We start from the raw sequence: 57,671 nt of genomic DNA, 5'->3' as shown, positions 1-57,671 counted from the left end.
CTCGATACCCGCTTTCTTGAACAGACTCTTAGATACGCGAACCCGCACGCGCTCGACGTTCCGCGTCGCGGTATTCAGGCACACGAAGATCATGTTGACCAGGAAGCTAGCTTCTTTCGCTTGCTCGATGACCTTGATCAAATGCTCGCTGTTGAGAGTGGTTCGAAAACGAAATCTGCCTTCGCGGCAATCAACTGGTTGATGCGCGTGATCGCTATCCGGCCAGCCTTTACCCGGTTTGCGCTTTCTGCCAACCCTTGAGGCAAGCTCTTCTGGATTTCGTCCGTGTTCACGAAATCGCCAGCGGGGCGATACTTTTCATAGATGGAGGATTTACCGGAGCCGTTGAGACCCGCCAAAATCGTGCATATCGGATTTGGCATGGAGAGCTAACCAGCCGCTCTCTTCTTCCTGCCCCTACCGAGGTTTGTCCGCGTATGCGCGCGCTACATGTCACGAAGCTTGTGAATTTCGGTTCTGGGAGGGAAAGGGGTACGCGTGGGAGCGTTATCAACCGTCTCTACTTCGATGGCTGGCTGCCAGGGCGGAACGACGCCGAGGACTTCGCCGCGCTTTTCAGCATCGGAGCCGATTTCCTCGATAGCTTTCCACCGTTCTTTGAGCGATTCCAGCAGCATTCGACACCCTTGGTTCAATCGAGACGACCTTAGCGGCTTTCGGCCTTAAACTCCATCGTCTTCGACGACGCGATAAACGTCCGCATTGTCCTGCTTTTCCGAAGGCCCTTGAAAGCCGCATACCGAAGTTTCTGGTCAGTGGCCTACGCACGATACTCGATTTCGGCAATAAGGGTAGGCGCGATCCACACTACTTGGCGCTTGCCACAGTATGGAATTGGCGGCTGCTTCTTTTTCCATGGCAGCCGATCGATGGAGGTCCGCAGATCGACAGCCTGTCGCTCATTAAATCCGGTTTCCACGCTGCCCACGTAGGCCAAGTCGTCGCCCCGATACGCCGCCAGTAGCAAGGAGCCAAATCCGCCGTGCGGACATTGACGGTTCACAGCCCACAATTGAGCTCGACCCAATCGCCGCTCCGGCCGCTGAGGTCAGCTTGCGCGAGGCGATCGTCCTTGCGGTTTTCAACATCTGAATACACCGGGCGTGGTCCAGTCGCCACGACGCGGCGAGACCACCCTGCACAGCAAAGGACCCCACCGGGATTCGATGCCCAGGCGCCTGCTCAAGATGGCGGCTGGATCAGGCAGCCGCCTGCACGTCGAACTCGAAATGAATCCGGTCATACGGAAATTCCACGCCGGCCGCCGCGCGATCGATGACGCCGGCGCTCACGAGTGTCGTCACATCCTTGTGGACGGCTTGCACATCGCGGCCGACACGGCGGGCGACCTCCCGGATCGCCAGCGGTCCTTGTCCTGCCAGCGCTTTTACGATCGCCAGCCGCGACGGGGCAAGAACCCGGTGCATGTCATCGTAACTGACAAAATTGATCGAGGGCGTGACAGGTTGGGCCGAGCCCTCCAGCGCCTTGCGTCCAGCGTTGACAAACCGGGCCTTGGCATCGGACATCGTGCCGAGCCTGACAATCAAAGTCCTCATGCCAGTATCCTTTCCATGTCCGCCTGAAAGGCATCGAACAGCGTTTCCAGATCTGTGAACTCTATCTTTTCTTCAAGTCCGCCGATGTGGCGATGATCGCCTTTCCCATGTTCATTGTCGTATCGAAGGACACACTCTCCCTCCACGACAAGCGCCAGCCGGTATTAGAACGGATGGATGCTTCAAAGGAACGGCGCTGGCAATCGCCAGAGAACCACCTCGAAAAAGGCCTTGTCATTGACGACGGTTGCGGCTTTCTCACGCAGCACGGCATTCATGTTGTTGTTATTGATAAAAATGCTTTCCGTTGTTGTCAAGAACAACAGTTGCGGTGGGATTCGATGCCACGGCGCATAGTCCGGGTCGCGGAAACATGAAGGGAATGGTCGTGACGGCTGCGATTTCCGCTTCTTTTGCGCCATCATCGCTTTTCTGCGATCCAAAATCGGCATCTGGGCCGCTTCGGTCTCGTCCATCCGGGCCATCGGATAGGTATGCTGGCAGATCCGTTGCATCTCGCCGGCCAAGGGGCTGCATCAACCAAGCGACTGACCTTGCTGGCTCACGCTGCCTTCGAGGCAGGCATTGTTCCCGCCAATGTGGTTTTCGATGCGACCGGTGGCAGTCTGCATGTCGGTCATCGTCCTCCGATCATGACGCTACGGCTGCTTCAGCAGGCCGGCACAAGTCGATCGTCCTCATCGGTGGCGGAACCACGAGTATCGGCGCCGATTTCGGAACCAAGTCGGCCACCTGAAGCGGAAAAACGATTTTGACGTCGAATTTGAAGGCCTGATGGAAGGCGCGCCCCGTGAGGGCGAAGCCTGGTAACCCGGTCGGAAACCCCTGATAGTTGAGATCCGTGCCGAGGCATCCGCAACACGTTTTCGCTCACCGACACCATGCCCCTGTCGCCAGGGGACAGGCCTTTGACGGTGGCTCAAGCAGCGGCCTCGCCTCTGACACCGGCGCTCGTAGTGGCCCGAGCGGTCAATATCCTGGCTTGATTAGGAACTGGCCACTGTGGGGATCCGTTTCGGCCGGACGGCGATGACAGCGACTTGTCATGGGCGTATCGTCGTCTTTGGTATGAGAGCGTCATAGATTGGCTCTATCCAGTGCCGATTGGCGATATTGTAGGCGCTGAAACTGCTCTCGAACTGCCAATATGACCATGCGAAGTGCTCGCTTTCCGCTGTCCGAGCAACAGCCGAGGTCCAGGCAACCCTGGCCGCCATGTTGGCCTTGTCGTAGCTGCCGAATTCGCCAAGGAGAATGGGACGATCATGGGCTTTCGACCAGGCAGCGATGGTCGAAAAATTCCGCACTATCGTCTGGTGATCGGCGTCGGTTCCCCATGGCACACCGATCAGCCGCTCACGGCTCGGAACGGTCCATGTCGCGCCCTGGTGCGTGAAGGGGAAAGGGTCATAGTAGTGGACGGTCACGATGATGTTTCGATCGGTGGTCGGCAGGACCAGCGCGTCCAGCGAGTGGAAATTGTTTGAATTGGCCGGTCCAATCACCACGCCGCGCGTCGGGTTCGTCTGCCGGATGAGTGCGAGTGTCTCCGAAAGCAGTCCGTTCCAGAGGTCCGGTGTCATCGCCCTGTTGGGCTCGTTCAGAATCTCGAAGAGCACGGACGCCGAAGCATTCCGGTAGCGGGGCGCTATCTGCCGCCAAAAGGCAAGCAGCTTGGTGCGACATTCGTCGGCATCTCTGCCGCAGAATTGGAAATCATGCTCATCCAGAATGACCAGCAGGCCAACCTCGGTCGCCTGGTCGATAACGGAATCGAGCGTTTCGAGCCATTTCGGGTCGAGTTTGTCCGCAGCATCCATGTGTGAGAAGGCTTGGAGGTTGACCCGGATGTGCTGGAAGCCGCTATCGTGGAGCATCTTGTCATCGCCTGGCTGGAAATGCGCCTTGCTCGGGTCTTTCCAGATGGGGTCGTAGCCAAGGACATTGATGCCTCGGCCCAGCTGCTGGACCAGTTGTTCGGCATATCCGGCCTGACCAGCGGCGATGTTGCCCGCAGATGTGGCAAGAAGAACCAAAGCGAGAAAAATCCGCATGTGCTTTTCCTTACGATCGGCACCCCATTTCGATGGCAGATGCCGGATTCTGACGCCGGCCGCGATTGACTGGCCACGCGGTCTCACGTCGGCGTTCTCACTCACGCACGATATCGGGACATCTCTACTAGATCAGGGCGGGACGCCTCAGTGTCTCGCTCGAAATCTGGCGGGCGGTGTGTCTCAGTTGGGTTTCGTTGCCGGATCCCAATGCTCATCGGCCTTGCCGTCCACGAACCGCCAGCTGTCGAACCAGGTCGTGGTGTAGGACTTCGAAGGGTCCTTTGCATCCTTCACCTCTCTTGGATAGCTGACGGTGACGATATCGCCTTCGGCGACAACCGAGACGATCTTCGTTTGCATCTTGTCGGGAATGGTAGACGGCTGCTTGTTGAGGACTTTGGTGAAGTAGTCGATGACGCCCTGGCGGCCGGAGACGGCGTTCGGATTGTGCTGGAGGTAGCGCGCGGTCAGGTATTTGTCCGCCATCTCCCAATGATTGGCCTCGAGCAGCACCTTCACAATGTTGTAGGCAGCCTGCTTGTTGGTGTTCAATTTCGGGTCGCTGCTCGTAAACAGCGCGTCCGGGTTGTCGGCGCTAACAACGGCCTCCTGTGCTGAAACGGTGTGTGCCAGGCCCATGATGGCAGCAGCAACGAGAAAGCGCTTCATTCTAAACTCCAGTCAGTTATCAACATGACGGCACATTTTAGGCGGCCGGATCGCTCGCAAAGTAGGCATGTTGCCCATCCATAGGAAGCAAACAGTAACCGCGCCTGGAATCTCACCATTCGAAGCGGTCCGGTGCAACGCTGTTGGGAGATGTCACTCGATTATGACCCAACTGTTCTGTCCAAGCGCTCGACATTAGGCTCCAACGATCTTCTGGGCTACGGCGACCCGGTCCGTGCGCCATTCCACCTCCTCGGTCGTCAACTGGTAGCGGGAGGAGGAGTGCGCCTCGACGCGGGCGCAAGACAGCTCGAAACGGCGACGCCCCACGCAAGGCTCCTGTGCCAGTCGTCGATCATCCCTCCCACGCGTCCTGACGATGGCCGTATCGCTTACGGAACACTGCCGCTCAGCGCGCGCTGCGCGGTGTCGCATTGAGACGAAAGGCATGGCTCGCAGGTTCTGATCGCCCATGTCAGCGGGCAGGTCTCATGTCCAGATTGATCACTACGGCGACGATGGACCGTCGATCCGCAATCCTCGCTTGCGTAAGAGCTTGCACGCCTCGCCGACCATACCACCAGCCGGACCGACGAGCTCATACCCTGGAACTGGAAGGCGGAAGATCCGCTATCGCGGGGGCGGCGTAAACAGCGTTTGAAACAGCTGCTTTGAGCGCTCCACGCCCTCATCCGTCAAGATCACTGACTTCGCCTTGTTGACCGGGTCCCCGATCATCCCCTTCTTGAACAGCCGATCCATCGTGCCCCAGTCAAACCCCTTCCAAGCACGACCCTCATGAAGCGTCAGCCACAGCAGCGCCAAGACTGCGTCGTCAATTTTATCTTCGTCTATATCCATCGGGGAATATAGCCAAAGCCAGCTTGCCTGAAAACCCGTCTGGCTATAGCCGATGCCGCCTGTTGCCATAAGCTCGCGGGAACCGTGTCGGAAACCGAAAGGACAACAGGATGCCGACCCACCAATCGGAGCCATCCATGACGCCTTCTGTCCTCGCACCGGCGCCGACGATGACGGCCATCAGAGGAACGATCGGGGCTATCTTACATCATCGCGGCCAGGGCGGCGTGTATCTGGGCAACGACAGCCGCGCCTTCCCCCACGGCGGCGGCAACCCGTTTGGTGGATCCGGCTCTGACGTCTCCTATTGCGAAGACGTTGGTCAGGCTCGTCTCAAGCGGGAATGCAGCCCGCCCGCCGGCGGCATCGGAAAACCTGCCGGTGCAGATAAAGCCGTGTTCATCTGTCTCGACGTGGGCGCGGACCCACGCCGCGTTCGGATCCGCGCCGATGAAGAGGAACATGTGCCGCATGGGTATTCGACGTTCACGGGCGGTCTGCCTGTCTTTCAGAATTGCCCCGCATAGGAGACGCTCGCTATCGGCTTCGAGCCCAACCACCTCGCACGTCGTATGGATCTCGACGTTCGGCAGGGCGGCGATCCGGTCGATGAGATAGCTTGACATCGTCTCTTCTAGCTTCCGCCTGACGATCAGGCACAGCTTCTTGACCTGTGGCGCGAGGAAGACAACCGCCTGGCCGGCGGAGTTCCCTCCGCCAATGAGGGCGATTTCCTCGCCGGCACATAGCCGCGCTTCGATGGCGGACGCCCAGTACGAGATGCCGGCGCCCTCAAAGCTGTCGATGCCGGCGATGTCCGGACGACGATAGCGCGCACCGGATGCAATGACGATGGTTCGGGCAGCAACGGTACGGCCGTCCGTCAATGTCAGGGCATGGAGCGCGCCCGGACCCGATTTCGGAACCAAGTCGGCCACCTGCAGCGGAAAGGCAATCTCGACGCCGAATTTGAGGGCCTGATTGAAGGCCCGCCCGGCGAGGGCGAAGCCTGAAATGCCGGTCGGGAACCCCAGATAGTTCTCGATCCTTGCCGACGCACCCGCCTGGCCACCCGCGGATCGCTCGTCGAGAACGATGACGCTCAGGCCTTCCGATGCGGCGTAGACGGACGCGGCAAGACCCGCGGGGCCGGCGCCGACAATCGCCACGTCGTAGACCTTACCTTCCTTGAGATCGGGCGTGATGCCGAGACACCGGGCAGCGTCGCCATCCGTCGGGTTTCTGAGGACGGTTCCATTGGGGCAGACCATGAGCGGCAGCTCCGAGGCAAGGATGCCCAAGCGTTCGACCAATGCGCGCCCTTCCGTGTCTAAGGTGGCGTCGAGCGTGACATAGGGGAAGGCCACACGCGACAGAAATCCCTCGAGCCTTGTCAGTGACGGTTGGCCGGGCGTGCCGACGAGCACGGACCCCGAGCCTCCGGCACTTATCAGCGCCACGCGGCGAAGGATGAAGGCGCGCATGATCAATTCGCCGATGTCGGCCGACCCGATGACCAGCGCACGCAGATGCGCTCCATCGAAGGCAACCGCACTGCACCCATCGGGACCAGCTTTGCCATCTACCAATATAGGACGGCCCGAAAGCTGGCTGACTTCGCCCGATATCTGCCCGGTGCGATGCGTTGTGAACTGCGCGCGCCGCGTCAGGCCATCATGGCGAAACGTCTCGATCGCTCCGTCAAGGACGAGCCAGGCGGGCACGTTGTGGTCACCGACCGAGAAGACTTGTTCGCCGGGCGCGAACCGTGTTGGCTCGCCGAGGCAGAAACGCTTTGCCGTCTACATCTGAAAAGGCGTGAGGACGGGAAGCATCTGATATTCACGGGAGCTGAAATCGGTCGTCACACGCCTCTCCTCAAGGTTTCGAGCGGGTCACGATCGACCCTAGGTAGACATGGAGAGCCTGCCGAATTCCAAGAGGTTCAGCAGCTTACCCCCCGTCTGGGGCGAAGACCCCATTTTATAAAATCAATGGCGTAGTCAAAGTCGGCGTTCCGCCTTTTCCGGGCCTTTTCCGCCAATACTTTCCCGGTCGTCTTGCGTCCAGGGAGGCGCGCGGGGAGCTGGAAAAACGAAGCGAGCGAGGAGACAGAGCGTCTTGATTGGTTTTAGGGTGAAATGAAGCGTAGGGCCATTCCAAATTCCATTCCAACTGAAGAACGGGAATTGCGAAAGTTTCATCCGGGCGTCGCGCGCCAATGATGTGAAACTCGATGATTCAGCCATTTAGTGTCTCCCCTTGCTTCGACTAGGCTTGCGGCTACTATGTTTATAAATCGAAATATTCCCGATCGGGAATTTCTGGCGGACGGTTATGCTAAATTTGAGCGGAATTTCCCGATCGGGAATATGCTGTAGACAAAAGGCCGATTTTCTTGCTATTTTCCCGATCGGGAAATAAAATGGCAAAACAAGTTAGCAGTCCAGCCGACATCGGCGCCCTGATCCGCAGCACACGCAAGGCGCAAAACTTGCGGCAGGACGAGCTGGCTGGCGTTTCTGGCGTCGGCCTGCGGTTTATCGTCGATCTCGAAGCCGGCAAACCGACAGCACAGATCGGAAAGGTCTTGCAGGTTTTACAAACGCTCGGTTGTTCGATTGATATTCTAGACCCAGGTGAACGTAGAAAATGACGGTAAGGGTCCTTAACGTCTGGTGGAATGGTCGCATTGTCGGACAGTTCACCCAAGATCAGCACGGCGACATTGGCTTCGCCTACGCTGAAGCTTGGCTTGAGGACGAAAAGGCACTTCCGCTTTCTGTCTCCCTACCGAAGCGTCCAGAGCGTTTCTCTCGCCGTGAATGCCGCCCATTTTTTGGCGGCCTACTGCCAGAGGAAAGCCAGCGTCTGGTTGCGGCGCAAGCGTTGGGTGTTTCACCTGCCAACGACTTCGCCCTTCTTGATCGCTTGGGCGGCGACGTCGCCGGCGCGCTTCAACTTTTGCCCGAAGACCACGAACCGATTGGAGGAGGTCTGATTGCCGATCGGCAAACAGCAGCTCTCGACGAGGCCGGAATCGTCCGGATACTGGACGCACTTCCGACGAGGCCGCTCTTGGCCGGCCAGGAAGGCTTGAGGCTATCGCTCGCGGGCGCCCAATCAAAAGCTCCAGTTGTTCTAATCGATGGCCAAGTCGCACTTCCCTTACCAGGCCAGGCGACGACGCACATCTTGAAGCCTCCGATTGCGCGCTTTCCAGGGACGACCGAGAATGAAGCCTTTGCGATGAGGCTTGCTGCCGCAATCGGGCTCGACGTTGCTCCCGTCGACCCGAGGTCCGCGAATAGTCGCCCTTTCCTTTTGGTCAACAGATACGATCGCCACCACGATGGCGACGGTGTGGTTCTCCGCATCCATCAGGAAGACTTCTGCCAAGCGCTGGGTGTGCCACCTGAAACAAAGTATGCAAGCGAGGGGGGCCGACCTTCAAGGATTGCTTCGAGCTGTTGCGTCGGGTCTCTGCGCGGCCGGGCACGGACATCGCTAAGCTTTTGGACGCTGCGATTTTCAATCTCGTCATCGGAAATGCGGATGCTCACGGTAAGAATTTCTCGATCCTCTATGACCATTCTGGACCTAGGATGGCTCCGCTGTACGACCTGCTTTCCACCGTGGCCTATCCAGATCTTTCCCCGAAATTGGCTATGCGGATCGGCAAACGCGCGACGCTTGCTGACATGGGCGCTGATGGCTGGCAGGCTTTCTCGAAGGAGACAGGTGTCAGCTTACCTTTAGTGCGCCGTCGGGTGAAAGAACTGACTGATGCCACAGGGGACGCGATCCCCCGGTTATTGGAAGATATGTCCCCACTTGCCGCAGACCCTGTGTCGTTAAATCGCGTAGCGGCTTTGATCGCAGACCGTGCCAAACTCGTGGCCCTGAGCATGTAACTCAACAGCGCCAAGCATCTCCGCCGACATAATTTAAATATTGAGGTGTAGCCCGGCTTAAAGGACTGCAGCGTTTATGGCGTCGGCCTGGGAGTGCGAGTGCCGTCGGTCCCTGAAGCTGCTCGTTGGCGGGTCATGCGTTACGCGTCCGGTCGATGGTCAATCGGAGAAGAGAACGCAAGCATGTCCAAAGCTCGCGGTACCAATGGCAGTTATTCAACCCACTTTAAGGGGTTAAATAACGTGATAAGTTGCATCATCTGCACCATTGAAAGGGTCAATAGACGTGCTTAACGCTGGAAACCCACTTTGATGGCCGGTGGTATTACGCCGTGACTATGGCACTCTTGGACGGCAAACTGATGCCTGATTTGTCGAGCAGAAAGCACTGGCAGCCAGGCTTGGCGCGTTTGCCAGACACCTGCACCTGGCTCCGACCATGGCGAAGGATATGGAAACGCCGCCGGACATTCTGGACCATGCGATGGGGCGCTGCATCGCGATCGCAGCCAGCGTCCTTGAGGCGTGCGACTGACGACAAAGGACAACTGATGGCCCGATGGAAAAAGCCGACCAAAGAGGAGGTTCTGCAAAACCGGCGAACCTTGGCGGAACGTGCTCGAGCAGGGGATCTGCGGCTGCCCGGCGCCGTGGCGGAGATCCGGAAAGGGATCGGGATGACGCAGGAGGAGTTTGCCAAGGCACTTGGGCTATCTAGACGCCAAATTGCATAACTGGAAGCAGGAACTGCTAATCCCACACTGGAGACATTGAAGAAAATCGGTCGGGCCTTCGGTTTCGGGGTTGGTTTTACGCCCAGAGGTGGATGACCGACAGAAGGCAATGACGTCAGGAGGCGAGGGCGTTGAGGACTACACCCATCTCGTCGGTTGATAGGCGGCCGTGTCATTTCAGGGTCGTTCGGATGCGTGCGAATGATCCAGAGCGCCATCGAGCACGCGCTGTCTCTTAGATCCCTGTCCTACCTCAGGTGCTGAAGTGTATAGCTTCACCGTCGATCGCGATCCTGGTGGTGGGGCGGAGATCTCAATGCAGAATGGAGCGTCAAGCGCCATACTACGCGACGTCTCCGCTTCCTTGACCGTTGAGACGGTGAGGTGCCAATGCCGTCGATATAGGCGCGTCTGTCCCTCGCCAAACAGGCCACTTACCCGCGCAAGTCCAACATTTCGCATGTCCGGGAGGGGCCGATACGGCGTCGTCCTTATCGAATGGCAATCCCTTCCGCCTTCAGTCCGTCCTTCAATGCATCGATCATATCGTGACGGGTTTCCGACCACTGTGATGTCGTTGCCCAGTACTGGAGCGTCAAGACGGTCTTGTCGGCGGTAAGGTCATCCGAGAAGATACGGGGAGGCGGGTTCGTTTTGACGCGTTTGTCAGAGGTCACAATGCCGATGATGGTCCGTTTGACCGCCGCAGCATCCACATCGTTGCCTATCGCGACGGAAAGCTCCTGACGGCGCTCTCGTTCTCTGCTGTGGTTGGTGATCGGCGTATTCCACAGCGTCGAGTTCGGGGCCATCAGGTACAGACCGTCGACCGTTTTCATCTCCGTTGCAAACAGCCCGATCTCGACGATGAAGCCTTTGACGCTGCCCGTTTCGATGTATTCGCCGACCCGGAGAGGGCGGAGAACGAGGAGCATAATTCCGGCCGCGATATTCTGAAGGGTGCCCTGCAGGGCAAGGCCAATCGCCAGGCCCGCAGCGCCCAAGGCGGCAAGGAGCGAAGTCGTCTGGACGCCGAACTGACCGAGGACGGCCACGAAGACAAGCACCAGCAGTCCGTAATGGACGACGCTCTGGAAGAAGCGGGCCAGGGTCTCGTCAATGCCATGGATGCGCGACATTCCCTTGTAGACCCATCGGCTGATCACTCCCGAAAGGATCCAGCCGATCACCAGCAGGACGATGGCACCGACGATTGAGAAGGAGTATTGCACCGCGAGCGCAGCGAGTTGGCTGAAGGCTGTTCGTGTCGCGACGAGTATGTTGTCAGGCTGGGGATTCATGTCTGGTTCTCGGTTTCCGGTCTGCACAAAACCGGCATGGCAAAGCTTGGTTCCAATTACAGAGGTCCGATAGCTCTTGCCCCGAGACGTTCGACAGCGAGAGCCAATCTGGCGTGAACGATGTCGAAGACCAATGCCGCGGCAGAATTACACAGTCTCGGCAATGTCGGCTGGCCCACCCGCTGCCCGATCAACCCGATCGGTGTCGTCATCGAGCGCTTCTCAATGTGCTACCCGAAGAGGCCCACACCGGTCAGTTCTTCCAACTTGGCAACCAGCTGGTCTTGAAAGCCTATGTTGGTTACCTCGGCACTCGGCTGTCGTTGCTGGCGATGATGCCAGTAGAAGCCGCTGACCTTGGCGGATGAATCATCGCTCGCCGCAAGCCAGCTTTGGGTTTCCTGCCCGGTCTTGAGGTTGCCTGGTGCTCCGGCTCCACCCATTTTGGTTGCCACCCAGCCCGGATCGACGGAATTGCTGAACACCTGCGGCCAGTGGCGGCCGATCGCTGCGGCCAATGCGGCGATGTGCAGTTTGGTTTCCGCGTAGGCTTGAGATGGACTCCACTGTCTTGCCGTCCAATCGATGTCCTCAAGAGAGCCCCCACCACCTTGGTGCAGCCCGCTGCTGAGATAGACCAGACGGTCCGGGCGATCGATGAGGGCTGTCAGAATATAGGGTGCCAGCGTGTTGATGGCCAGCGTCCGCGCATGACCTTCGGGGGTATTGCCACGCTGGGGTTCGGCATAGACCCCAGCATTGTGAATGACCGCATCCATTCGGCCGATCGCGTTCACCTGATCGGCAAGTTTGCGGGTCTCGACTGCGCTCGTGAGATCGCCGATGACGACAGCCAATGCACGGGATGCGATGCTTCCCAATGTGGAGGCCCTTTCCCTGGTCCGGGCGTGAAGGACGACCTCGTGGCCTTGTTCCAGGAGCGAACTGGCAGCAGCGAGGCCGAGGCCATCAGAAGAACCGGTGATGAAGATGCGGCGCAAGGGAAACTCCGATTAAGGATCTTCAGATCAGATGTGGGTCGTACCCTATCACGATCGGTCGCCAGAACAGCGTCGCGCGACCGGACGGCCGCCGAAGGCATCTCCAGGTGACATGCAGGTACCGCCAGACCCGTCGATCCTTTGCTTGCTTGCCCGCTGCCTTTGCCTTCATCGGCGTCTCTGCCCTTCAACGTCGAGCTGGACGATGAAGGTCGCGCAGGCAGTGACCGTCGAAGGACATCGTCGGACGGTCAGGCTCAATAGGCAGCGTACATCGAATAATTCGCGCGCGATGGTGGGTAATGACGCAAGCGTGCTGATCTTGTAGATCGCAAGCCTTATCGTCCCGGCGCTATCGGCATGCTCGGCGAATGGCAGGGCACGCAAAGGTATGTAACGGCGGCCTGGTGCAATATCAGCGCGGATTTGCAGCCAAGTATACTTTCTCCGAAACCCGTTACCATCTCGAACAGGGCTATTAAACCTAATTTCCTCCACTATCAAAGTTGCGTTTCTGTTGTTTATATGAAAGAGACTACACATACTTTTATTTCGCTGGCTGATCAAAGCGGCGATATTGAAAATAGAGATCGGACGGATGGAAAATCTATCAAACGCTGCCAGCGAGGACTTACTCGTTGAATTGACCTCAGACATCGTATCGGCCTACGTGAGTAATCATGTCGTTCCTATGAGCGATTTGGGCTCCCTCATCGCCGACGTCCACGCGGCTTTGTTTTCAAGCTCGATACCTCCCGCTGAAGTGGCTGCCGAAAAGCAGAAGCCGGCCATTTCGGTCCGCAAATCTCTCCAGGACGATCAATTGACGTGCCTGGAATGTGGGCTTAGCTTCAAGTCGCTGAAGCGCCATCTGATGACCAGTCACTCCCTTCAACCCGATGAATATCGCGAGAAATGGGAGCTTTCGAGCGAATATCCCATGGTCGCACCGGCTTATGCAGACGCACGTTCGCGTTTGGCCAAGGAAAGTGGTCTTGGGCAGAGGCGTCGACAGAAGGTGGCCTGATTCGAAGGGGTAGGGCGTCTTTGAAAATCGATGCCCATCTCCAGTGCCAGAATTCAAGTGTTTCCCTTCCCTGGGCAAGGCAGCCCTCGCCCACAGTCCTTGAACGGTCGAAGTGTGACCGCCACGCCCGGTCGCAAGCCCTCCAACAGGATCGGTGATTTGACGCTTGTGTCGGGCCATGGCCCGGCCGGAGTTGCCTGCATCAGTCCCTTGGAACGGGAGGGCCAATCGAGGACAGGCGATTGCTCGGCCCGTTTCCAAGCCTGGCTGGTGCTTTCAGCTATCGATTTCCATTAAATTGCAATTCTAAATCGCGCTTCCGAAACCTCACCTTACGGTTTCACCCTCAATCAAGGGAGTGGACCTATCCTCTTTGACCCCCGATGAAATGTCGGCGTTCTACCAGCGCGGATCAGGCCACTCCGCATTTCCCCAGAGGGCGAATTCGGCCGGAGAGATCAGGTTTTTATCGCCGTTCTTCACGCGCATAGATCGTGTCCCGCCGGGTGGTGTAGGTTGTGGAGGGTAGCAAAGGCGAGTGCCCGCGCGCTTCCATAGCGCTGTAGCGGGTGATCGGCTTTGCGGGCGGCCACCAGTGTTTTCCGTTAGGGTCGGGTTGTTGAAGACCAACCTGACGGAAAGATCACCGATGACCAAAGACATGATGGACGTGCGCTCGCTTGTTGAGAAGAGCGCGGATGCAGATTTATTGCGTGAGATGATCGGTTTTGCCGCCGAGCGGCTCATGGAGCTGGAGGTCGGCTCAGCCACAGGTGCCGATTTCGGCGACAAGAACCCGTTGCGGCTTGCTCAGCGCAACGGCTACCGTGACCGTGATTGGGAAACCCGAGCTGGGACCGTGGAGCTTCGCATTCCGAAGCTGCGCAAGGGCAGCTACTTTCCGAGCTTCCTCGAACCCCGCCGCATGGCAGAGAAGGCTCTGACGGCGGTCATCCAGGAAGCTTATATCCAGGGCATCTCGACCCGTTCAGTTGACGACCTGGTCAAGGCCATGGGGATGAGTGGCATATCCAAAAGCCAGGTGAGCCGTCTCTGCGAAGAAATCGACGTTAAGGTGAAAGCGTTCCTCGACAGACCGATCGAAGGCGACTGGCCATATCTATGGGTCGATGCGACCTACCTCAAAGTCCGACGCGGCGGACGGGTTGTCTCTGTCGCTGTCATCATCGCCGTCGGCGTCAACAGTGATGGCCGGCGCGAGGTCCTGGGTATGGAGGTTGGCACGTCAGAAGCCGAACCGATCTGGACGGAATTTCTGCGCAAGTTGAAACGCCGAGGATTGCGCGGCGTCAAGCTTGTCATCTCCGATGCCCATGAAGGTCTCAAAGCGGCCGTGACCAAGGTTCTCAATGCCACCTGGCAGAGGTGCCGGGTTCACTTTATGCGGAACGTCTTGGCGCATGCCGGAAAGAGCGGTCGGCGGGTCGTCTCCGCCTTCATCGCAACGGCCTTTGCCCAGGAAACACCGGAGGCGGCCAGCGCTCAATGGCGTAGTGTCGCCGACCAGATCAGGCCGAAAGTGCCAAAACTTGCCACCATCATGGACGATGCCGAAGACGATGTTCTGGCCTACATGACCTTCCCGAGAGAGCACCGGGCAAAGCTACACTCGACCAATCCGATCGAGCGTCTCAACGGCGAAATCAAGCGCCGCACTGATGTGGTCGGTATCTTTCCCAACGACGAGGCAATCGTCCGTCTTGTCGGGGCGCTGCTGCTCGAACAGAACGATGAATGGGCCGTGCAGCGCGCCCGGTACATGACCCTTGAGACCATGGCCCAAATGAGCGATGATCCCCAAATCAGTTTGCCAGCAGTGGCTCGCTGATATCCCCTCCGACCTCAGTCGGAAAGCACGGCAATCAGCCGCGACCTACACCACGTCCAGGGGCACGATCCGCGCATAGGGTAAAAGCGGTCATACATCGGGTCGAGACTTGCGAGAAGTTGCGCAAAGCCGGCCTTCCTTTGCGCTTTCGTCCATGAGCTATAGAGAGCTCCGCGACTATCCATCATGTCGAACACCTCAGACTGAGCTGGGTCGAGGCGCTGCCAAAGATCGACGATAAGCCCGGCCTGCGCTCCAAAATCTTCGCGCAATCCATCTTCGATGACCGCCTCCAAGGCATAAGCGATGGCTTGTGTCTTGGCCGTGTGGTCGAGAAACGCGAGAGATTGCCTCAGCAGCCTCTGCTGCAACATAAGAACGGGCCAAAGGATCTGGACACCATAGCGGACGCCGACTTCCTCAGAGTGTTTGGGTGGTTGAATAATTTCGCGCTGCCGCTCATAGGCTTTTCGCACATCATACGCCAACCCGAGGAAAGAGCCCTCTTTGTCTTTCACGAGAGGCGAGCGGTCATTTACATCATGAACGACTTCATGCAGCCAGGTCAGAGACGTGTAGTCCCCGATCAATAGGATGCCGGCATGGTTCTTGAGCAAGCCATAGGAAAGCATCCGCAGTATCCTTTCATAAACTATGTGGAGGCTAGTTAGGCCGCCCATGGGTCAACGATGTCTATTCCGAAGCCTTCGAAATCCTTTGTATTGCGTGTCGCTAGCGTCAAATCGTGAGCGATGGTGGTGGCCGCGATCAGGCCGTCCATTGATGGAAGTCCCCGGCCGCTTCGCTTGGCACTTGCCACGAGGTTATTGGCCGCGAACGCGTCGGCAAGCTTGTCGCCGGCATCGTGTCAGCGGTGCCGTCTAAGGCGCGAGTCCCGAGCCATATTCCTCCGCAACGCGCCAAAACCAGTCCGCGTCGAGATTGAGTTTTCGCGCCGTCTCGCTGACCGCCGGGTCGGCGCGGTCGAATATCGCATAGCACAACTGCGTATCGTCGTGACGTGCGTGATAAGCGATACCGTCGACATTTTCACCGTGATCGAATATCGCGCGGGACCATGCCTGCGGCGCCCTATAGGGCAGGCCCGAATGGGGTACCTCCGCGGTCGCACCAGCTACAGCAAGTCCCTGACCGGTGAGGTTGACCATGCGCAGGTCCCGTGTCGCGGACATACGCACATAGGCTTTTCTTTTGAGAAACCCGATGTCGATCAGCGGGTTGCCAGGCGTCCGGAGAAATGTCTCGGCAAAGGCACCCTCGATGTTCCTAGCCGTATAGAGAACGCCATAGGATCCGTCCGGGGCGTTAAAACGCCCCAAATCGGATCTGTCGAAATAAACTGGTTCGAATGTCGATGTGTAGAACCGATGCATCACCGATCTGACAGCGATCGATACGATCTGGAGTTTGCGGCTCTGAAAATCCGCAGGTGGCAGAGGAGGGCTCAAGCGCCCTGTTCTCCAAATCTGCGCGCCGCATCGACGACGAGGGCGATGTTGCCTTCACGCAATACGTCGATCGGTCGTCTTCCGCTCAGCCTGTCGTCTTTCCTTGCCAGAAAGTTCAACACGCCCCAAGAGCTTTCGACCGGCAATACCGCTTGAACTTCCTTCAGACCGTCGATCAAGACCCCAGACCGATCAAATTGCAAGGTGGGATAGCGGCGCCGGTTGCTGGGTCCCGGCACCGCCAGTAAGCTGCCTTCCTGAACCCTCTTGTCCACCGCCTGGCGCGTGATGCCATTGAGAAGCGCCTGAACTTCCTCAAGGTCATAGGCTCCGCCCGAGGCTTTCAGATCGGACTGCGCGATGCGGATGCCCTGAAGGATTGCCTTGCTACGAGCGTCAGGCTCGAAAGCGCCTCTGTCGATCTTAGTTTTTGCATCTGTTGGCGGTGTTTCCTGGCGACCAGTTTCCGCTTGGGCCATGCGAACGAGGAACCCATCGCTCTGAATGCGCTCGGCCAAGCGGCGTGCGACCGATCTGGCCGCCGCGGGCTTCGACGTGACCACTGCCACCCGTGCACCGGAGGGTAGCGAAAAACCGTCGACATCGGCGAAAGGATTGGCTTTCAGCACAAACATCGTCATCATACCGTCCGGGCCGGCGTTGGTCTTCTTGCGCCTGCGCGCGGGTGCTCTCTGGACCATTTAATCATCTCCTGGTCACAAGATGGGATAGAGAGGCAACTTTGTCAACCTGGACAACTAGGTCAGATGATGACTCATTCAATTGCCCGCATCTGTCAAGCTTGGGTCAACCAGCTCGCCAATGCTGCGCGGCAAACTTTGGGCACAGAATGCCACTCACGAAAGATAGTCGAAAATCGTCCACCGGGGTTCGCCATAGTGTCCCGAGCAAATCCGCGTGGAACACGATGGAGCGAGACCAGCGCACAGCCGACGCGGTCAGGTTTCTTTGGGAGCCCCAAGCCAGGCATAGCGAAGTCCTAAAGCAAATGGACAACCGGGAGCCCGTTTCGACAATATAACTCAAAACGGTGACAGGAAGGTCCGCGGCAGCGACAGCTGCGGGACTCAGTTTTGCAGTGTAATTCGGAATGTCTTCTGTCTGCCCGACAACACGCTGCCTAGAGCCGTCAAATCGTAATTCAAGTTCAGCCCTCACTTAAGCCTTTCGGCGCAGATCTGTGCGACGATGTCCTGAAGCTGCTTGATCCGGCCGACAAGCCAATCAAGCTCTTCTTTGGTGATCTCATAGTGCGCTGAATATCGGGCATCAACATAGGCACGGTCGAGGCGGGTGAAGGATCGCGTTGCAAACTTTGTGTCGCGAGGCCAAGCCTCAATTAGGCGTGGATCGATGCGCTCCGCATGGGTTCTGAGCATGCCAAGGCGGTGCGATTTCGGGCTGTAGAGGGTCAGGACGAGAAGGACGCAATGGTAAAGCCGTTCAGATGCTTGGTGCAGCATGAACGCGGCATCGCGCCATCTTTGGCTTGAAATTCCAAATTCCGCGAAAGCGAATGCATCGACTGCTAACGGAAACCACTGATCGAAATGTTGTTGCGCCTCTTGCCGCTCGGCCTCCGGCGTCAGTGGCTTGGGCTCGGTTAGCGGATGCCCCGGGGCTTCGTATAGCATGATGCCATCACGGGCGATGTCGACAAAGAAGGGCAGGCCACGGGCAAGTTTATCATTCACGTCCGGCAAGCTATGAACGATGACTTTAGCCGGAGTCTGGAGGCGCTGTGTAACGGTGAATTCCTGTGTGAGGTGTTCGTCTATCTTAAGCCAGACCTCGTTTTCCTCAGCAAATCTGTTGGTGTTGACGATGGCCAGAAGGTCGTAGTCGGAGCGATAACCACTGTCGTGATCTTCCACCCAGTCACCACGGGCATAGGAGCCAAACAGGATCAGCTTCAGGATCCGTCCAGCCCGAGCTTTTTCGGAAAGCTTGGTCTTCTGGGCGTCCTCGAACTCCTCAAATATGATCTTCACGACCTGAGACAGCTCGCGGCGTTTTCTGTCGGGCAGATGATCAAGTTGCTCGGGGAAGATCAAAAAAATGGCCTCATGAAATATTTTTTGGAAATGCCAACATTGCGCAACGAGTGATCGATTCTGTGACGCAAGCGGCAAAAAAGCAAGTGCTGACGCCTGGTATTAGGCTGTGCCATCCGCTCTTCTCCACCAGTGAGCTCACGCTGTTCCTTCGGCATACTCGGCCGGAGGACCGTGTGGCAGATCATTCCATGGCTACTTAGATACCCTTACGGCGGATTACATTGAGCAGTGCCAACGCTTGGTCTATTGGCCGCGAACGCATCGGCAAGCTTGTCGCCGGCATCGAGCGCGAGAGTGCCCTGCTGGCAGATCCTAATGACCGGGCGGATCACTTCATGCGTCCATAGTAGGATTTGGAGTCCGAGCGTAAGAGTTGCGTGCTTGCAATATAAAGAGGCGCTCGGGAAAGTACGGATCCCGCCGACTCCGTTCTAACATGGACTGAAAAAAGATCCCCCTTCTGGCAGGGTAGCTCCAGACCTGCGTCAACGTTACCCTCTGATCGTCGCGAGATTGGAGAGCAGCAAGAGTCCATAGATCACGGCTACAATTGTTACCTGCCATACCAGTCCCGCAAACACGGAGACACACCACATCAGCAGCGCCGTGACCAAGATTGCAATGATCATCGAGAAAACAATCCCGGCAAGGCGTCGATAGAGGGGCCATATAAATACTCCCACCACGGCTATCCCCGTTGTCCGATTGCGATCGTAACCTGGCGCGCCGAGCCGACCGCTCCGCATATCATTATTGATACGGGTGATCCCCGCCAGAAAATAGGCCAGCACGACCACTGCACTCCAGAACTCCACGACCCTGCTCCTACCGTTGTTTGCGAATTGCCCTGTCCCGCCTGCCGATACCACAGTCCACGGCAAGTCCACGTGTCCGTCTCCCTGCCAGGGATGGCATGGCCACCCTGGGTCTCGCGAAGATTGCTCGGACAACCCCCATAGCAAAGCTTTCATTGGGATCAACATAAGCGGCAAGCGGACTTTATCTGGCATCGGTAGAGCGTTTATATGTATTGCGGATAGACACTTCACAATCTGTGAGCTTCTAAGTCTGCGCCTAGCTCTCGGGCCAGAAACTCCTTGGGATCGAGGCCGCTAGGGACCGGCCTGAAGTCGTTCCGCGGCAGTTTCGGCGTCGTTGGTCCGATTAATTCAAGGAGCGGGCCGTGACTGAGGGGATGGAGCCAGACGCCGAGCGTTCCAACGACTGCGCATCGCATCGGACACAGCCAGGTCCAGTTCAATCATGCCGGCTCGTGGCTTTGGTCGACGGAATGGGCTGGAAGCGGGTTCGCTTCGCGCCTGACAATACGGCGATATTGGAAAAGAAATCGGACGGATGGAAACTCCAGCAATCGCTCCAAGGGAGGACTTACTCGTTGAATTGACCTCGGATATCGTATCGGCAACCATGTCGTGTCCGTGAGCGATTTGGGGTCCCTCATCGCCGAGGTGCACGCGGCTTTGACGTCGAGCTCCCTGCCGCCCGCCGCTGAAGTGGTTGCCGAAAAGGAGAAGCCAGTCATTTCCGTCCGAAAGTCCATCCAGGACGACAAATTGACGTGCCTGGAATGTTGGCTTGCCTTCGAGTCTCTGAAGCGCCATCTAAGGACCAATCACTCGCTTCTACCGGAAGAATATCGCGAGAAACGGGAGCTTTCGAGCAACTATCCCATGGTCGCCCCGGCATACGCGGAGGCACGTTCACGTTTGGCCAAGGAGAGTGGTCTTGGGCAGAGCCGTCGGCAGAAGGTGGCCTGAAACGATGGGGTAGTGCATCTTGAAAATCGATGCCCATCTCACGTCCACAGTTCCATGGGCGAACCGGTCAAACGCCCTCGGTCCTTGAGCGGGCGAAGTGCAACCGCCATCCCAGGTCACTAGCCGTCAAACGGGATGATTGATTTCATGCTTTGTCGGGCCATGGTTCGTCCGGTATCGCCTGCATCAGTTCATCGGAATGGGATACCAATCGATGACAGGCGATTGCTCGGCCCGTTTCCAAGCCTGGCTGGTGCTTTCAGCTATCGATTTCCATTAAATTGCAATTCTAAATCGCGCTTCCGAAACCTCACCTTACGGTTTCACCCTCAATCAAGGGAGTGGACCTATCCTCTTTGACCCCCGATGAAATGTCGGCGTTCTACCAGCGCGGATCAGGCCACTCCGCATTTCCCCAGAGGGCGAATTCGGCCGGAGAGATCAGGTTTTTATCGCCGTTCTTCACGCGCATAGGGTAAAAGCGGTCATACATCGGGTCGAGACTTGCGAGAAGTTGCGCAAAGCCGGCCTTCCTTTGCGCTTTCGTCCATGAGCTATAGAGAGCTCCGCGACTATCCATCATGTCGAACACGTCAGGCTGCGATGGATCGAGGCGCTGCCAAAGATCGATGATAAGCCCGGCCTGCGCTCCAAAATCTTCGCGCAATCCATCTTCGATGACCGCCTCCAAGGCATAAGCGATGGCTTGTGTCTTGGCCGTGTGGTCGAGAAACGCGAGAGATTGCCTCAGCAGCCTCTGCTGCAACATAAGAACGGGCCAAAGGATCTGGACACCATAGCGGACGCCGACTTCCTCAGAGTGTTTGGGTGGTTGAATAATTTCGCGCTGCCGCTCATAGGCTTTTCGCACATCATACGCCAACCCGAGGAAAGAGCCCTCTTTGTCTTTCACGAGAGGCGAGCGGTCATTTACATCATGAACGACTTCATGCAGCCAGGTCAGAGACGTGTAGTCCCCGATCAATAGGATGCCGGCATGGTTCTTGAGCAAGCGGTAGGAAAGCATCCGCAGTATCCCTTGAGAGCCAATGCGTAGGCCAAGTCAGACCGCCCATGGGTCAACGAGGTCTATTCCGAAGCCGTCGAAATCCTTTGTATTGCGTGTCGCAAGCGTCAAATCGCGAGCGACGGCGGTGGCCGCGATCAGACCGTCCATGGATGCAAGTCCCCGGCCGCTTCGCTTGGCGAGAGCCATGAGATCACCCCAAGCCAAGGCAACATGCGCCTCCACCGGAATAATCCTGTTTTCGAAACGTCGGGGCAGATCATCCGTAAGCCACGCGTCAAGGGCGTCGCGCTTTCGCCCAATGTCCATCAGCGCAACTCCGCGGCGGATTTCGGCAATCGAGATTATGCTGATGAATGTGCGATCTTCATCAAGCCCGTGAAGCCAATTCAAGACACGTTCAGCAGGGCGAAGTTTTGTAACTTCGGACAGAACATTGGTGTCGAGGAGCAGTCTCATAGGGGCAAGTCGCGCGGCTCGTCTCTTAGCCGCTCATTGTCCAGATCGGCGCCACGCAGAGGCGAAGCCAATAGAAATTCCGCAAGCGATCCCCTACGCGCAGTCTTCTTCTCCCACTCTTCGGCAGAGACGACCACCACGCTCGGCTTCCCGTTGCGGGTAATGGTCTGAGGCGCCGACTGCGCGCGCTCCATCACCTCCGAAAGCCTTGCCTTCGCTCCCGCAACTGTCCAGCTCATATCATCGTGCGTTGATGCCCGCATTATCTCGCCTATAACTATCATGACCATAGTGACCATATTGCCTAAGGGACGTCTTTGCAACAGCGCCGCCAGACAATACTGCGGTAGGCGCAGCGAAAGTCCCAATGCTTTTCTTCGAGTTAAGCCTAGGCGATCGCGCCGCCGCTGATATCTGCGGGTCATCCGTAGGAACACCAAGCCGTTTCCTGGACGAAGCGTTCGTCGGCCTCGGCATTGGAGGCGAGGCCAGCGCAATGGGAGTGACCAGAGACCGTGAAGGCGCGCTCGACCCTGCTGAGCTCGCCGCGAGCTCTGCGGCCCGCTTCACAAGCGGGGCGGGGTCCCTTCCGTTCCGTTCGGCCAATCGGACCCGAGAGCCTCCCCTTGCCCAGTCACGCGGCGAAAGAGGGGGACATAGACTATACGGTGACGCAGATGTCCTCTGCCCACGAGTCTTCTGTTTAACTGAGGGCGAGTAGACTGATCGCAGCAGCGACATAGCTCCAGGATTCAGTTTTGCAGTATAATTCGGAATGTCTTCCGTCTGCCCGACGGCTTGCTGCCCAGAGTCGTCAAATCGTCATTCAAGTTCAGGCATTCCTTTAAGCCTTTCGGCGCAGATCTGCGCGACGATGTCCTGAAGCTGTTTGATGTGGTGAACAAGCCAGCCAAGCTCTTCTGTAGTGATTTCGTAATTGGCGGAGTAGCGAGCATCGACATAAGCGCGGTCAAGACGGGTGAAGCACCGCCGGGCAAATTTCGTATCACGCGGCCAAATCTCAATGAGTCGGGGCTCAATTCGCTCGGCGTGTGTTCGCAACATGCTCAGCCGGTGGGATTTTGGGCTGTAGAGAGTCATTACGAGAAGCAGGCAATGATAGGCCCTTTCTGTAGTTTGGTGGAGCATAAATGCACCGTCGCGCCAGATACCGTTCGTGATACTAAACTCAGCGACGGTCATCGCTTCGGTCGAGAGCGGAAACCACTGTTCGAAATGTCGTTGCGCCTCTTGGCGCTCAGCCTCTGGTGTCAGAGCCTTCGGCTCAGTCATCGGATGCCCCGGGGCCTCATAAAGCATGATGCCATCACGGGCGATATCGACAAAGAAGGGCAGGCCGCGGGCAAGTTTATCATTCACGTCCGGCAAGCTATGAACAATGACTTTCGCCGGCGTCTGTAGGCGCTGTGTGACGGTGAAGTCCTGTGTCAGATGTTCGTCTATCCTATGCCAGACTTCGTTTTCCTCAGCAAATCTGTTGGTGTCGACGATGGCCAGAAGGTCGTAGTCGGAGCGATAACCGCTGTCGTGATCTTCGACCCAGTCGCCCCGGGCATAGGAGCCAAACAGGATCAGCTTCAGAATCCGTCCCGCGCGAGCTTTTTCCGAAAGTTTGGTTTTCTGGGCGTGCTCGAACTCCTCAAAGATAATCTGCACGACGTGAGAAAGCTCGCGGCGTTTTGTGGCGGGCAGATGATCGAGTTGCTCGGGGAAGATCAAAACGGCCTCATAAAAGTTTTCTTTGGAACTGCAGACCTCGCGATAGATCGATTCTGTGACGCAAGCAGCAAAAAAGCAAGCGCTGACGCACTGCTATTGAGCTGTGCCATCCGTGCTTCTCCACCAGTGAGCTAACGCTGTCTTTCGGAATACTCGGCCAGAGGATCGTGTTGCGGATGATTATATGATCACTTCGATACCCTTGCGGCGGATCACATTGAGCAATGCCAACGCCGGGCCCGTCGGCCGCTTCAATCCGCGTTCTCCCTGCGAGAGATGCCCGACCGTATTTCGCAACTACAGCCCGGCTGATGTGTGCACCTTTTCGCAATGCCGTGATATCTTCGGCCGAAAGCGGAGCGGCCGTCGGGGCGGCATCGGCGAATTCACGCAAAGTAATTTTGCGGAAACCATCCTCACTCAGTGCTTCGTTTGCACCCATTTAATTGGCCAGCTTAACGATTTCAAGTCTGAGCTTGGATGGCATCTTAGCCTTCGTCGTCATGGCGTACCTCATTCGAGGGCGGTCCGGCCGTCTATCCCCAAGCGGCGCTACGTAGTGTTCTGGGCGACGTGAGGCGTCACCTTTGCGTCCCTCAAAGCGGCCACTAAGTCGGCCGTATCGTAAGCTTTTTCGGCGTCCAGTGTGATGCGATGACGTCCATCCGTGCGGCCCGCCATATCCAGAGCTGCTTCGCGCCATGCGGTTCCTCTCGCATGCATCAGCGTGGCGCCAACAACCAGGCCGTTACGGTTTTACATTATGACATGAAACCTGTGGCAGAGCTTGGCCACCTGACCGCGGGCCTTCTTGTAAAGCTTGGTGTCCGGCCAGGTGGTCGACGCGTGAGCTGCGGCCCTAGGTGGCTCTTTCCCTTCGCGCAGAGCTGCTGCCGTCATGTCGCCCTTGGGTTTGTAGCTTTTCATGTTCGGCCAGGCTTGGATCAAGGCGCCGTCTACCGAGAACTGCACGTCAGACAGCAGCAAGTTTACCTGCGGTGACTCAGCAAGGCCGCCAGGAACTTGGCAGCGATGCCGCCCGCATAGAGGCGATCGCGGTTCTTGGTGAACACGGTGACGTCCGAGATCGGTGCGTCCATCGACAAGCCGACGAACCAGCAGAAAAGAAAATCGTATTCGATCTACTCTATGAGCTGACGCTCCGAGCGAATCGTGTAAAACGCCTGCAACAACATGCCGCGCAGCAGCTTCTCCGGTAGGATCGACGGACGGTTTATGACTGAATACATCACCTCGAAATCCGGCGACAGCACTTCCAGCGCCTAGTCTACAATCTTGCGGATCGCCCGCAGCGGATGGCTTGCCGGAACGCGGGCTTCGCAGCTCACATATTAAAACTGATTTGCCGTCCGAATATTACTGAAAGCATGTACTATTTCTGCCGACCGATCAATAAGGCGTGGAATAACGAAAATACGCTCGCAGCAAGGGCTTTTTTTCGGTAGCGGTTGTGGATCCTAATCCTTGTCAACAATATTACCACGTACTGCAATAAATATCCGCTTGCGCTTATAATTGTCAGGGCGAGAATGCTGTAGCCGTAGTTTTTTGCCGATATCCGCCGTATAGGGGAGCCGTTGCAAGGCGTTGAACACCGGGGCTGTTATGCTGACATATGATCCATCTCCTGTTATCGGCGGTGCTCCGAAATCAAAACTGCCCATCGTCGTTGATCTCGATGGGACGCTGGTACTGTCTGATACGCTTCACGAAACTGCAGCAATGGCGTTATTTCGTAACCCTGTAGGGTTCGGTCGCTCTCTCCTCTCCCTGACCAAGGGACGACATGCGCTCAAAGCGGCGCTGGCAAGCGAGGTCAATGTCGTAGACGAGGTGTTCCCCTTGCGCGAAGACCTGGTAAAATGGCTACGTGAGAAGGCGCAGGAAGGACATAAGTTGCACCTGTGTTCTGCCGCCGACCAAACGATTGTCGACAAAATCGCACAGCGGGTAGGGATTTTTGCATCTGCCACTGGTTCGGCGAACGTGAATTTGAAGGGCAAGGCGAAGGCGGCCTACCTTCAAAAGCAGTTTCCCAGTGGCTTCATCTATGCAGGAGACCACGATGTCGATATCCCCGTATGGGAGGTATCAGATGGCATAGTGCTCGCCGGTACCAGCCAGGATGTCAGCCAACGTGCAAAAATGCTCGGTAAGCCTATTCTACAGGAGTTCCATAATACTCCCTTGAAGGTCAGGGAGTTCATGAGAGCAATTCGCGTCCACCACTGGACAAAGAATATCCTGCTCTTTGTCCCGATTATCCTGGCTCACGAATGGACTAATCCTTCGTTGATTGCGCAGACAATCCTGGCATTTTTCTGCCTTTTGGCAGTTACCTCCGCCACTTATCTGCTCAATGATATCGCTGACCTTAACGCCGACCGTCACCACTGGTCTAAGCGAAGCCGTGCGTTGGCCAGTGGTCGCCTCGCCATTAGCTCCGGATTTTTTATAGCGGGCTCTCTGCTACTCGGTGGATTTTTCGTAGCACTAATATTGTCGCTTGAGTTCGCGACTGCGCTCCTGGCATACCTTCTCATCACGGGTTCCTATTCCCTGGGCCTCAAAAGGGTGCCGCTCCTAGATACGCTAATCATTGGCATTCTGTTTACCACCCGCCTGATCATGGGAATCACTTTGCTGGAAAATCAGCGGCCGGAATGGCTGTTGACATTCGCCGTTTTCTTTTTCTTCTCATTGGCAACAGCCAAACGTCACACGGAGATCGTGCGTGCCGCCTCCAGTGGAGCCGATAGCCTCACGAGTCGCGGCTACCAGCTCGAGGATGCTGCGCTAACCTTGGCGCTCGGCGTTGGTGCGGCGATCGCTTCCCTTGTGGTGTTTATGATCTTCGTATTGCAAGAGTTGACACCGGGTTTCGCCTATACGCGTCCTGAGTTGCTCAGCGGCATTTCAATTATCATGTCAATCTGGCTAGGCCGTATCTGGCTGCTGTCGCATCGTGGTCAAATGAATGACGATCCCGTTAGTTTTGCCATCCGCGACCGCGTGAGTATTGGTCTCGGTATTGTTGTGGCACTGCTTTTTTTGGTGGCGTTATGACGACATTTAGCCGCCAAGACGATTTTCACTCCTGGGGGAACGTGCTGAAAGAAGAGCACCAGGTCGCACGGCCTGTATGGCGTGACCAGTTGAAGGCGACCGCGCTTACCGGCCGCCAGCAGGGTCTGACCTTGCTCGGAACCGGCTTACGGCGCTCTTACGGCGACAGTGGCCTTAATCCAGCAGGCGGCGTCATCGATATGGCGGGTGTCGATCGGATCATCTATTTCGACCCCACCGGGGGTATTCTGCGTGCGGAAGCCGGCCTGTCGTTCGACTCGCTTCTGCGGTTAATCGTGCGACAAGGATTTTTTCTCCCGGTGACGCCGGGTACGAGGTACGTGACCCTAGGCGGTGCTGTCGGAAACGACATCCATGGTAAGAACCACCATAAAAGTGGTTCGATCGGACGGTGGGTTCGAAGTTTAGGCCTTTTGCGATCAGATGGCGAAGAGCTTGAGCTTTCTCCGACGCAAAACTCCGAATTGTTTACCGCGACTATTGGCGGTCTAGGGCTTACAGGCCTAATCACCTGGGTCGAACTTGAACTGATCGCCGTTGAAAGTGCGAGTATCGATGCCGAAAATATTCCTTTCGGGGATCTACATGACTTTTTTACGCTGGCTAGGGAAAGCGAACAGAACTTCGATTATACGGTCTCGTGGATCGACTGCCTCGCCAGAGGCACGTCTCTAGGCCGTGGTTTGTTTTCGCGCGGCAATCATGCCAAGACAGGCTCCACGCTGCCCGACCGAAGCAATACCATGTTCACCATGCCTATGAACCTGCCCAAATTGGCGATGAACAGATATTCGATAAGCGCTTTCAATGCACTTTATTACTGGAACGGCAGGCGCAAAAGTGGAGGAGCCCGTATTGGACTACATCCATTCTTTTACCCGTTGGACTCGATCGGTCGCTGGAACAGGCTATACGGCCGAGATGGAATGTTTCAATATCAGTCAGTTGTTCCCTCCGCAGTTCAGGAGGACGCGACCAGGGACATGTTGAAGGCCATCTCCGCGAGCGGCCAGGGGTCGTTCCTCGCTGTTCTGAAGACGTTCGGGGCCTTGAAATCGCCTGGCCTACTGTCGTTTCCTAAAGAGGGTACAACCCTCGCGTTGGACTTCCCGAACCATGGTGGCAGGACACTTAGGCTGATGGAGCGCCTCGACGCTATCGTTCTGGAGGCTGGCGGCCGGCTTTATCCCGCCAAGGACGGCAGGATGTCAGCTCAGATGTTTCAGCAGGGTTATCCCGCTTGGCAGGAATTCGCTAAACACCTAGATACCGGGTTCAGCTCTCACTTTTGGCAGCGTGTCTCGCAAGTATGAAGGAAAGAAAATTGCGCGTCATCATTTTGGGAGCGACTTCGTCAATCGCTGCATGCACGGCCCGACTTTACGCAAAGGAGGGGGCCTCGATTCTTCTGGTGGGACGCGATGCTGGCCGGCTGTCGCAGATGGCCGTGGATCTTAAGGCACGTGGAGCGGAAATGGCCGAGGTGGCCATAAGCGATCTTGCGGCTGCAACCGACGCTGACACGCAGTTTGCCGATTTCGTCCAGCAAATAGGTGGTGTCGACCATGTGTTGATCGCCTACGGCATTCTCGGTGATCAAGGTGCAGCCGAGCGTGACTTGGTCGCAGCCGAAGAGATCCTGCGCGTCAACTTCAATTCGGCTGCCGCATGGTGCCTGACGGCGGCCAATACGCTCGAAACCCAGGGACGCGGCAGTCTCGTCGTCATCGGTTCAGTTGCTGGCGACCGCGGGCGGCGCGCCAATTTCATCTATGGCGCGGCCAAGGCTGGCCTCGAAACGCTGGTTCAGGGTATCGCCCACCGCTTCGCCGACAAGGGGCCACGCGTTGTTCTGGTTAAGCCAGGCCCAACAGTCACGCCGATGACCGAAGGAATGAACCGAAAGGGCGCGCTCTGGGCGCAGCCTGAACAGATTGCAGAAATCACCCACGCCCGCGCCTACCGCGGGGGATCTGTTGCCTATGCGCCCGGCTTTTGGCGATACATTATGCTGATCATTCGCAACCTACCTGCGGCGATATTCAACCGGATGGAAATCTAGTGGAAAAAATCGTCATAACCGGAGCCGCCGGACTGGTCGGGCAAAACGTCATCGCTCGCCTGAAGGGTACGCCCGGGCTGAAGATCGTTGGTATCGATAAGCATCCAAGCAACACTGCCCTGCTGCGTAGTCTGCATCCGGAAATCGAAGTGATCGAGGCGGATCTGGCGGTCGTGGGCCCCTGGATAGATGCCTTTGCCGGCGCAGACTCGGTGCTGTTGAACCAGGCACAGATCGGTGGACTGATCGAGCGGGAGTTCACCGATAATAACGTGACTGCCACGGAGCAAATCGTGGAGGCGATGCGCCATCACGGCACGCGATATTTCGTTCATATCTCCTCATCGGTGGTCAACTCGAAGGCAGACGATTTCTACACGCGCTCCAAGACCACCCAGGAGCGGTTCATAGACACCGTCGCCGACATCCCACATGTGGTATTGCGCCCAACGCTGATGTTCGGCTGGTTTGATCGTAAACATTTGGGCTGGTTGCGCCGCTTCATGGATCGCGTACCGGTTTTCCCAATTCCAGGCGATGGAAAATTCATCCGTCAGCCGCTTTACGTCGGGGATTTCTCGAGCATTATCATCTCGTCTCTCAAGAGCAAGCAGGTTGGCACCTACGACATATCCGGGCTTCAGCAAACATATTACGGTGATGTCATTCAGATGATACACGACACCGTCAGACCCAAGGCGCGCATCGTGCATATTCCCTACCAGTTGTTCTGGTGGCTGCTTTTCGTCTATGGCAAGGTTTCAAAAAAGCCGCCGTTCACAACAAGCCAGTTGGAAGCTCTTGTGATCCCCGAGACTTTCCCTGTGATCGACTGGCCGACTATTTTCAACGTCCAGGCGACGCCGCTGACGGACGCCATCAGTGAGAGTTATCTCGACCCGCGTTACAGCAAGATTATACTGGACTTTTAGGAGAAGATGATGAGCCGAGTTGTGGTCATCGGCGCTGGCGCCATGGGGTTGGCGGCTGCACATCGTGCGGTGCAGCTAGGGCATGAGGTCGACCTGATCGAAATCGACAGCGTCCCAGGTGGCATGGCCGCGCATTTCGATTTCGGTCCGCTGTCAATCGAGCGTTTTTACCATTTCGTGTGCAAGTCGGATGAGCCGACCTTTGCCTTGATGCGCGAGCTCGGGATTGGCGACAAGATGCGTTGGCGCGCTACTTCGATGGGTTATTTCATCAAGGGAAAAATCTATCCCTGGGGGGATCCGATTTCCCTGTTACGGTTCCCGCACCTTAGCCTAATGGCCAAAATCCGCACCGGCCTGCAAATGTTCATAACCACCAAATCCAAGAGCTTCAATTCGATCGAGGACAAGACTGCCCGCGAGTGGCTCGAAAGTGGATCGGGCAGAGAAGTCTACAACACGCTATGGAAGCGTTTGATGGATCTGAAATTTTACGAGCTTGCTGACGATATTTCCGCCTCGTGGATCGCCACCCGCGTACGCCGTATTGGAAGTTCACGACGTTCGCTGTTTCAGGAAGAACTTGGATACATCGAGGGCGGCAGCCAGACGCTGGTCGATGCGCTCGTGTCGGCGTATACTTCTAAGGGCGGCCGCTTACATCTGGCAACCTCGGTAGAGAAGGTCGAGACGGAGGCCGGCAAGGTGAAAGGCGTGCGGGCCGGCGATAGCTTCTATCCAGCCGATGCGGTCATTTCCACCGTCCCAACCCCGCTGATTTCGACCCTTGTGCCAGACCTGCCGGAGGCCGCGAAGGCGCAATATGACGCGATCCGGAATATCGGTGTGGTATGCCTTATTTTCCGGCTGAAGAAGTCGATCAGCAAGCATTTTTGGATCAATATCGTCGACGAAACGATCGAGATCCCGGGCGTGATCCAGTTCTCCAACCTTCGCCCGATCGACGACACGGTCGTTTATGTACCCTATTACATGCCGACGACCCAACCGAAATGGCACTGGAGCGACGAGCAGTTCATTGACGAGGCGTTCGGCTATATTCGAAAAGTCAATCCTGCGATCACCGGGAACGACTTGATCGACGCAAAGGTCGGTCGCCTTAAGCACGCCCAGCCGGTCTGCGAGCCTAATTTCCTAGACAAGCTGCCCCCCATCCAAACTGCGATCGCCGGTCTACAGATCGCCGACACCTGCTACTACTACCCAGAGGACAGAGGGATTTCCGAGAGCGTGCGTTATGGACGTGACATGGCGGAAGCTATCGGAAAATGAAGGCAACGCTTATCGGTCTATTGTCCAGGCCATTTATCAGATTTGCAATTTCGGGTGGCCTAGCTGCAGGGATCAATATCCTTTCGCGAATAACATTGTCCCAGATAACGCCCTATTCGATCGCGGTCACGATCGCCTATCTGTTTGGTATGACCACGGCCTTCGTACTGATGAAGCTCATGGTGTTCAAGAAATCAGGACAGCATCTTCAACAGGAATACGTCCGCTTCGCTCTGGTCAACGTGATCGCATTTGCACAGGTGTGGGTGGTCAGCGTCTCATTAGCACGCTATCTACTGCCGGCAATGGGCTTCCAGGCGCACTCGGACACGATTGGACATGTGATCGGCGTGTTAAGTCCCATCGCCACAAGTTACTTCATGCATAAGTATTTTACGTTTTCGAAACAAAATATATGATCCCCGCGGTTTTCAGGCCCGAGCCAGAATGGAATCTGATCGCGTCTACATGTTCTACAAGTGCTGAAGTTTGAAATACTCGACCGCGTATCACTGAAGGATTTCCAGAGGGTATGAGTGGAACTATGTTGACTGAAAGAAATCTGGCAAAGGTCTTGACAGGCGCTGTCACGCTGCTTGCCGTTGCATTGGTCATCTGGAGCTTATTCGTCATCTGTTGGCTTTTCACGCCAATCCCGTACTGGGACCAATGGGAAATGGCAAAGTATCTATCCACGCGCGGACCATTTTCGCTAAGCTATTTGATGGAGCCGCATGCCGAGCATATAATCGCAACAAGTAAATGGTTATATTTCATTGATTACTGGTATTTTGGTTACGCCAACCGCTTCCTTGTCGTCACGATTGTGTTGGTACACCTTTTAGTTGCCTATACGCTCGCGTCGGTGCTGGCCGGATTTCGCTGGTCGTCCAGCAAACGGTTGTGGACCTGCGTGTTCGCTGCTTTGATGCTTTCTCTAGCTCAATGGGAAAATCTCACAATCGGCTTTCAGACCCAATTTGGCCTGACTTCTCTTTTCGCAATAATTTCCTGCATATTTGCGACCCGTCTGGCATCCGATAAAACCATTCATTGGCAAGCGCTCTTTGGTCTGGTGGTTTTCACGCCGCTGACAGTATTTTCCATGGGCAACGGTATTGCGCTGATCTGCTGTTTCATTTTGATCTCTATTTTGACTCGCACGCGGTTTTCCACCTTTCTCGTTATGTTGTTGATCTACGCGCTTTGCATGGGACTGTTTATCGCCCAACGCAACGCGGGCAGCGCTTTGCATTTCGGCTCCAGCAGCCTTCTTGATGCACTGCGGTTTTTTATGGCGGTGCTCGGGGGCTCATTCACCACCAACTTTACGATCGCGACGGTTGTCGGTGCAGTGGTCTGCCTCTTGTTCCTGATTGAGTTTGTTTACGTGGGTGTGCTGCCCTGGGTTCGGCGCCAGACGATTGACCGAGCGACTGTTGTCTTTCTCTCAATTGCTATTTTTGTGCTCGCAAGCGGAGCAGCAGTGACAATAGGGCGTATTGCGCTTGGACCTGCGGCGGCGCTCACATCTCGCTATGCCACTCCAAACATCCTGCTTTATTCATCCATACTGGGTATCGGCTACCGACACTATATGTCCAATGTGCAGGACGAGCGCTCTGCAAGGCACCTGCTGTGCGTCTTCGGGTTTATCGGCCTCGCCGTTGCGTGCGTCCTGACGTCACGACCCTCAAACCTCGCCAACCTTATCGCGCGTAGCGACACCCTCACCACGGCAGGATACTTTCTGCTTTCCGGTGTGAAGGCGGATGATATCGTAGTCGATTTGTACCCTAGGCCTTTGGAAGTCAGTCGCCCGATTCAGTTCATTGAACAGAACAAGCTCAATATATTCTCTTCGAGATTTGGGCTGCGGGCACTTGGGCGCACTGAAATTACTAATGTGAAAGAGTTGCCGGTTTGTTCCTTCCTAGATTTGAACTCAACCTCGCGGATGGACGCGACCTCATGGAAAGTGTCTGGAAAGTTCCACAAGGTTGGAACCGAGGAAAAGCCGGAATGGATCATTGCGACAACGCTTGATGGCCGCGTGCTTGGATATGCGCCGCCAAAAAAACAACAAGAACATGGGATGGGGGCGTTCGATGTACCGATCCACTACAAGGACCAGACGTCTAGCCTTAATATATATATAGTTGCTCAATCAAGCTCTAGTCAACTTTGCCGATATGCGGGGGTGGTTGATCTTTCAGAAGGTTATTTCTCGCGCCAGATTCCCACAAACATTGTCGAAACAAACTACGAGGAGAAGATATCCTTGAGCAGCAATGTAGACTGGTTGCCTGGAACCGCGCAACACCTTGAGTCGTCAGCTTACAGGGTTCGGTCAACGTGGCAGGGTGACGATAATGCCACTGGCACCATACGTTACAGCTTTGCCGGAACGGACAATGAGTGCGCTAACGTCTTTGTGGGCATCATGCGGGGCCCGACCACTGTCGGTATGTCAATTGAGATATCTCGGGAGGGCAAAGCAACACGTCGGGTTTCGCTCGACACCATTAGCGAACAACAATGGTGGTGGTTGAAGGTACGGGATGCCGAAAGCTGTAGAAAATCATCGCAGTCTACCGTCGCACTGATCGATAACGGCAACGAATGGGGCGCCTGGGCCGCCATCACGACGCCGGTCGCCTCTTTTGATTGAAATGGAGGGCTCGGCGCAAAAGCTAGCAGTCAGCTTGCAATCTCAACCAATTTTGGATCGCCGCAGAGCAGGGCAGATCCTGCACCGGTATGATGAGCATCGGCTTGACAGCAAAGGATTTACTCATCTGCGGATTAACTGCTTATAACCTGGGAGGGCTTCCAACGCCGCTGAAAGCGGCATAGTGCGCTCGCACTCCGCTTAAAAAAGCGGATACAACAAAATGGCTCGAACGGCGCTGAACAGGCTTTATCTGGCTCTTCTTCAAGCCCCTTCAGAATCTCGGCGAGAGGAAATAGTGCGGTTTCCAGATCTTGCTAACTTTTAGTCTATTGGGGATGGTTCAATGCCTACATATCGTGACACGGGTCACCCGGCCTCATTGTGCGCATTTAGTCTCGAGCCTATCCGACGATTGAGCTTGCCCAGGTTAACCTTATACATTATTCCTTTTTTTGAAAGAAGAGCGGGTTACGGAGGTTTTTTAAATGCTCGGCGGTCAGAGTTCCGAAAACCAGCGCTAAGACCCGTGACAACCGCTTAATCGTGGTGGCTACCGATGCCTTAAGGGCATTCCAAATAACTTGGGCACAACAAATGGTTGCTACCTCTCGTGTCTGGGGGCTATTTCAAAATGACAGGAGACAACCCGGTCTGTCTTTGGTGCATTTGGGCGGCGTTTAACATCTTCAGGCTTTTTTTCAAGAGAAAGACAGCAAAGCACTATCATGGAATCCTATTCTCCAGTTTCCGTTTCAGTGGTCGTACCTATCTATTCAGGCCAGGACTACGTGAATGAGTTGATTGAGCAGCTTGCATCGGTCAGGAAGGGTTGGCGAGATCGCCAGGTTCCTCTTGATTTGACGGAAGTCATTCTCGTGGATGACTCTGCTATCGACGGCTCACCGGCGTTGATCGATGAATTAGCATTGGCATACGGCTGGGTCACAGCCGTCCATCTGATGCGCAACTTCGGTCAGCACGCCGCAACCATTGCCGGCATATTACATAGCTCTGGCGACTGGATCGTCACGATGGACGAAGACTTGCAACACTCGCCCTTTGAGATGGAAACCTTGCTCAAGGCAGCGACCTGTTCCGGTTCTGACATCATCTATGCAAAGCCAGTGAACAAAGTTCATGAAGATCGGGCCCGCGACTGGAGTTCACGCGGGTTCAAACGCCTGATGGTATTGCTGACCGGCAACGCGAATATCGCTCATTTCAATAGCTACCGTCTGCTGCGCGGTCCGCTAGCGCGCGCCGCATCCAGTGTCTGTGGGTATGACACCTATTTCGATATAGCACTTTCTTGGTTCTCCAACCGCGTGCAAGTCATTCATCTTGATCTTAAGGACCGGCGCTTCATAGAAAGCGGCAAAAGTGGTTATAATTTTTCACGACTGATGACCCATGCCCGTAAGCTCCTTTTATCCAGCCAAGTAAAAATGCTGCGTATATTCGGCTTGCTGGGGTTCGCAGTTGTGTTGGCCAGCATATTCGGCGGTCTATTTGTATTATTCGAGAAAATGGTTACACCACCGAGGGAAATTGTTATTGGATGGTCTTCGTTGATGCTTACCATCCTATTTTTCGGCGGAACAATTACGAGCATGGTGGCTCTTGTACTTGAGTACCTGTCAACGCTCGTTCAAGCAGCTCACGGAAAACCGATATTTTTTGTGGTCGACAGATCGAGTGACATTCGGCTGCGCACATATTTCGAAGCACCGTCAAAATGATTGTCAGCGCACGCGCTTGTCGGAACCCGTTGGAAGGCCAGAAACTCACCGCCATCTTCGGTGTTGGGCTGGTCGGCGGCGCACTTTTGCATTCCCTCATGAGCGATGAAATAGCGCGCCGTCTCGTTCTTCCGATAGACTGGCTGAATCGTGCCCAGCGTTTAAGCGATCTATCCGCTATAGCCGCAGGAATCTGCCAACAGCAGAACGTAAATGGCGCCATACGACAGGTCGATGTAGTATGGGCGGCTGGCAAGGCGGGCTTTAATTCCGACTGGGATTTGCTTCGGGGCGAATTGGATGCATTCAAAGATATCGTTGAATGGGTGATGGGTCTAACTATAATGCTGCCTGATACGACTGTAATCTTTCACATGCTTAGTTCTGCTGGCGGATTGTTTGAGGGGCAGCGTTTCATCGACAAAGAGTCGCAACCTCGTCCCCAGCGGCCCTATGGCGAAGCGAAGGTTTTGCAGGAGGCTGTCGTCGAGCGCTTGCGCGGCGACATAACGAGCCATATCTATCGTCCTAGCTCTGTTTATGGATTCAGTGGCTTCGGCGGGCGTATTGGGCTTATCAATGCACTGATCGAAAACTCAAAAAAACACTCCACTTCTCATATTTTCGGGGGCTTAGAAACACTGCGGGATTATGTTCTGTGTTCGGATATCGGGAGCTTTCTAAAGAAAAAAATCGAAGAAGCCAGCTCAGAGTCACAGACGTATTTGTTAGCAAGTGGAAGGCCGACATCAGTGCATGAAATGCTACAGATTATCAATCGGGTGGTTGAACGTCCTATATATCTAATGTTAGACGTGCGTCCATCGAACGCGAACCACATGACCTATCGGAGGTCTGCACTGCCTAAAGGTTGGAGGCCAACCGACCTTCATGCGGGAGTACGACTTGTTGCCCGGCAGTTGGCGGCGGCTTTTGAAAACGGAAACAAGATCGTAAAATCCATCTAAATGGTGACGATCGAGAAAGGTCAACTTGATATGGACCCGCAGCAGTCACAAACTGCAAAGACATTTGACGAATACAAAGACAATTACTCAGATGCTGTCGATGCGGCAGTCGCGTTTACAGGCCTATCTACAGATTTTTATACCCGCGTCAAAGCTGATTATATTACTGACCTTGTTAACGCCCATTTCGGCGACGGCCTATCGCTCTCAGCACTGGATATTGGGTGTGGGATAGGCAACTACCACCCATTGCTTGAGCCGAAATTTGCTAAGCTCTCAGGCGTTGACGTGTCTAAAGAATGCGTAGAAACCGCTAAGTTACGTAATGTATCTGTTGAGTACAAGGTCTATGATGGTTCGTTGCTACCCTATGATGATGCTTCTTTCGACATTGTTTATACTATCTGCGTGATGCATCACGTGCCGCCGTTGCATTGGCCGAATTTTGCAGCAGAGATGCGTCGCGTTCTAAGGCACGGCGGCTTAGCGTTGGTATTCGAACACAATCCGCGCAATCCGCTTACTATGCGGGCTGTTAATACGTGTCCTTTCGATAAGGATGCGGTGCTGCTACGAAGTGAAAAAACTGAACAACTGCTGCTAGAGGCGGGCTTTGTTGACGTCTCGTCCCGCTTTATTTTGTCTGTTCCGCCAGCGAACAAGTTTCTGCGTCGTGTTGATCAGTTTTTTGGTCGTATTCCTTGGGGCGGCCAATATTATGTCGCAGCTAAGTTATCGACATAGGATACCGTGAAATTGCGCAGCTCATTCCTACTGTTAAACTCGAATGCCTTGGTTGCAAGGGCGGCTCGTTTTGCAATTGTTGGAATCATGAGTAGTGGCCTTTATGCGGCAGTAACAATAGTTGGCCACGGAGTTTTTCGAGTTGACCCGAAAATTTCATCTATTCTAGGGTATCTGGCATCAATTCCATTCAATTTCTTTTTCAATCGCCATTTTTCGTTTCAGTCAGATGGAGGTGCCAGTGGCGAAGCTATCCGTTTTGGGTTAGTACATTTAGCAAACCTCGTTCTAACTTCAGCCATAATGCTGCTCGTAGTGGACGTGTTTAACCTTCACTATTTTTTAGGTATCACATTTGTCATCATTTTTGTCCCTATTGTAAATTTTGTTATAATGAACTGGTGGGTCTTTCAGAAATCTCCAACGCCCGATTAGCTAGATAAGAATACTGAGGTCGGAAATGCAAGCTAAGAAACGGGCACGGATTGGAGCAACATTCTTTCTGTCGCTGCTTGGCATCTTCGATAGCGTTTTTTTCCAAGCAAAGTAGAGAACGAAAGGTCATTCGGACTAGGAATCTCAAAGTGAACCTAAGCGGAAGCATAGCCAATCATCACGGAAGCCCGTAAGACTGATGATGCCTGTAGCTCTCGCATCAGGTGTTGCTCGAGTTACGTTAGGTGGGCTCGCGCAGAAACCTCTGTCCGAACCAATTCGTGCATGAAAGATGCAAAGATGCCACTAGTCTCTATTGTGATCGCGTACTACCAACACGAAAAATATATTGGCGAAACAATCGCTAGCCTACTCGCACAGACACTGGGTGATACGGAAATCATCGTCGTTGATGATAAGTCAAGCGATGGAGGCATGCCTATAGTCGAGGCCTTTCGGGACCGGCGAATCCGGACCATCTATCGCAGCAGCAATGGCGGGCCCAGCGCAGCAATCAACGATGGCGTTCGGGCCGCTAGCGGGACATATATCGCGCTCACGGGAAGCGATGACGTCTCGGAACCTTGGCGTCTTGAACATCAAGTCGAGTTCCTCACCCAGCGAAAGGCGAGTATAGCTTTTTCGGTTCCGAAGCTGATAGATGGACATGGCCGCGAACTACATGATCAGTTGTTTCCCATCTTCTTGCACCAACGTCAGCGGGATACCGCTCACGCGGCGTTGCGCAGCCTGTTTGTTCAAGGCAACACCTACTGCGCTCCAACCGCCCTAATCAAAGCGGACCTTTTTCAGGACATCGGTCTCTTCGACGAATCCCTTATCCAGCTGCAGGATTTTGATTTGTGGATGCGTGCTGCCAGCCATGGTCACACAATTGCGCTAGGCCAGCGCCGCGTGACACGCTATCGGCTTCACGACGAAAATCTTTCGCATCAGAGAAACGATGAGAGGATGCATGGCGAATTGATGCGCTGCTATATCAAATTTTTAAGGGATTGCCCACCAGAAGCCCTTGCCAAGGCATTTCCTGAAATGGCAAGACCTGGGAGCCAAGAAGTCGATCGCGCCATGATTGCAATCCGCCATGGTAGCGTTATGGTTCAGACGATAGGAAAAGCGATGCTTCTTAGAGAGATTTGGGACTATCCTCAGCCTGGTCAATCTCTGACCATGGACGATGCATTCGTCGCGGCTGCGATAAGCGCGGGTCTTCCTCCAGGAGTTCAACTTACGTCGGCCTTTGGTGAGCGCTTATGATCAGCTCGCTTTTAAAACGCGCGGCACGCAAGGCATTAAATTATCGGGAGGTGTCCGGTTCTTCCATCAGAACGCTTTCAGAACCGGGCGGTGTGGAGCCCAACATCAACATGCTTGTCCAGTCTGGTCTAATCGACCTAAAGTACTACAATCTACAGCTGGACGCTAGCATGTCTAACGTGCTGGAGGCTGCGCGCCATTATGTGCTGCAAGGTGCAATGGACGATATAAATCCAAATGCCGCGTTTGACACTCGATGGTACAGGGAGACCTATCTGCTTGACGACCCCAGCACCAATCCTCTGCTCGATTACCTGAAACATATTGAAAAAGAACAACGCGATCCATCTCCAGGATTCAGTAATGCTTTCTATCGCACATTCCACCGCGACGTGTCGAAGGCCGGCATCGATCCGCTGAGACATTTCGTCGAATATGGACAGTTCGAGAATCGCATTACTTCGCCCTTTGCAGATCAAGAGGCCCTTCCTAGCCGTTTCCGTAGTATCGGCGCCGAAATGCTTCCTCAGGACGGGGTCACCCAATTCCGCGGCACGTTTGCAGTCCAACCACTGAAGAAGTTTGCCGCCGCGATACTGAGCTCATCCTATCATCAGGCTCGCGACGAACATGAAGACGCGGGCATTAGAGAGTCATCTACCGCAGAATACTATCCAGCAGCGCCCTATGTTGCTCGTTTTGAAAGCGTCATTTTGATCGGCGGAAGCCGATTGGTGCTGAAGGACGAGACGACCGCCCTCTCAGATGAGATAAGCGCATTTCAGTTTGTCTCCAACTCATGCGTCCGACCCCATACTTTTCATCTGACTAAGGCTGGCAAATTGCTACTTACGCTGTCGCGGCAGTATCCTTCGCAGATTGACCGGGGCATCCATGTGATGCACGAGTATGCAGAAAATTACTTCCATTTTATCGTGGAGGTTCTTCCTAGGCTATTGCTAGCCGATGAGCTCGGGCTAGATCCGTCTATACCACTCCTCATTCAAAAGAATTTGGCACGTAACCTACGTGTACTGCTAGACGGCATGAACATAAACAAGCGACCGATTATTGAGTTAAATGATAGGCAGATATATCCGATTCATGACTTATATTTTGCGTCGGATGCATCTAGCATCCAAGATGTTTACGAACGCAAACGATTGCCCGAGGATACGATCCTACACTTAGGCCTTATCCGCCGCGTAGTTGACCAAATCCTTGAACGATATGCTCAGCCTATGCACGACGAGAGACAGCCCAACCGGAAGATTTATGTTCGCCGCGGGCAGCGCTATCGGGGTTTGCGCAATGAGACTGAAGTCGAGGACTTCCTCGTTGAACAAGGTTTTGAGCTAGTTAGCACGGATGACGTGTCGATCCGCTCGCAAATCAATATTTTCCGCGACGCCAAGCAAATTATCTGCCCGACCGGTGCGGCCGTAACTAATATCCTATGGTGTCGCCCCGGCACGGAGGTCAACATTTTTATGTCTGATCACGTCTCAACGCCAGACGAAATCTGGACGCAGCTGGGCACGGTTTCGGGGTGTAATGTGAAAATAACCAAGTGTGAGCGAGCTTTCTCGACCGATGGGAGATATGCGATGCACGATGACTACTTGGTCGATCTCAACACCGTACGTACAATTGTCGGCGAATTCGAGTACCGTTCAAATAGCATCTGACTGCACGCGTTGAGATTGGCGCCGTAATGGTGCGGAAAGAGAGCAGATACCCTTATGGTAAATAAATTGCGCAGCCATTATCTAATAGATATCCCCACAATACCAGATCAGCGGGGAAAATTAGCTGTTCTGGAGTACCAGGGCGCAGTTCTATTCGACATCAAGCGAGTTTATTATTTATTTGATGTACCGGCTGGGACGTCCCGCGGTGGACACGCACACCGAGAACTCGATCAGTTGCTGATCGCTATCTCTGGCAGTTTTACAGTAGATGTTGAAGGCACCGACGGAAAAAGCTCATATGTCTTGAACAGGCCTAACCAAGCGCTTTATATCGGATCTATGGTATGGCGTGAAATGCGGGACTTTTCCTCCAATGCCGTCTGCCTAGTGCTGGCATCAAGCGTATACACGGAATCAGATTATATTCGTAGCTACGGCGAGTTTGCTCGCCTACTCGGGAGCAAACAATGAAAGTTCCATTCGTTGACCTGCGAGGAGAGATTGAGTCCTCTCGCGTCGAGATGCTTGCTGCATTTGAGCGCGTCTTGCAAAGCGGTAATCTCATCATGGGCCAAGAGCTCGCCAATTTTGAAAATGAATTCGCGGCATTCTGCGGCGCCAAGCATGCGATTGGGGTTGGCAACGGGTTAGACGCCCTCAGTTTTGTCCTTCGCGCTTGGAATGTGGGGCCGGGTGACGAGGTGCTAGTGCCTGCACAAACTTTCGTAGCGACTTGGTTGGCCGTTTCCCACGTTGGCGCCAAGCCCGTACCGGTCGATATTGACATAAGAACGTATTTGATGGACCCGACAGAAATAACAGCCGCCATCACACCACGGACTAAGGCAATCATACCTGTTCATCTCTACGGTCAACCTGCGGATATGGCGGCGATCGGTGCGATCGCCGCTGAGCACGGTCTTAAAGTATTGGAGGATGCGGCACAGGCTCACGGCGCCACTTTCAACGGTATTCGCGCCGGTAACTTGGGCGATGCAGCCGCATTCAGCTTTTATCCCACCAAAAACCTCGGCGCGTATGGTGACGGAGGAGCAGTGGTAACCAATGACGATGGTTTAGCCAAGAAGTTACGAAGCCTGCGGAACTACGGGAGCGAGGTAAAATATGTCCATGATGAGATCGGCTACAATTCGCGTCTCGATGAACTACAAGCAGCAATCCTTCGCATACAACTCTCGAAATTATTGGTCCGCAACCTTAGGCGCAAAGCGGCTTCAGAGTACTATACGCGCGCGCTGGCTGGCGCCCCTGATGTGATTCTCCCCACCGAGGCCGAGAATGTCAGCGCAGTTTACCACCTTTACGTCATTCGCCATCCGCAGCGCGACTTGCTACTCCGAGAGCTCAATTCCGCGCATATCAATGGAGCTATTCACTATCCAATCGCACCTGCCGATCAGCGTGCTTATGCCGGCCTCTCGTCAGATGCGACGCCCAACGCTACACTCGCTTCTTCAACCTGCTTATCTCTCCCACTCTGGCCAGAAATCACACGACAAGAGCAAGACTACGTAGTGGAAAACATTGTTCGCATAACCAGTGAACTAGCTTGCTAAACCGGAAACGTTCCCGGACAAACGGCGAACCGGGCACAAAAGCAGTTGGGATCCTATCGATGCAGTCACTGGCGTTGTATTGTCGCCCTAGTGCGAGATTGATTTTTTCTTGCTACCTGTCAGTTCTGGGATTGATTGCGTTTGTAATGCCACGTGTGCAAGCCGAGCCTGATGCCTGGGCTATGACGCTTGGGCGCCTCATTCAAAAGGGAGTGGGGTGGAACGATCCGACCAGCTTCGCACTCGCAGCGCGCGACATTTACGAGACGGGTTGGATACGTATAGAAAATGTCTGGATCTTCAACCTCTGGCCGCCCGGGCTGCCGATAATTGAGGCGGCAATATTAAGTATATTCGGCAGAGAGGCTCCGCTGCTATTCATCTTGCAGGTAATTGCCGTTATCCTGCATACCTCCGTTGCTTTCACATTTTATGTTATTTTGCGCCGGTATACCAATGGCACTATTGCTTTGGTTACAGCGATCCTCCCGTTTGTTTTTCCGGTGACACAGGCCTACCTCCTGCAGCCAACCGGTGTTGCTTTCGGTGAGACGTTTGCTGTTGGCTTCTTTTTCCTAGGCATGTTGGCGAGCGTTGACGCGATTAGCAGACCTAATTACACTCGCGCGATGATAGCAGGCATTGCGCTATCGCTTTCAGCTTATATCCGGTCTCAGTTCGAAGTCATCTTATCAATTCAAGCAATAGTTGCTCTGGGCCTCTTGCTATTGGCGGTAACGGGAATGTTGCGTCGCATAACCGCTCAATCCGTTAACGTGGCCAAGTTGCTATGCGTCGTCATAATCGTTTTAAGCGCTCAGGGTGCTTTGTTGCCTTGGCGCATACACAATCTTCTCCAACGAGGCACGGTGCAATGGGTTTCTACATCCGCCATTACAGCTAGGAACTCTGTAATGTCAGATGCCGATCTCATAGCGATCGGCGGAGGCTTCGTGGTCCTCGGTGGCGGCAATGTCGCCTGTAAGGTAGCACCGCAAACCTGTGGAAACTTAGATCATGCGCAGTCTCTTTTCTACGAGACTTTTATTCAGAACCCTGTCGAGTGGCTATCTTACAAAGCTAGCTTAATGCCGAAATATTGGTTTGCACCTATTGGCAGTTGGGTCTTTGTCCAACATGAGGCAAGTTTATCCGATATGATTTATAATTCGATTCTTGCAATTACAATTTGTATCGCATTTGTAATGACGTGGACCTCTAAATCTCTGCGGCACCACGAAACATGGATTGCGATCGCATTATTCAATATTACATTATTTTTTTCATACGGCGCGATCGCCGTGTTTGTCCAATTCGAGGCTCGCTACCTCTATTTTCCAAAGGTGATCGGAATAACGCTTTTCTTGCTCGAGATCGCCGTTCTGACTTCGAATTGGTCTATCAAAAAAAGTGAACCCAACAACGGTATGGCTAGAGGCTAGGTATGGTACAGCGACAAGGACCGCAATCTGTCCATCCGTCGGCACAAATTCATAGCGATTCTCTATTTGATGCAACCGTCGATATCGGAGCGTTCACGGTAGTGGGTGCCGGTGTCTCACTCGGAACGTTTTGCTGTGTTGGTTCTCATTGTGACCTTGGTGACTGGCGGCAGGACATAACCGATAAAGATCTAACAAAGATCCAAATAGGCAACGGTGTGAAAATCGGCGCGCGCGTGAGTATTCACGGAGCCGTTGAGATTGGCGATGATGTCTCCATCGGTAACAGTGTTACTTTAAGGGGCCCACTTCAGATCGGCGATCGGACAGAGATTTTTGACGGGGCAGTGATCGGCGCTATCGGCCAATTCCCCGGACGGGAGGCAACTGGAGGCAAGATAGTTGTTAGTGCGGATGTCACCATTCGCGAATATGTGGTAATCAACCAACCGGTTGAGAGCACAGTGACGAAGATTGGACGTCATGCGTACGTGATGGCAAGGTCACAAATCGACCATGATTGCCAACTTGGAGACTATGTGAAACTGGCTACGGGTGTAACTTTAGGTGGTAGCGTCAAAATCGACGACTATGCCTATCTCGGGATGAATTGCGTTGTCCATCAGGGTATCAAAGTGGGAGCCCATACAATGCTTGGCATGAACTGTGCGATCCTTAAGAACGTGCCGCCGTTTGCAGTGATCATCGGTTCTAGTTTCGCAAAGATAAACGCTATTGGCCTTTCCAGACGTGATTTCACAAGCGACTCAATTAATATGATCGAAAGGTTCTACGCAACGTCCGGTTTTCTTAATCTTGGAAAACCAGTAAATTCTTTAGAAAAGGATCTCCGAACGATTTACAATTTCTATTTAAATAACAACGGAAAGCCAATATACTCGCCGGTGTTTTTGACCAAGTGAATTTGAGGTTGTCAATGGTTAGGATGCATTGTTACAGCAAGCCAAGACAAACGGAAATAGAGTTTAAACTTATGCAGATGGCGGTTAATTTAGATTAGCCGTATTGCGTGTCCGTACTTGCTCGCCCTACGCCTCGTCATCACTCTAATATCACCTGGTTAGCGTTTGCTCGTGCTTGATCTTAACCATCAAGCTGCCAATTTTCATCGTCTCTGCCTAGCTGGGCAATCGTAGTCGGTATGAACCGGCCATTCTCGAGAGGCAAAAGGGTATGCTACAATCAAGCGAATGCTTTAATTTTGATCATCTTGGTCGTCTAGAAGCAGAGGCAATTCACATATTTAGAGAAGTTGCAGCCAATTTCGCTCGACCTGTCATGCTGTATTCCGCAGGCAAGGATTCGTCGGTAATGCTGCACCTCGCGAGAAAAGCATTCTACCCAGCGAAGCCGCCGTTTCCCTTCTTACATATCGATACGACCTGGAAGTTTCAGGAGATGATTGCCTTTCGCGACCGGACTTTTAAGGAACTTGGGCTCAAACTCCTAATTCATATAAATCCGGAGGGTATAGCTCAAAATATAAACCCGTTCACGCACGGCTCAGACACCCATACACATGTCATGAAAACGCTGGCTCTGCGGCAAGCGCTTGAAATCTACAAATTCGATGCAGCCTTTGGGGGCGCGCGCCGCGACGAGGAAAAATCTCGGGCAAAAGAGCGTATATTCTCGTTTCGCAACAGCCAGCATGCATGGGATCCGAAAAACCAGCGTCCCGAGATGTGGAAGACCTATAACACCCGTATCACTCCTGGAGAATCGATACGCATCTTTCCGCTGTCAAACTGGACAGAGATAGACGTTTGGCAGTATCTGTTGGCTGAGGACATCCCCATCGTTCCACTGTATTTTGCAAGCAAACGGCCAATCGTGGAGCGCAACGGAATGTTGGTTATGGTCGACGATGATCGTATGCCGCTTCGCGCAGGAGAACAGGTGGAGGAAAAGGTTGTCCGGTTCAGGACGTTGGGTTGCTATCCTCTTACCGGGGCCATCGAGTCTGCTGCCACGACGAAAGAGGCAATCATTTCCGAAACGCTCCTCGCTCGGACCTCAGAGCGGGAGGGTCGCCTTATCGACAAGGACGGGTCCGGCTCGATGGAAAAGAAAAAGAAGGAAGGGTACTTTTGATGGCTGTCATTCAGCAAGACCATCCGTCTTCTTCGGCATTTGACGACTTTGAACATCGGCGGACAAAGTCGTTTTTGCGCTTCCTCACGTGTGGCTCTGTCGATGACGGCAAGTCTACGTTAATCGGGCGTCTCCTTTACGACTCAAGTCATATATTCGAGGACCAACTCACGACACTCGAGCAGGACAGCGTTAAACATGGAGCCACAGGTAGTGAACTCGACTTCGCCCTTCTCCTCGATGGCCTTGAAGCGGAGCGCGAACAAGGCATTACGATTGATGTGGCCTACCGCTTCTTTGATACGAAGAAGCGCAAGTTTATCGTAGCAGATACACCAGGGCACGAAGAATATACGCGCAATATGGCGACTGGCGCATCGACGGCAGATTTAGCCGTTCTGCTTGTAGACGCACGTCGAGGTGTTTTGTCGCAAACCAGGCGCCATTCAGTAATTGCGTCACTTCTCGGAATCCGTCACGTGATTTTGGCGGTTAACAAGATCGACCTCGTCGACTACGACGAAAGAATCTTTAACGAGATTGCATCGGACTATGATAACTTTGCGAAAGATCTTGATTTCATCACGACCGTCCCAATTCCAATATCCGCTCGATTTGGTGACAATGTTATCCATCACTCAACGAAAATGCCGTGGTACAGCGGCCCAACGTTGCTCGAACAACTAGAGAACGTGCCAGTTGACGATATAGATGTCGATAACCCTTTCCGCTTTCCTGTTCAGTATGTATCGCGGACTGATCTAGACTTCCGCGGCTTTGCAGGACAAGTCGCTTCCGGCAAGATTGCAGTCGGCGACCCTATCGTCGTCGCTAACTCAGGCAAGCTCTCGCGGGTAAAGGAAATCGTCAGCATGGATGGGTCGCTCATAGAAGCTCGCGAAGGCCAGGCTGTTACCATTGTGCTAGCTGACCACCTTGATGTGTCTCGTGGCAACATACTGGCTAAACCAGAGTCACCACCGCAAGTAGGCGATCAATTCCAAGCTCACATTATCTGGTTTGACCGGGAGCCTTTAATTCCGGGACGAAGGTATATACTGCGGACGGAATGCGACGGCGTCACAGCCAGTATTACTAACCTCAAGTATAAAATTGACATCCATAACTTAGGGCATATTGCAGCCAATACGCTCGCCTTGAACGAATTTGGTGTTTGCACTCTTGCTCTTCAGTCGCCAATAGCTTTCGATACATTTCGTAGCAACCGCATGACCGGTAACTTCATCCTTATCGACCGTTATACAAATGCGACGGTAGGCGCAGGCATGATTGATTTTGCGTTGAGCCGCGCGCAGAATATCCATTGGCAGGCGTTGGAAGTAAGCAAGAGCTCGCGCGCTGCTCTGCTGAACCAAAAACCGGCAGTTCTATGGCTCACAGGGCTGTCCGGATCTGGGAAATCGACCATCGCGAATAATCTGGAAAGGTTGCTGCATGCAGGTGGGAGGCACACAATTCTGCTTGACGGCGACAACGTACGCCATGGTCTAAATCGCGATCTTGGCTTCACTAATGCCGATCGGGTCGAAAACATCCGGCGGATGGCAGAAGTCGCAAAACTAATGGTCGATGCTGGCTTAATCGTTATAGTTTCTATGATATCCCCTTTCCGTTCTGAAAGGCAGTTCGCTCGCGAATTGATGGAACCCGGAGAGTTTGTCGAAGTGTTCATCGACACCCCGTTGGAGGACTGTATTCGGCGCGACCCCAAAGGATTGTACAAGAGAGCCCTGGCAGGAGATATCCGTAATTTTACTGGCGTCGATTCACCTTATGAGGCACCTGAAGCCCCGGACCTTCGTTTACTCACTGTCGGCACCGAACCCGAGATCTTAGCCATAAAGATCCAAGAGTATCTTGAAAAACGGAAGTGACCCTATAAATACAGCACTATTAAAACCCGAAGTCAGCGGCCTTCAGAGGATTAATGCATCGCTACAGTCATGCCTTAGCCTGATATTCCCAGTGCGCCATTATCCCAGAAAAGATACTTTGTACTCTATTCAACTCTTCTGGAGTAAGCGATATGGTGCCTTCTCCAGCACTATCGCTGCTAAATGCACGACCATAGCCCTGTGACTCGAACGCCCCAGTGCGCGCAAGCCATTCTGGCGAGCTGGATTTGGCTAAGTCGACGGGATTTCCCAGAAAATCGGAAACAGCGTCAAGGGATTGTCCCAAGATAAGATCCTCATACCGAACCACAAGCTTTGATAGCGTGCATTCGTTTTGACTAATAGATCGGATGCCATCGTAGCACCGATAAACCATCATAATATCGGATTCCATATCCCAGTCCGCGCCCGCTTTTTTACGAACACGCTTCATCGACGCCATAACGTCGGCGGGATGCCTCACGATAGCTAAGCAGACGGTTTTTGCATCCAACAAGTCAGCAGCACGTGGGAAACAGGCACTAAGCAAAGGGTCTTTAAGCACCAACGGCCGATCGCCACCAGAACCCATAACGGACAAAACCTTTTCCACGAGACTACTGTAAAGGCGAACGGCGCTTCCTTCATCTTTGAAGAAATAGTTGAAACGAACCGGATCGGGGTATGTCGTTACCCTATCATACAACGAAAAAATGTCTGTGAGATAGTTGCACTCCGGCATGAATTCAGCACCTAAGCTCGAACATACAACTCCTTGGAGTGCGGTCGTACCAGATCGAGGTGGCCCAATTATCAAAACTTTCTTCAAAACAACGCACCATATAAAAAGATTCTTCGCCTTATGGCATATCAGCAAAAGAGCCATAGCGCCATAACCAACGGTAGGCAGCCATCGTCTCGCTCGAAAGACCGTCTCCGTCGCTGGTGTAGGTCTGTCCGACGGTCGCAGAATTGAATGTCGGGATGACTCCGGTGATTTAAGCGGCTGAAAAATGGTGGTGGCAAGAAATAACAAGTTGCGGAAATGGATCGTGTCCCGCCGGGTGGTGTAGGTTGTGGAGGGTAGCAAAGGCGAGTGCCCGCGCGCTTCCATAGCGCTGTAGCGGGTGATCGGCTTTGCGGGCGGCCACCAGTGTTTTCCGTTAGGGTCGGGTTGTTGAAGACCAACCTGACGGAAAGATCACCGATGACCAAAGACATGATGGACGTGCGCTCGCTTGTTGAGAAGAGCGCGGATGCAGATTTATTGCGTGAGATGATCGGTTTTGCCGCCGAGCGGCTCATGGAGCTGGAGGTCGGCTCAGCCACAGGTGCCGATTTCGGCGACAAGAACCCGTTGCGGCTTGCTCAGCGCAACGGCTACCGTGACCGTGATTGGGAAACCCGAGCTGGGACCGTGGAGCTTCGCATTCCGAAGCTGCGCAAGGGCAGCTACTTTCCGAGCTTCCTCGAACCCCGCCGCATGGCAGAGAAGGCTCTGACGGCGGTCATCCAGGAAGCTTATATCCAGGGCATCTCGACCCGTTCAGTTGACGACCTGGTCAAGGCCATGGGGATGAGTGGCATATCCAAAAGCCAGGTGAGCCGTCTCTGCGAAGAAATCGACGTTAAGGTGAAAGCGTTCCTCGACAGACCGATCGAAGGCGACTGGCCATATCTATGGGTCGATGCGACCTACCTCAAAGTCCGACGCGGCGGACGGGTTGTCTCTGTCGCTGTCATCATCGCCGTCGGCGTCAACAGTGATGGCCGGCGCGAGGTCCTGGGTATGGAGGTTGGCACGTCAGAAGCCGAACCGATCTGGACGGAATTTCTGCGCAAGTTGAAACGCCGAGGATTGCGCGGCGTCAAGCTTGTCATCTCCGATGCCCATGAAGGTCTCAAAGCGGCCGTGACCAAGGTTCTCAATGCCACCTGGCAGAGGTGCCGGGTTCACTTTATGCGGAACGTCTTGGCGCATGCCGGAAAGAGCGGTCGGCGGGTCGTCTCCGCCTTCATCGCAACGGCCTTTGCCCAGGAAACACCGGAGGCGGCCAGCGCTCAATGGCGTAGTGTCGCCGACCAGATCAGGCCGAAAGTGCCAAAACTTGCCACCATCATGGACGATGCCGAAGACGATGTTCTGGCCTACATGACCTTCCCGAGAGAGCACCGGGCAAAGCTACACTCGACCAATCCGATCGAGCGTCTCAACGGCGAAATCAAGCGCCGCACTGATGTGGTCGGTATCTTTCCCAACGACGAGGCAATCGTCCGTCTTGTCGGGGCGCTGCTGCTCGAACAGAACGATGAATGGGCCGTGCAGCGCGCCCGGTACATGACCCTTGAGACCATGGCCCAAATGAGCGATGATCCCCAAATCAGTTTGCCAGCAGTGGCTCGCTGATATCCCCTCCGACCTCAGTCGGAAAGCACGGCAATCAGCCGCGACCTACACCACGTCCAGGGGCACGATCGCGGAAATGGCCCCAATCGTTCGCCGATCCTCGCCTAGGCGACTCGACGACGAGCTGTGGTGCTTTCCCACCGGCCCTTTCCGCCTATTCTGTCGGAATCCGCCTTCTTTCGGTTAATCGGTTTCTCCGGCACCACGCTCCGGTGATTTTTCGGGAGAGATGCCGTTAAAGCTCCCTTGCTGTTGAAAACGGTCTTAGAAAGATGGTACGTGACCTCTCAAATAGATTTAAGGAAACGCGCTGCCGTGACACTCCAATCAAATGATTCACACAACGGAAAAGTCGACGTTTCCCTCCATAGTATTGCACTTCCGCGGATGCGTTATTCTAAAGATGTCGCCAAAGCGATCGCCATAGACATTGGCAGCGGGTCGGTATTGTTGATAGGTCGTGGGCGCGGACTGCTTGTTCAGGAGTTGAAAAAACTCGGCATCCGAGTATTCGCGATTGACATAGACTCGCACGATGCCCGTGACACTTCCGATCTGGCTGTTTCGAACAAAACGCTGGACAGGTCGATCGAAACTGCAACCGCAATTGATGCTATCAGTTCTTTATCCGACAAGATACTGGTTTGCTGGGATGGAGAATGCATTGACTGTCTGAACCAGACATCACTTTCGTCGCTAATTCATTTGCTCTCCGAGTTTGCCAGCCGTGGATTCGTCCCGCAGCAGAGCTACACTCCGGACTTTACGGTTGGCTCGCTGGCCTTGCTGGAACGTCGTCAAGACGTGATAACCGAAAATAAGCAATTTGGCTTCGCTGACCTGCTGGCCGAGCGCATTCAGGCGTGCTTCCATCTACTTGGCATTAATGAAGAACACTACGCAAGTCTCCACGCGCTGAAGACAGAATACGAAAATCGAATTGTTGGCGCGGAGCGACAACTCTCCCAATCGCTGGAGATGCAGGAGCAGATCCGAGCATCAGTCAAGGAACTACAGAACTCGACAAGCTGGCGTGTAACTGCTCCGTACCGCTATTTGGGTGCGCAGATCGTGCATATCAGGAAATTTTTGCGGATTGCTAGGATACTCGCAAAAAGCCGCGGAGGGTATTCGGCTTTGATAAAGGCCGCCGTTTCCATCCTCTCTAAAGATGGACTGCGTGGCGTCATAAGGGCATGGCGATCAGCCAATATCACCTCGATTTCAGGGAGTGGCTCAGGCAGCAACTATTCGAAATGGCTCGAAACGTACGGGATACTAGGCGACGAGGCGCGCCAGAGGATCAGATATGAAATTGGACAGTGGCGTAACCCGCCGCTGATATCGATCATAATGCCGGTTTATAATCCCGAACTTTCCTGGCTTGAGGATGCGATTGAATCAGTGCGCGGGCAGCTCTATACCAACTGGGAGCTATGCATTGCGGACGATGGCTCAACGAGCGAGGGCGTTAAAGAGGTCCTTGAGGCTTACCATGCCCGAGACAAGCGCATCAAGGTTACATATCGGACAGTAAACGGGCACATTTCCGAAGCCTCCAATTCAGCACTGGCGCTTGCGACTGGCGAGTGGATGACGCTTCTTGACCAGGACGATCTCCTGACTGAGGATGCACTCTATTATGTCTCAAGAACGTTAGTTGCAAATCCGGATCTCGATCTCGTCTATTCCGACGAGGACAAGATTGAGGACGGGCACCGGTTCGATCCGTACTTCAAGCCGGACTGGAATGTCGAGTTGCTGCGTTCGCATAACATGGTCTGCCACCTAAGCACCTTCAGGATTGAGCGAGTTAGGGCAATCGGTGCATTCCGCAAGGGCTTCGAAGGCTCTCAGGACTACGATCTCGTGCTGCGGTTTTCCGAAGGTCTCGGCTCCGATCGCATAGCGCATATACCACGCGTTCTTTATCACTGGCGAGTGCATTCAAACAGCACCGCGCAGGAGAGTGGCAACAAGAGTTACGCCGCCGTTGCCGGCCAGAAGGCGCTCGCTGAACATCTTGACCGCCTGGGCGTGGATGCCACGGTGGAGACCCTTGAGACGGGGATGTATCGCACCCGTTACCACCTTCCACAACAGCTGCCACTGGCGAGCCTTATCATCCCTACTCGCAATGGACTCGATCTGGTCCAACAATGCGTGACGTCCATCCTGCAGGCGACCAGCTACCCAGCATATGAAATCATCATCGTCGACAACAATTCAGACGATCCAGCGACGCTCGCCTATTTCCGCGACATAGCGACAAACCCACATATCCGCGTTGAGCGAGACGAGCGGCCGTTCAATTATTCTGCCCTCAATAATCGGGCGGTTGAGATGTCCAACGGTGACTACGTTGTGCTGATCAATAACGATATAGAGGTCATCAGCCCGGACTGGTTGAGCGAAATGATGAGTCTGGCAATGCAAGATGGTGTTGGGGCCGTCGGCGCACGTCTGTGGTATCCGGATGATACGCTGCAGCATGGCGGCGTGATCATAGGCCTTGGTGGTGTGGCCGGCCATTCGCATAAACAGCTGAAGCGGGGATTGCCTGGCTATTTCCGTCGCGCGGAATTGCCGCAGGATTTAAGTGCCGTCACTGCGGCCTGCCTTGTCATCAGGAAGTCAATATTCGAGGAGGTTGGCGGTCTCAACGAGGTCGATCTGAAGATCGCCTTCAACGATGTGGACTTCTGTCTAAAGGTCAAGGAGGCGGGTTACCGCAACGTCTGGACACCCTACGCTGACCTCTATCATCATGAATCGGCAACCCGCGGCCTTGATGACACTCCGGAGAAGGTCGAACGGTTCCGACAGGAGATCGCTTATATGCACGCGCGCTGGGAAACGCATCGGCGGCCGGATCCGGCCTACAGTCCCAACCTTACGCTGAATTACGAGGATTTTTCGCTCGCCTGGCCGCCGCGCAACGACGAGGGACCTAAGCTTGCCTCTTGAGGCCTGGCGTGCCTTGTTTTTGAACCGCTTGTCGACTAATCCTCCCTCCCAGTATTGCCGGCGACGGCACCAATAGCATTTGCACGAAAGACAATGATGCTCAGCCAAAGAAATTATTTGAGGGCCGCCCTGGCTGATCTCTGGCAGGGCGTGGAGCGCCGGGAGCTCTGGCTGTACCTTGGATGGCGCGACGTCAAACGTCTTTATAACCGTTCGGTGCTTGGACCTTTCTGGCTGACGCTTTCCATGGGCATCATGGTGATGGGCCTAGGCCTGCTCTATTCTCAGATCATGAAGGTCGATGTGGCGCATTATCTGCCGAATCTTGCGATCGGGCTGATCACCTGGGGGCTGATCAGCGGCGTCATTATCGGTGCATGCAACATTTTCAGCGCGGCCGGGGGCTCGCTCCGGCAAATTCGTATGCCACTCAGCATCCATATCTACCAGTTCGTCTGGAGCCAGGTCCTGACCTTTGCGCACAATTTCATCATCTATTTCATCATCATTGCTGTGTTCAGAATTAATCCCGGCTGGTCGGCGCTGCTGTTCGTTCCGGCGGTCTTACTGATTCTCCTCAATGGCGTGTTCATTTCCCTGATCCTAGGCCCGCTGTGCGCCCGCTTCCGCGACATCCCGATGATCATTGCCAGCATCATGCAACTTGCCTTCTTCATGACACCGATCATCTGGAGCGCACAAACGCTAGAGGGACGTGGGCTCGTATTGAACGCCAATCCGTTCTATCATTTCATCGAAATTACCCGCGATCCTCTGCTCGGTGGCACCGGCACCCTGATGAACTGGGGGGCCTGCATCGGTATCACCATAGCGCTCGGCATCGCCGGTATCACATTCTTCTCGCGCTACCGCGCGCGCGTCGTGTACTGGAGCTGAGCATCATGGCTAGTATTTCCCTTCACAACGTTGTGGTCGACATCCCGATCTATCAGCCGGCAAACCGCTCCCTCAAGAACAACCTGCTGGCTTCTGTTACCGGCGGCCAGATCAGGCCGAAACAGGGCACCAACAGCATTGTCATCCGGGCGATTGACGACATGACGCTTGATATCGATCATGGCGCCCGTGTCGGACTGATCGGTCACAACGGTGCAGGCAAGTCGACCATCCTTCGTGTCATGGCCGGCATCTATGAGCCGACCGCAGGCAGTGTCCGGGTGGAAGGTGACGTGGCGTCGATGTTCGATATTGGCTTTGGCATGGACCCGGAGGCGTCCGGCTGGGAAAACATCATCCTGCGCGGTATGTATCTCGGGTACTCCAAACAGGATATCATTGCCGCCTCGCCGGAAATCGGCGCGATGACGGGCTTGGGCGAGTTCCTGGACATGCCTCTGCGGACTTACAGCGCCGGGATGTCCACTCGCCTGGCCTTTGCCGTTTCAACCTCTATCCAGCCGGATATTCTTCTTATCGATGAGGGTATCGGGGCAGGTGACGCGGCCTTTTTGGCGCAGGCCAAGGAACGCATGCGCACTTTTATCGGATCAGCTGGCATCCTTGTCCTCGCCTCCCATTCGAACGAACTCATCCGGGAATGGTGTTCGGAGGGTCTGTGGCTGGAGCACGGACGCGTGCGGATGCGCGGCCCCGTTGACGACGTATTGGCGGCTTACACGGCATCCGTCGGGCACTGATCACACACCTCTTCTGGCAAGCCTGCGCGACTGAATTTGGATCAATTAAATGCGGTCGTTGATGGCTGGCAATCATGAGCCGCAGGAGAGGCAATTGTCCGCAGGCGACTCAACGGGCAGTGGTGGGCAGCGAGTAGGCTGTGTCATCGTGACCTATCGGCCGCACCATGAGCCGTTGTTGAGGCAGCTGGCCGCCATTCACATGCAAGTCGGCACCATCGTTCTGGTCGACAACGGCGATGGTTTGTCGCTTCCGACGTTTCCGGAAGAGTACGGTCTGGAGGTCATCTGCCTTGGCGCGAACGATGGCATTGCACGGGCTCAAAATGTCGGAATACAAAGGCTATGCGAACGGGGTGCAACCCACATACTGCTACTTGATCAGGACAGCCTGCCGGCGGCCGACATGGTGGCCTGTCTTCTGGAAGGCCTGACCCAATTGCAGCAGGCGGGGATCGCGGTTGCGGCGGTCGGGCCGCAGTACAGCGATCCTCGTCAAGGCGCCCATTCGCCTTTTGTCTACCGGGAGGGGTTGGCGCTCAAAGAGCGTTCGCCTCACGAAACCCATTCTTCGGCGGTGTCGGCAGACTTCCTGATTGCTTCGGGTTGCCTTATCCCCGTAGCCGTTCTGGGCGCTGTCGGCGCCATGGACGAAAGTTTGTTCATAGACTACGTCGATATCGAATGGGGCCTTCGCGCGCAGCAGCTAGGGTATCCCAGTTACGGGATACCGGCAGCGCAGATGGAGCATAGTCTCGGTGACGACTGGATCGTCCACAGAGGGCGGCGGTTCCCGGTTCATAGCCCGCTGCGGCACTATTACTATACACGCAACTCAATCCTGCTGGCCCGCCGTCCCTGGATCGGCTGGCCCTGGCGGTTTATCCTCCTTCGGCGCATGGCAAAGCAACTCGTCTTCTTCAGTGTCTTCGTCCACGGCAAACGGCTGGAAAACGCTTGGATGATGACACGTGGTGTCTTACACGGGGTCCTAGGACGCAGCGGAAAATTATGAGTAACACACCTTCACGGGCGATCACCATTGACCCAGCAGACTGACAAGCCAGCCGAATTCACGATTTTCGTGCATGTCTTCTATGCCGAGGTCTGGGAAGAAATGCGCCTGGAAATCGCAGGTGCCGTCCGGCAGCCTTTTGGTCTCGTCGTCACGCGGCCGCCCGGCATAGGCGCGGTGACCATTCCGGATACACCATTTCTGATCTTTTCCCGCCAGATCGAACTCGAAAACCGCGGGCGCGACATCCTGCCTTTCCTACGCGCGCTCCGCCATCCGGACCTGCCGCAGACGGATATCGGCTTGAAACTGCATACGAAGCGCTCACCGCATCGCTCAGACGGGGCCGACTGGCGGCGCTTCATGTGCCGCTCGCTCTTGGAAACAGACGGGCAGGGCGCGTCTCTTGGGCATAGATTGCTGGCGCAAGAGAAACGGATCGCTCTTGTTGCTCCGCACGCGCATCTCATGGCGCTCGATGGCCGTACGTCGATCAACGACGGCATCATGTCAGGCATGCTCGCCAGCCTTTTCGGCCGGGATATGGCGGTCGATGTCACAGCGACCCGTTTCGCTGCCGGATCGATGTTTTGGTTCCAGCGCTCGCCGCTGACGCCGCTACTTACGGACGATATTGAAGCTCAGTTCGCCGCCGAACACGGGCAGTTGGACGGAACAGCGGCACATGCGCTCGAACGACTGTTTTCCGCTATCGTCGTGCGTCAGGGTTTCCTGTCCTGCGCTATGGAAAATGCCGTGCCTGTCCTCGAGGCGCAGTCATCGACGCTCTCGACTGCGCAGCTGGCTGACCTCATTGACCGGACCTTGATCCGCGAAAACCCGTTCTCGCTCCCTATTCGGGATTTCTGGCGTAAAAATCCCCGTCTCCTGAAAGTGGCGCATGCTATCTACGCTCGCCTGCCCAAGGGCATCATACGCGTTCTTCGCAAAGCAATTCAGCGCTAACAGCACCCGCTACCAGAAGGGCTAGGCTCACCGGCATGGTTACGAATAAAACGCGTATCGCCTTCGTCATTTCCGAAGACTGGTTTTTCGTGTCGCATTTTCTGCCCATGCTGCGTGCCGCGTGGGATGCCGGCCTTGATCCGCTCATCATTACCCGCGTTGGCCGCTGTCAGTCGACCCTGGAAAGACTGGGCGCCCGCGTGATTCCGCTGAATGTCGAAAGGCGTAGTATCGGACCGCTGGCCGTCGCCTCTTCGGTTCGGCGCATGGCAAAGATCTTGCGGGCAGAAAAGGTCGATATCGTTCACTGCATCGCGTTGCGCTCGATTATTCTCGGCGGTCTCGCGGCCAATTTGGCGGGGGTTAGAAACCGCGTCATGGCGGTTACCGGTGGCGGCTTGCTGACTGCCAACACGGACTTGGGCGCTGGAATTTTGCGTCGTCTTATCAAGAGTTCCATCACGCTGATTGCGTTGCGCGGCGAAAACCAGTTTCTTTTCGAGAATGTCACCGATCCCTTAAGTTTCGGGCTGGCGCCCACTGCCTCCAATGTCACCATCGTGCCGGGCGCCGGTGTCGATCCGCAGTTCTACACGGCCGCCGCACCGGCCACGGCCGGTGCACTGAAAATCGCCATGGTCAGCCGCATGGTCTGGTCCAAGGGAGCCGATCTCGCCGTCGAGGCGGTGTCTATCGCCCGCGAGCGCGGATATGATGTCTGCCTTTCCTTGTATGGCACGCCGGACCCATCCAACCCCAGATCGCTTTCCGAAGAAACGCTGAACAGCTGGTCGATGCGGCCGGGGATAAAATGGCAGGGCGCAACACAGGACGTGCGGTCGGTTTGGGCCGCCCATGATTTGGCGTGCCTGCCAACCAGAGGCGGAGAAGGGCTTCCGCGCTCGATCCTGGAAGCAGCCGCCTGCGGCCGGGCCATCCTGACCACCAATGTTCCAGGTACCCGCGACTTCGTGCGGGAAGGGCAGGAGGGCTGGCTCGTTCCACCCGACGACGTCCTGGCGCTCGCGGATCGGATCTGTGCCCTGGCATCGTCTCCCGCACTGGTGGCGACGGCTGGTGTGAACGCCCGCGCGCGGATCGTGGCCGGCTTCACGGAAGCGCATGTGGAGGGGCAGGTGT

General features: G+C 54.9%; 53 protein-coding genes and 8 pseudogenes (2 of these 61 running past the window's edge). 35 read left to right on the top strand and 26 right to left on the bottom strand.

The window, feature by feature from the left end:
* Positions 1-20, top strand: partial view of an IS5 family transposase gene (locus J5289_RS21275; RefSeq protein ID WP_219276561.1) — the final stretch only. The gene continues 799 nt to the left of window position 1, outside the view; the window shows 20 of its 819 coding nt (coding positions 800-819); its start codon lies beyond the left edge, outside the window; it ends in the stop codon at positions 18-20.
* A 117-nt stretch (positions 21-137) separates the two neighbouring features.
* Here J5289_RS21275 and J5289_RS21270 read toward each other — a convergent pair whose 3' ends face one another.
* From J5289_RS21270 to J5289_RS29435, 8 genes and pseudogenes are all read right to left on the bottom strand, one after another.
* Positions 138-383, bottom strand: coding sequence for a hypothetical protein (locus J5289_RS21270; protein WP_143123445.1), 246 nt, complete (start codon positions 381-383; stop codon positions 138-140).
* Between the two features lie 63 nt (positions 384-446).
* Positions 447-638, bottom strand: a complete 192-nt coding sequence (locus J5289_RS21265) for a hypothetical protein (protein WP_209207347.1) — start codon at positions 636-638, stop codon at positions 447-449.
* A 143-nt stretch (positions 639-781) separates the two neighbouring features.
* Positions 782-949, bottom strand: a complete 168-nt coding sequence (locus J5289_RS29755) for a hypothetical protein (RefSeq protein WP_307877444.1) — start codon at positions 947-949, stop codon at positions 782-784.
* A 271-nt stretch (positions 950-1,220) separates the two neighbouring features.
* Positions 1,221-1,580 (bottom strand): helix-turn-helix domain-containing protein, encoded by a 360-nt coding sequence (locus J5289_RS21255; RefSeq protein ID WP_143123443.1) that lies wholly within the window; start codon positions 1,578-1,580, stop codon positions 1,221-1,223.
* A pseudogene (locus tag J5289_RS21250) lies at positions 1,577-1,858 on the bottom strand (DUF6516 family protein). The gene J5289_RS21255 and the pseudogene J5289_RS21250 overlap by 4 nt, the downstream one beginning before the upstream one ends.
* Before the next feature lie 786 nt (positions 1,859-2,644).
* Positions 2,645-3,655, bottom strand: a complete 1,011-nt coding sequence (locus tag J5289_RS21245; protein ID WP_209207348.1) for a glycoside hydrolase family 5 protein — start codon at positions 3,653-3,655, stop codon at positions 2,645-2,647.
* Positions 3,656-3,838: 183 nt separating this feature from the next.
* A complete protein-coding gene (locus J5289_RS21240; protein WP_209207349.1) occupies positions 3,839-4,327 on the bottom strand; it encodes a nuclear transport factor 2 family protein in 489 nt (162 codons plus the stop codon).
* A 195-nt stretch (positions 4,328-4,522) separates the two neighbouring features.
* Positions 4,523-4,657 (bottom strand): hypothetical protein, encoded by a 135-nt coding sequence (locus J5289_RS29435; protein ID WP_257625517.1) that lies wholly within the window; start codon positions 4,655-4,657, stop codon positions 4,523-4,525.
* A gap of 45 nt (positions 4,658-4,702) precedes the next feature.
* On the opposite strand from J5289_RS29435, the pseudogene J5289_RS29430 reads away from it, so the two are divergent.
* A pseudogene (locus tag J5289_RS29430) lies at positions 4,703-5,002 on the top strand (hypothetical protein); the annotation flags it as partial.
* Here J5289_RS29430 and J5289_RS21235 read toward each other — a convergent pair.
* The 3 genes and pseudogenes from J5289_RS21235 to J5289_RS21225 form a co-directional block, all read right to left on the bottom strand.
* Positions 4,958-5,188, bottom strand: coding sequence for a DUF6429 family protein (locus tag J5289_RS21235; RefSeq protein WP_142832068.1), 231 nt, complete (start codon positions 5,186-5,188; stop codon positions 4,958-4,960). The pseudogene J5289_RS29430 and the gene J5289_RS21235 overlap by 45 nt on opposite strands.
* A gap of 203 nt (positions 5,189-5,391) precedes the next feature.
* Positions 5,392-7,023 (bottom strand): annotated as a pseudogene (locus J5289_RS21230) (FAD-dependent oxidoreductase).
* Between the two features lie 168 nt (positions 7,024-7,191).
* Complete coding sequence (locus tag J5289_RS21225; protein WP_209207350.1) at positions 7,192-7,437, bottom strand: hypothetical protein; 246 nt, start codon at positions 7,435-7,437, stop codon at positions 7,192-7,194.
* A gap of 176 nt (positions 7,438-7,613) precedes the next feature.
* On the opposite strand from J5289_RS21225, the gene J5289_RS21220 reads away from it, so the two are divergent.
* The 3 genes and pseudogenes from J5289_RS21220 to J5289_RS21210 all read left to right on the top strand — a co-directional run bounded on the left by J5289_RS21220 (position 7,614) and on the right by J5289_RS21210 (position 9,932).
* A complete protein-coding gene (locus J5289_RS21220) occupies positions 7,614-7,844 on the top strand; it encodes a helix-turn-helix transcriptional regulator (protein WP_209207351.1) in 231 nt (76 codons plus the stop codon).
* A pseudogene (locus tag J5289_RS21215) lies at positions 7,841-9,102 on the top strand (type II toxin-antitoxin system HipA family toxin). The gene J5289_RS21220 and the pseudogene J5289_RS21215 overlap by 4 nt, the downstream one beginning before the upstream one ends.
* A gap of 551 nt (positions 9,103-9,653) precedes the next feature.
* Positions 9,654-9,932: pseudogene (locus tag J5289_RS21210) on the top strand (helix-turn-helix transcriptional regulator).
* Positions 9,933-10,327: 395 nt separating this feature from the next.
* Here J5289_RS21210 and J5289_RS21205 read toward each other — a convergent pair.
* On the bottom strand, positions 10,328-11,137 hold the full coding sequence (locus tag J5289_RS21205; RefSeq protein ID WP_143123436.1) for a mechanosensitive ion channel family protein: 810 nt from the start codon (positions 11,135-11,137) through the stop codon (positions 10,328-10,330).
* Between the two features lie 230 nt (positions 11,138-11,367).
* Entirely contained in the window at positions 11,368-12,138 is a 771-nt protein-coding gene (locus J5289_RS21200) for an SDR family NAD(P)-dependent oxidoreductase (protein WP_209207352.1), read from the bottom strand.
* Positions 12,139-12,736: 598 nt separating this feature from the next.
* Here J5289_RS21200 and J5289_RS21195 point away from each other — a divergent pair.
* Together J5289_RS21195 and J5289_RS21190 are read left to right on the top strand one after the other, a co-directional pair.
* The gene (locus tag J5289_RS21195; RefSeq protein WP_209187847.1) at positions 12,737-13,165 is read left to right on the top strand and encodes a MucR family transcriptional regulator; all 429 of its coding nucleotides are present in this window, start codon (positions 12,737-12,739) and stop codon (positions 13,163-13,165) included.
* Between the two features lie 649 nt (positions 13,166-13,814).
* Complete coding sequence (locus tag J5289_RS21190; RefSeq protein ID WP_209207809.1) at positions 13,815-15,014, top strand: IS256 family transposase; 1,200 nt, start codon at positions 13,815-13,817, stop codon at positions 15,012-15,014.
* A 14-nt stretch (positions 15,015-15,028) separates the two neighbouring features.
* Here J5289_RS21190 and J5289_RS21185 read toward each other — a convergent pair whose 3' ends face one another.
* The 5 genes and pseudogenes from J5289_RS21185 to J5289_RS21170 form a co-directional block, all read right to left on the bottom strand.
* Positions 15,029-15,646, bottom strand: a complete 618-nt coding sequence (locus J5289_RS21185) for a hypothetical protein (RefSeq protein ID WP_209207971.1) — start codon at positions 15,644-15,646, stop codon at positions 15,029-15,031.
* Between the two features lie 35 nt (positions 15,647-15,681).
* Positions 15,682-15,831: pseudogene (locus J5289_RS29425) on the bottom strand (VapC toxin family PIN domain ribonuclease); the annotation flags it as partial.
* A 64-nt stretch (positions 15,832-15,895) separates the two neighbouring features.
* Positions 15,896-16,483: an RES family NAD+ phosphorylase gene (locus tag J5289_RS21180; protein ID WP_209207972.1), complete on the bottom strand. Its 588-nt coding sequence runs from the start codon at positions 16,481-16,483 to the stop codon at positions 15,896-15,898.
* Positions 16,480-17,184 carry a hypothetical protein gene (locus J5289_RS21175; RefSeq protein ID WP_247750846.1) on the bottom strand — a complete coding sequence of 235 codons (705 nt, stop codon included), beginning with the start codon at positions 17,182-17,184 and terminating at the stop codon, positions 16,480-16,482. Before J5289_RS21175 ends, J5289_RS21180 begins: the two co-directional genes overlap by 4 nt.
* Positions 17,185-17,658: 474 nt before the next feature.
* Positions 17,659-18,558, bottom strand: a complete 900-nt coding sequence (locus J5289_RS21170; RefSeq protein WP_209207973.1) for a HEPN domain-containing protein — start codon at positions 18,556-18,558, stop codon at positions 17,659-17,661.
* A 224-nt stretch (positions 18,559-18,782) separates the two neighbouring features.
* On the opposite strand from J5289_RS21170, the gene J5289_RS29420 reads away from it, so the two are divergent.
* A complete protein-coding gene (locus J5289_RS29420) occupies positions 18,783-18,908 on the top strand; it encodes a hypothetical protein (protein ID WP_257625516.1) in 126 nt (41 codons plus the stop codon).
* 144 nt (positions 18,909-19,052) lie between these two features.
* Here J5289_RS29420 and J5289_RS21165 read toward each other — a convergent pair whose 3' ends face one another.
* Positions 19,053-19,376 (bottom strand): hypothetical protein, encoded by a 324-nt coding sequence (locus J5289_RS21165; protein ID WP_209207974.1) that lies wholly within the window; start codon positions 19,374-19,376, stop codon positions 19,053-19,055.
* A gap of 541 nt (positions 19,377-19,917) precedes the next feature.
* Here J5289_RS21165 and J5289_RS21160 point away from each other — a divergent pair.
* Positions 19,918-20,339: pseudogene (locus tag J5289_RS21160) on the top strand (MucR family transcriptional regulator).
* Positions 20,340-20,721: 382 nt separating this feature from the next.
* On the opposite strand, the gene J5289_RS21155 reads toward J5289_RS21160, so the two are convergent.
* From J5289_RS21155 to J5289_RS29415, 6 genes and pseudogenes are all read right to left on the bottom strand, one after another.
* Complete coding sequence (locus J5289_RS21155; protein ID WP_209207975.1) at positions 20,722-21,366, bottom strand: hypothetical protein; 645 nt, start codon at positions 21,364-21,366, stop codon at positions 20,722-20,724.
* A 36-nt stretch (positions 21,367-21,402) separates the two neighbouring features.
* Complete coding sequence (locus J5289_RS21150) at positions 21,403-21,825, bottom strand: type II toxin-antitoxin system VapC family toxin (RefSeq protein ID WP_209207976.1); 423 nt, start codon at positions 21,823-21,825, stop codon at positions 21,403-21,405.
* Positions 21,822-22,088, bottom strand: coding sequence for a type II toxin-antitoxin system Phd/YefM family antitoxin (locus J5289_RS21145; protein ID WP_209207977.1), 267 nt, complete (start codon positions 22,086-22,088; stop codon positions 21,822-21,824). Before J5289_RS21145 ends, J5289_RS21150 begins: the two co-directional genes overlap by 4 nt.
* Before the next feature lie 559 nt (positions 22,089-22,647).
* Positions 22,648-23,565: a HEPN domain-containing protein gene (locus J5289_RS21140; protein WP_209207978.1), complete on the bottom strand. Its 918-nt coding sequence runs from the start codon at positions 23,563-23,565 to the stop codon at positions 22,648-22,650.
* 7 nt (positions 23,566-23,572) lie between these two features.
* Positions 23,573-24,007 carry a hypothetical protein gene (locus J5289_RS21135; RefSeq protein WP_209207979.1) on the bottom strand — a complete coding sequence of 145 codons (435 nt, stop codon included), beginning with the start codon at positions 24,005-24,007 and terminating at the stop codon, positions 23,573-23,575.
* A 113-nt stretch (positions 24,008-24,120) separates the two neighbouring features.
* Positions 24,121-24,914: pseudogene (locus J5289_RS29415) on the bottom strand (transposase); the annotation flags it as partial.
* 277 nt (positions 24,915-25,191) lie between these two features.
* On the opposite strand from J5289_RS29415, the gene J5289_RS21120 reads away from it, so the two are divergent.
* From J5289_RS21120 to cysN, 19 genes are all read left to right on the top strand, one after another.
* Positions 25,192-26,652: a UbiA family prenyltransferase gene (locus J5289_RS21120; protein WP_209207982.1), complete on the top strand. Its 1,461-nt coding sequence runs from the start codon at positions 25,192-25,194 to the stop codon at positions 26,650-26,652.
* Positions 26,649-27,986, top strand: a complete 1,338-nt coding sequence (locus J5289_RS21115; RefSeq protein WP_209207983.1) for an FAD-binding oxidoreductase — start codon at positions 26,649-26,651, stop codon at positions 27,984-27,986. The genes J5289_RS21120 and J5289_RS21115 overlap by 4 nt, the downstream gene beginning before the upstream one ends.
* Positions 27,983-28,735: an SDR family NAD(P)-dependent oxidoreductase gene (locus tag J5289_RS21110; RefSeq protein ID WP_209207984.1), complete on the top strand. Its 753-nt coding sequence runs from the start codon at positions 27,983-27,985 to the stop codon at positions 28,733-28,735. The genes J5289_RS21115 and J5289_RS21110 overlap by 4 nt, the downstream gene beginning before the upstream one ends.
* Complete coding sequence (locus tag J5289_RS21105; protein WP_209207985.1) at positions 28,735-29,667, top strand: NAD(P)-dependent oxidoreductase; 933 nt, start codon at positions 28,735-28,737, stop codon at positions 29,665-29,667. Before J5289_RS21110 ends, J5289_RS21105 begins: the two co-directional genes overlap by 1 nt.
* 6 nt (positions 29,668-29,673) lie before the next feature.
* Positions 29,674-30,960 carry an NAD(P)/FAD-dependent oxidoreductase gene (locus J5289_RS21100; RefSeq protein WP_257625515.1) on the top strand — a complete coding sequence of 429 codons (1,287 nt, stop codon included), beginning with the start codon at positions 29,674-29,676 and terminating at the stop codon, positions 30,958-30,960.
* Positions 30,957-31,379 (top strand): GtrA family protein, encoded by a 423-nt coding sequence (locus J5289_RS21095; protein ID WP_209207987.1) that lies wholly within the window; start codon positions 30,957-30,959, stop codon positions 31,377-31,379. Before J5289_RS21100 ends, J5289_RS21095 begins: the two co-directional genes overlap by 4 nt.
* A 125-nt stretch (positions 31,380-31,504) precedes the next feature.
* The gene (locus tag J5289_RS21090; RefSeq protein ID WP_209207988.1) at positions 31,505-33,631 is read left to right on the top strand and encodes a hypothetical protein; all 2,127 of its coding nucleotides are present in this window, start codon (positions 31,505-31,507) and stop codon (positions 33,629-33,631) included.
* Positions 33,632-34,359: 728 nt separating this feature from the next.
* A complete protein-coding gene (locus J5289_RS21085; RefSeq protein WP_209207989.1) occupies positions 34,360-35,373 on the top strand; it encodes a glycosyltransferase in 1,014 nt (337 codons plus the stop codon).
* Positions 35,370-36,341: an NAD(P)-dependent oxidoreductase gene (locus tag J5289_RS21080; RefSeq protein ID WP_219276626.1), complete on the top strand. Its 972-nt coding sequence runs from the start codon at positions 35,370-35,372 to the stop codon at positions 36,339-36,341. The genes J5289_RS21085 and J5289_RS21080 overlap by 4 nt, the downstream gene beginning before the upstream one ends.
* Positions 36,342-37,085, top strand: coding sequence for a class I SAM-dependent methyltransferase (locus J5289_RS21075; RefSeq protein WP_209207991.1), 744 nt, complete (start codon positions 36,342-36,344; stop codon positions 37,083-37,085).
* A gap of 12 nt (positions 37,086-37,097) precedes the next feature.
* Positions 37,098-37,520, top strand: coding sequence for a GtrA family protein (locus tag J5289_RS21070; protein WP_209207992.1), 423 nt, complete (start codon positions 37,098-37,100; stop codon positions 37,518-37,520).
* A 285-nt stretch (positions 37,521-37,805) separates the two neighbouring features.
* Complete coding sequence (locus J5289_RS21065; protein ID WP_209207993.1) at positions 37,806-38,798, top strand: glycosyltransferase; 993 nt, start codon at positions 37,806-37,808, stop codon at positions 38,796-38,798.
* The gene (locus J5289_RS21060; protein ID WP_209207994.1) at positions 38,795-40,486 is read left to right on the top strand and encodes a DUF563 domain-containing protein; all 1,692 of its coding nucleotides are present in this window, start codon (positions 38,795-38,797) and stop codon (positions 40,484-40,486) included. The genes J5289_RS21065 and J5289_RS21060 overlap by 4 nt, the downstream gene beginning before the upstream one ends.
* Before the next feature lie 54 nt (positions 40,487-40,540).
* Entirely contained in the window at positions 40,541-40,960 is a 420-nt protein-coding gene (locus J5289_RS21055; protein ID WP_209207995.1) for an FdtA/QdtA family cupin domain-containing protein, read from the top strand.
* Positions 40,957-42,066, top strand: a complete 1,110-nt coding sequence (locus J5289_RS21050; RefSeq protein ID WP_209207996.1) for a DegT/DnrJ/EryC1/StrS aminotransferase family protein — start codon at positions 40,957-40,959, stop codon at positions 42,064-42,066. The genes J5289_RS21055 and J5289_RS21050 overlap by 4 nt, the downstream gene beginning before the upstream one ends.
* Before the next feature lie 59 nt (positions 42,067-42,125).
* The gene (locus J5289_RS21045) at positions 42,126-43,508 is read left to right on the top strand and encodes a hypothetical protein (protein WP_209207997.1); all 1,383 of its coding nucleotides are present in this window, start codon (positions 42,126-42,128) and stop codon (positions 43,506-43,508) included.
* A 2-nt stretch (positions 43,509-43,510) separates the two neighbouring features.
* Entirely contained in the window at positions 43,511-44,431 is a 921-nt protein-coding gene (locus J5289_RS21040) for a hypothetical protein (protein ID WP_209207998.1), read from the top strand.
* Positions 44,432-44,702: 271 nt separating this feature from the next.
* On the top strand, positions 44,703-45,623 hold the full coding sequence (cysD, locus tag J5289_RS21035) for a sulfate adenylyltransferase subunit CysD (protein ID WP_209207999.1): 921 nt from the start codon (positions 44,703-44,705) through the stop codon (positions 45,621-45,623).
* Positions 45,623-47,518, top strand: coding sequence for a sulfate adenylyltransferase subunit CysN (gene cysN, locus J5289_RS21030; RefSeq protein ID WP_209208000.1), 1,896 nt, complete (start codon positions 45,623-45,625; stop codon positions 47,516-47,518). Before cysD ends, cysN begins: the two co-directional genes overlap by 1 nt.
* Positions 47,519-47,585: 67 nt before the next feature.
* On the opposite strand, the gene J5289_RS21025 is transcribed toward cysN, so the two are convergent.
* On the bottom strand, positions 47,586-48,404 hold the full coding sequence (locus J5289_RS21025; RefSeq protein WP_219276624.1) for a sulfotransferase: 819 nt from the start codon (positions 48,402-48,404) through the stop codon (positions 47,586-47,588).
* A gap of 321 nt (positions 48,405-48,725) precedes the next feature.
* Here J5289_RS21025 and J5289_RS21020 point away from each other — a divergent pair, with 321 nt between their 5' ends.
* The 7 genes from J5289_RS21020 to J5289_RS20990 form a co-directional block, all read left to right on the top strand.
* On the top strand, positions 48,726-49,925 hold the full coding sequence (locus J5289_RS21020; protein WP_209207809.1) for an IS256 family transposase: 1,200 nt from the start codon (positions 48,726-48,728) through the stop codon (positions 49,923-49,925).
* 315 nt (positions 49,926-50,240) lie between these two features.
* Positions 50,241-52,892 (top strand): glycosyltransferase, encoded by a 2,652-nt coding sequence (locus J5289_RS21015; RefSeq protein WP_209207357.1) that lies wholly within the window; start codon positions 50,241-50,243, stop codon positions 52,890-52,892.
* A gap of 93 nt (positions 52,893-52,985) precedes the next feature.
* Positions 52,986-53,789, top strand: a complete 804-nt coding sequence (locus tag J5289_RS21010) for an ABC transporter permease (RefSeq protein WP_209207358.1) — start codon at positions 52,986-52,988, stop codon at positions 53,787-53,789.
* Between the two features lie 5 nt (positions 53,790-53,794).
* Positions 53,795-54,550: an ABC transporter ATP-binding protein gene (locus J5289_RS21005; protein ID WP_209207359.1), complete on the top strand. Its 756-nt coding sequence runs from the start codon at positions 53,795-53,797 to the stop codon at positions 54,548-54,550.
* A gap of 94 nt (positions 54,551-54,644) precedes the next feature.
* Positions 54,645-55,565, top strand: a complete 921-nt coding sequence (locus J5289_RS21000; RefSeq protein ID WP_247750736.1) for a glycosyltransferase family 2 protein — start codon at positions 54,645-54,647, stop codon at positions 55,563-55,565.
* Between the two features lie 27 nt (positions 55,566-55,592).
* On the top strand, positions 55,593-56,531 hold the full coding sequence (locus J5289_RS20995) for a rhamnan synthesis F family protein (protein WP_209207360.1): 939 nt from the start codon (positions 55,593-55,595) through the stop codon (positions 56,529-56,531).
* Positions 56,532-56,566: 35 nt separating this feature from the next.
* Positions 56,567-57,671, top strand: partial view of a glycosyltransferase family 4 protein gene (locus J5289_RS20990; RefSeq protein WP_209207361.1) — the 5' portion only. 32 nt of this gene lie beyond the right edge of the window; 1,105 of the gene's 1,137 nt are visible here — the first part of the coding sequence; it begins with the start codon at positions 56,567-56,569; the stop codon falls past the right edge of the window.

It is taken from the genome of Rhizobium sp. B230/85 (assembly GCF_019355735.1).
Lineage (GTDB): Bacteria > Pseudomonadota > Alphaproteobacteria > Rhizobiales > Rhizobiaceae > Rhizobium > Rhizobium rhododendri.
Note: the sequence above shows the minus strand (reverse complement) of the source record. Positions and strands in the feature narration are given on the sequence as shown.

Bases quoted from the DNA above. Each gene is read 5' to 3' on its own strand.
- J5289_RS21270 (WP_143123445.1), bottom strand. From the start codon at position 383: ATGCCAAATCCGATATGCACGATTTTGGCGGGTCTCAACGGCTCCGGT.
- J5289_RS21265 (WP_209207347.1), bottom strand. From the start codon at position 638: ATGCTGCTGGAATCGCTCAAAGAACGGTGGAAAGCTATCGAGGAAATC.
- J5289_RS21255 (WP_143123443.1), bottom strand. From the start codon at position 1,580: ATGAGGACTTTGATTGTCAGGCTCGGCACGATGTCCGATGCCAAGGCC.
- J5289_RS21245 (WP_209207348.1), bottom strand. From the start codon at position 3,655: ATGCGGATTTTTCTCGCTTTGGTTCTTCTTGCCACATCTGCGGGCAAC.
- J5289_RS21240 (WP_209207349.1), bottom strand. From the start codon at position 4,327: ATGAAGCGCTTTCTCGTTGCTGCTGCCATCATGGGCCTGGCACACACC.
- J5289_RS21235 (WP_142832068.1), bottom strand. From the start codon at position 5,188: ATGGATATAGACGAAGATAAAATTGACGACGCAGTCTTGGCGCTGCTG.
- J5289_RS21225 (WP_209207350.1), bottom strand. From the start codon at position 7,437: ATGGCTGAATCATCGAGTTTCACATCATTGGCGCGCGACGCCCGGATG.
- J5289_RS21220 (WP_209207351.1), top strand. From the start codon at position 7,614: ATGGCAAAACAAGTTAGCAGTCCAGCCGACATCGGCGCCCTGATCCGC.
- J5289_RS21205 (WP_143123436.1), bottom strand. From the start codon at position 11,137: ATGAATCCCCAGCCTGACAACATACTCGTCGCGACACGAACAGCCTTC.
- J5289_RS21195 (WP_209187847.1), top strand. From the start codon at position 12,737: ATGGAAAATCTATCAAACGCTGCCAGCGAGGACTTACTCGTTGAATTG.
- J5289_RS21190 (WP_209207809.1), top strand. From the start codon at position 13,815: ATGACCAAAGACATGATGGACGTGCGCTCGCTTGTTGAGAAGAGCGCG.
- J5289_RS21185 (WP_209207971.1), bottom strand. From the start codon at position 15,646: ATGCTTTCCTATGGCTTGCTCAAGAACCATGCCGGCATCCTATTGATC.
- J5289_RS21175 (WP_247750846.1), bottom strand. From the start codon at position 17,184: ATGGTCCAGAGAGCACCCGCGCGCAGGCGCAAGAAGACCAACGCCGGC.
- J5289_RS21155 (WP_209207975.1), bottom strand. From the start codon at position 21,366: ATGCTTTCCTACCGCTTGCTCAAGAACCATGCCGGCATCCTATTGATC.
- J5289_RS21150 (WP_209207976.1), bottom strand. From the start codon at position 21,825: ATGAGACTGCTCCTCGACACCAATGTTCTGTCCGAAGTTACAAAACTT.
- J5289_RS21145 (WP_209207977.1), bottom strand. From the start codon at position 22,088: ATGCGGGCATCAACGCACGATGATATGAGCTGGACAGTTGCGGGAGCG.
- J5289_RS21135 (WP_209207979.1), bottom strand. From the start codon at position 24,007: ATGGGTGCAAACGAAGCACTGAGTGAGGATGGTTTCCGCAAAATTACT.
- J5289_RS21120 (WP_209207982.1), top strand. From the start codon at position 25,192: ATGCTGACATATGATCCATCTCCTGTTATCGGCGGTGCTCCGAAATCA.
- J5289_RS21115 (WP_209207983.1), top strand. From the start codon at position 26,649: ATGACGACATTTAGCCGCCAAGACGATTTTCACTCCTGGGGGAACGTG.
- J5289_RS21110 (WP_209207984.1), top strand. From the start codon at position 27,983: ATGAAGGAAAGAAAATTGCGCGTCATCATTTTGGGAGCGACTTCGTCA.
- J5289_RS21100 (WP_257625515.1), top strand. From the start codon at position 29,674: ATGATGAGCCGAGTTGTGGTCATCGGCGCTGGCGCCATGGGGTTGGCG.
- J5289_RS21095 (WP_209207987.1), top strand. From the start codon at position 30,957: ATGAAGGCAACGCTTATCGGTCTATTGTCCAGGCCATTTATCAGATTT.
- J5289_RS21090 (WP_209207988.1), top strand. From the start codon at position 31,505: ATGTTGACTGAAAGAAATCTGGCAAAGGTCTTGACAGGCGCTGTCACG.
- J5289_RS21085 (WP_209207989.1), top strand. From the start codon at position 34,360: ATGGAATCCTATTCTCCAGTTTCCGTTTCAGTGGTCGTACCTATCTAT.
- J5289_RS21080 (WP_219276626.1), top strand. From the start codon at position 35,370: ATGATTGTCAGCGCACGCGCTTGTCGGAACCCGTTGGAAGGCCAGAAA.
- J5289_RS21075 (WP_209207991.1), top strand. From the start codon at position 36,342: ATGGTGACGATCGAGAAAGGTCAACTTGATATGGACCCGCAGCAGTCA.
- J5289_RS21065 (WP_209207993.1), top strand. From the start codon at position 37,806: ATGAAAGATGCAAAGATGCCACTAGTCTCTATTGTGATCGCGTACTAC.
- J5289_RS21060 (WP_209207994.1), top strand. From the start codon at position 38,795: ATGATCAGCTCGCTTTTAAAACGCGCGGCACGCAAGGCATTAAATTAT.
- J5289_RS21055 (WP_209207995.1), top strand. From the start codon at position 40,541: ATGGTAAATAAATTGCGCAGCCATTATCTAATAGATATCCCCACAATA.
- J5289_RS21050 (WP_209207996.1), top strand. From the start codon at position 40,957: ATGAAAGTTCCATTCGTTGACCTGCGAGGAGAGATTGAGTCCTCTCGC.
- J5289_RS21045 (WP_209207997.1), top strand. From the start codon at position 42,126: ATGCAGTCACTGGCGTTGTATTGTCGCCCTAGTGCGAGATTGATTTTT.
- J5289_RS21040 (WP_209207998.1), top strand. From the start codon at position 43,511: ATGGTACAGCGACAAGGACCGCAATCTGTCCATCCGTCGGCACAAATT.
- cysD (WP_209207999.1), top strand. From the start codon at position 44,703: ATGCTACAATCAAGCGAATGCTTTAATTTTGATCATCTTGGTCGTCTA.
- cysN (WP_209208000.1), top strand. From the start codon at position 45,623: ATGGCTGTCATTCAGCAAGACCATCCGTCTTCTTCGGCATTTGACGAC.
- J5289_RS21025 (WP_219276624.1), bottom strand. From the start codon at position 48,404: ATGGCTCTTTTGCTGATATGCCATAAGGCGAAGAATCTTTTTATATGG.
- J5289_RS21020 (WP_209207809.1), top strand. From the start codon at position 48,726: ATGACCAAAGACATGATGGACGTGCGCTCGCTTGTTGAGAAGAGCGCG.
- J5289_RS21010 (WP_209207358.1), top strand. From the start codon at position 52,986: ATGATGCTCAGCCAAAGAAATTATTTGAGGGCCGCCCTGGCTGATCTC.
- J5289_RS21005 (WP_209207359.1), top strand. From the start codon at position 53,795: ATGGCTAGTATTTCCCTTCACAACGTTGTGGTCGACATCCCGATCTAT.